43 protein-coding genes (1 of these 43 running past the window's edge) are annotated in these 57,671 nt (G+C 69.7%); 32 read left to right on the plus strand and 11 right to left on the minus strand.

All coding sequences use genetic code 11. The annotated features are described in order from the left end of the window. Positions 1 to 293: 293 nt before the first annotated feature. Complete coding sequence (locus ACFY3J_RS21970) at positions 294 to 1,115, minus strand: PaaX family transcriptional regulator C-terminal domain-containing protein (RefSeq protein WP_384177208.1); 822 nt, start codon at positions 1,113 to 1,115, stop codon at positions 294 to 296. A gap of 125 nt (positions 1,116 to 1,240) precedes the next feature. Beyond that, complete coding sequence (locus tag ACFY3J_RS21975) at positions 1,241 to 2,935, minus strand: AMP-binding protein (RefSeq protein WP_390841627.1); 1,695 nt, start codon at positions 2,933 to 2,935, stop codon at positions 1,241 to 1,243. A gap of 60 nt (positions 2,936 to 2,995) precedes the next feature. Here ACFY3J_RS21975 and ACFY3J_RS21980 point away from each other — a divergent pair, with 60 nt between their 5' ends. The 3 genes from ACFY3J_RS21980 to ACFY3J_RS21990 all read left to right on the plus strand — a co-directional run bounded on the left by ACFY3J_RS21980 (position 2,996) and on the right by ACFY3J_RS21990 (position 5,201). Further along, a complete protein-coding gene (locus ACFY3J_RS21980) occupies positions 2,996 to 4,135 on the plus strand; it encodes an acyl-CoA dehydrogenase family protein (protein ID WP_384177206.1) in 1,140 nt (379 codons plus the stop codon). Positions 4,136 to 4,248: 113 nt separating this feature from the next. Continuing rightward, positions 4,249 to 4,653: a RidA family protein gene (locus tag ACFY3J_RS21985; RefSeq protein ID WP_384177203.1), complete on the plus strand. Its 405-nt coding sequence runs from the start codon at positions 4,249 to 4,251 to the stop codon at positions 4,651 to 4,653. Positions 4,654 to 4,775: 122 nt separating this feature from the next. After that, a complete protein-coding gene (locus ACFY3J_RS21990) occupies positions 4,776 to 5,201 on the plus strand; it encodes a DUF6299 family protein (protein WP_384177201.1) in 426 nt (141 codons plus the stop codon). A 63-nt stretch (positions 5,202 to 5,264) separates the two neighbouring features. Here ACFY3J_RS21990 and ACFY3J_RS21995 read toward each other — a convergent pair whose 3' ends face one another. After that, positions 5,265 to 5,798 carry an Lrp/AsnC family transcriptional regulator gene (locus ACFY3J_RS21995; protein ID WP_141357369.1) on the minus strand — a complete coding sequence of 178 codons (534 nt, stop codon included), beginning with the start codon at positions 5,796 to 5,798 and terminating at the stop codon, positions 5,265 to 5,267. 128 nt (positions 5,799 to 5,926) lie between these two features. After that, positions 5,927 to 7,363 carry an aldehyde dehydrogenase family protein gene (locus ACFY3J_RS22000; protein ID WP_390841541.1) on the minus strand — a complete coding sequence of 479 codons (1,437 nt, stop codon included), beginning with the start codon at positions 7,361 to 7,363 and terminating at the stop codon, positions 5,927 to 5,929. 303 nt (positions 7,364 to 7,666) lie between these two features. Here ACFY3J_RS22000 and ACFY3J_RS22005 point away from each other — a divergent pair, with 303 nt between their 5' ends. Both ACFY3J_RS22005 and ACFY3J_RS22010 read left to right on the plus strand, forming a co-directional pair. Beyond that, positions 7,667 to 9,121 (plus strand): APC family permease, encoded by a 1,455-nt coding sequence (locus ACFY3J_RS22005; protein ID WP_384177197.1) that lies wholly within the window; start codon positions 7,667 to 7,669, stop codon positions 9,119 to 9,121. A gap of 189 nt (positions 9,122 to 9,310) precedes the next feature. Beyond that, positions 9,311 to 10,939: a flavin monoamine oxidase family protein gene (locus tag ACFY3J_RS22010; RefSeq protein ID WP_384177195.1), complete on the plus strand. Its 1,629-nt coding sequence runs from the start codon at positions 9,311 to 9,313 to the stop codon at positions 10,937 to 10,939. Between the two features lie 229 nt (positions 10,940 to 11,168). On the opposite strand, the gene wrbA is transcribed toward ACFY3J_RS22010, so the two are convergent. Beyond that, positions 11,169 to 11,789 (minus strand): NAD(P)H:quinone oxidoreductase, encoded by a 621-nt coding sequence (wrbA, locus tag ACFY3J_RS22015; RefSeq protein WP_390841542.1) that lies wholly within the window; start codon positions 11,787 to 11,789, stop codon positions 11,169 to 11,171. 178 nt (positions 11,790 to 11,967) lie between these two features. Between wrbA and sigJ the strand changes: the two genes are divergently transcribed. The 5 genes from sigJ (at position 11,968) to ACFY3J_RS22040 (ending at position 19,411) form a co-directional block, all read left to right on the plus strand. After that, complete coding sequence (sigJ, locus tag ACFY3J_RS22020) at positions 11,968 to 12,903, plus strand: RNA polymerase sigma factor SigJ (RefSeq protein WP_390841543.1); 936 nt, start codon at positions 11,968 to 11,970, stop codon at positions 12,901 to 12,903. 138 nt (positions 12,904 to 13,041) lie between these two features. Continuing rightward, complete coding sequence (locus ACFY3J_RS22025; protein WP_390841544.1) at positions 13,042 to 14,562, plus strand: amino acid permease; 1,521 nt, start codon at positions 13,042 to 13,044, stop codon at positions 14,560 to 14,562. A gap of 4 nt (positions 14,563 to 14,566) precedes the next feature. Beyond that, the gene (locus tag ACFY3J_RS22030) at positions 14,567 to 15,307 is read left to right on the plus strand and encodes a FadR/GntR family transcriptional regulator (protein WP_384177187.1); all 741 of its coding nucleotides are present in this window, start codon (positions 14,567 to 14,569) and stop codon (positions 15,305 to 15,307) included. A 173-nt stretch (positions 15,308 to 15,480) separates the two neighbouring features. Beyond that, positions 15,481 to 15,795 carry a hypothetical protein gene (locus ACFY3J_RS22035; protein WP_384177185.1) on the plus strand — a complete coding sequence of 105 codons (315 nt, stop codon included), beginning with the start codon at positions 15,481 to 15,483 and terminating at the stop codon, positions 15,793 to 15,795. A gap of 775 nt (positions 15,796 to 16,570) precedes the next feature. Further along, on the plus strand, positions 16,571 to 19,411 hold the full coding sequence (locus tag ACFY3J_RS22040; protein ID WP_390841545.1) for a hypothetical protein: 2,841 nt from the start codon (positions 16,571 to 16,573) through the stop codon (positions 19,409 to 19,411). A 338-nt stretch (positions 19,412 to 19,749) separates the two neighbouring features. On the opposite strand, the gene ACFY3J_RS22045 is transcribed toward ACFY3J_RS22040, so the two are convergent. From ACFY3J_RS22045 to ACFY3J_RS22055, 3 genes are all read right to left on the minus strand, one after another. Next, positions 19,750 to 20,418 (minus strand): nucleotidyl transferase AbiEii/AbiGii toxin family protein, encoded by a 669-nt coding sequence (locus ACFY3J_RS22045; RefSeq protein WP_384177181.1) that lies wholly within the window; start codon positions 20,416 to 20,418, stop codon positions 19,750 to 19,752. A 5-nt stretch (positions 20,419 to 20,423) separates the two neighbouring features. Continuing rightward, the gene (locus ACFY3J_RS22050) at positions 20,424 to 20,816 is read right to left on the minus strand and encodes a hypothetical protein (protein ID WP_384177179.1); all 393 of its coding nucleotides are present in this window, start codon (positions 20,814 to 20,816) and stop codon (positions 20,424 to 20,426) included. A 354-nt stretch (positions 20,817 to 21,170) separates the two neighbouring features. After that, positions 21,171 to 22,700 carry a helix-turn-helix domain-containing protein gene (locus ACFY3J_RS22055; protein WP_384177177.1) on the minus strand — a complete coding sequence of 510 codons (1,530 nt, stop codon included), beginning with the start codon at positions 22,698 to 22,700 and terminating at the stop codon, positions 21,171 to 21,173. A 512-nt stretch (positions 22,701 to 23,212) separates the two neighbouring features. Here ACFY3J_RS22055 and acnA point away from each other — a divergent pair. Continuing rightward, positions 23,213 to 25,930, plus strand: a complete 2,718-nt coding sequence (gene acnA, locus ACFY3J_RS22060; RefSeq protein WP_384177175.1) for an aconitate hydratase AcnA — start codon at positions 23,213 to 23,215, stop codon at positions 25,928 to 25,930. Between the two features lie 273 nt (positions 25,931 to 26,203). Here the strand turns inward: acnA and ACFY3J_RS22065 are convergent, their stop codons facing one another. Then, the gene (locus ACFY3J_RS22065) at positions 26,204 to 30,007 is read right to left on the minus strand and encodes a GH92 family glycosyl hydrolase (protein WP_390841546.1); all 3,804 of its coding nucleotides are present in this window, start codon (positions 30,005 to 30,007) and stop codon (positions 26,204 to 26,206) included. Positions 30,008 to 30,465: 458 nt separating this feature from the next. Between ACFY3J_RS22065 and ngcE the strand changes: the two genes are divergently transcribed. The 17 genes from ngcE to ACFY3J_RS22150 all read left to right on the plus strand — a co-directional run bounded on the left by ngcE (position 30,466) and on the right by ACFY3J_RS22150 (position 50,767). Beyond that, positions 30,466 to 31,914, plus strand: coding sequence for an N-acetylglucosamine/diacetylchitobiose ABC transporter substrate-binding protein (gene ngcE, locus ACFY3J_RS22070; protein WP_384177171.1), 1,449 nt, complete (start codon positions 30,466 to 30,468; stop codon positions 31,912 to 31,914). A 55-nt stretch (positions 31,915 to 31,969) separates the two neighbouring features. After that, positions 31,970 to 32,896 carry a carbohydrate ABC transporter permease gene (locus tag ACFY3J_RS22075; RefSeq protein ID WP_141357336.1) on the plus strand — a complete coding sequence of 309 codons (927 nt, stop codon included), beginning with the start codon at positions 31,970 to 31,972 and terminating at the stop codon, positions 32,894 to 32,896. A gap of 2 nt (positions 32,897 to 32,898) precedes the next feature. After that, positions 32,899 to 33,822, plus strand: a complete 924-nt coding sequence (locus ACFY3J_RS22080) for a carbohydrate ABC transporter permease (RefSeq protein ID WP_390841547.1) — start codon at positions 32,899 to 32,901, stop codon at positions 33,820 to 33,822. Positions 33,823 to 34,152: 330 nt separating this feature from the next. Beyond that, on the plus strand, positions 34,153 to 35,352 hold the full coding sequence (locus tag ACFY3J_RS22085) for an ROK family protein (RefSeq protein WP_384177166.1): 1,200 nt from the start codon (positions 34,153 to 34,155) through the stop codon (positions 35,350 to 35,352). A gap of 122 nt (positions 35,353 to 35,474) precedes the next feature. Continuing rightward, positions 35,475 to 36,596 (plus strand): sugar ABC transporter substrate-binding protein, encoded by a 1,122-nt coding sequence (locus ACFY3J_RS22090; RefSeq protein ID WP_384177164.1) that lies wholly within the window; start codon positions 35,475 to 35,477, stop codon positions 36,594 to 36,596. Positions 36,597 to 36,796: 200 nt separating this feature from the next. Further along, entirely contained in the window at positions 36,797 to 37,588 is a 792-nt protein-coding gene (locus tag ACFY3J_RS22095; RefSeq protein WP_384177162.1) for an ATP-binding cassette domain-containing protein, read from the plus strand. Beyond that, complete coding sequence (locus ACFY3J_RS22100; RefSeq protein WP_384177160.1) at positions 37,585 to 38,877, plus strand: sugar ABC transporter permease; 1,293 nt, start codon at positions 37,585 to 37,587, stop codon at positions 38,875 to 38,877. Before ACFY3J_RS22095 ends, ACFY3J_RS22100 begins: the two co-directional genes overlap by 4 nt. A gap of 191 nt (positions 38,878 to 39,068) precedes the next feature. Continuing rightward, positions 39,069 to 41,006: a 1-deoxy-D-xylulose-5-phosphate synthase gene (dxs, locus tag ACFY3J_RS22105; protein WP_384177158.1), complete on the plus strand. Its 1,938-nt coding sequence runs from the start codon at positions 39,069 to 39,071 to the stop codon at positions 41,004 to 41,006. 183 nt (positions 41,007 to 41,189) lie between these two features. After that, positions 41,190 to 42,704 carry an amino acid permease gene (locus ACFY3J_RS22110; RefSeq protein WP_384177155.1) on the plus strand — a complete coding sequence of 505 codons (1,515 nt, stop codon included), beginning with the start codon at positions 41,190 to 41,192 and terminating at the stop codon, positions 42,702 to 42,704. A gap of 398 nt (positions 42,705 to 43,102) precedes the next feature. Continuing rightward, the gene (locus ACFY3J_RS22115; protein WP_384177153.1) at positions 43,103 to 44,020 is read left to right on the plus strand and encodes a ribokinase; all 918 of its coding nucleotides are present in this window, start codon (positions 43,103 to 43,105) and stop codon (positions 44,018 to 44,020) included. Then, complete coding sequence (locus ACFY3J_RS22120) at positions 44,017 to 45,054, plus strand: ABC transporter permease (protein ID WP_384177151.1); 1,038 nt, start codon at positions 44,017 to 44,019, stop codon at positions 45,052 to 45,054. The genes ACFY3J_RS22115 and ACFY3J_RS22120 overlap by 4 nt, the downstream gene beginning before the upstream one ends. Before the next feature lie 62 nt (positions 45,055 to 45,116). Then, positions 45,117 to 46,148, plus strand: a complete 1,032-nt coding sequence (locus tag ACFY3J_RS22125; protein ID WP_384177149.1) for a sugar ABC transporter substrate-binding protein — start codon at positions 45,117 to 45,119, stop codon at positions 46,146 to 46,148. After that, positions 46,148 to 47,716, plus strand: coding sequence for a sugar ABC transporter ATP-binding protein (locus tag ACFY3J_RS22130; protein ID WP_384177147.1), 1,569 nt, complete (start codon positions 46,148 to 46,150; stop codon positions 47,714 to 47,716). Before ACFY3J_RS22125 ends, ACFY3J_RS22130 begins: the two co-directional genes overlap by 1 nt. Positions 47,717 to 47,760: 44 nt before the next feature. Then, on the plus strand, positions 47,761 to 48,216 hold the full coding sequence (gene rbsD / locus ACFY3J_RS22135; protein ID WP_384177145.1) for a D-ribose pyranase: 456 nt from the start codon (positions 47,761 to 47,763) through the stop codon (positions 48,214 to 48,216). Between the two features lie 116 nt (positions 48,217 to 48,332). Further along, positions 48,333 to 49,046: a deoxyribose-phosphate aldolase gene (gene deoC / locus ACFY3J_RS22140; protein ID WP_384177143.1), complete on the plus strand. Its 714-nt coding sequence runs from the start codon at positions 48,333 to 48,335 to the stop codon at positions 49,044 to 49,046. 110 nt (positions 49,047 to 49,156) lie between these two features. After that, positions 49,157 to 49,915: a GntR family transcriptional regulator gene (locus ACFY3J_RS22145; RefSeq protein ID WP_384177141.1), complete on the plus strand. Its 759-nt coding sequence runs from the start codon at positions 49,157 to 49,159 to the stop codon at positions 49,913 to 49,915. 123 nt (positions 49,916 to 50,038) lie between these two features. Next, a complete protein-coding gene (locus ACFY3J_RS22150; protein WP_384177139.1) occupies positions 50,039 to 50,767 on the plus strand; it encodes a sulfite exporter TauE/SafE family protein in 729 nt (242 codons plus the stop codon). A gap of 42 nt (positions 50,768 to 50,809) precedes the next feature. On the opposite strand, the gene ACFY3J_RS22155 is transcribed toward ACFY3J_RS22150, so the two are convergent. Both ACFY3J_RS22155 and ACFY3J_RS22160 read right to left on the minus strand, forming a co-directional pair. Next, positions 50,810 to 51,211 (minus strand): NTP pyrophosphohydrolase, encoded by a 402-nt coding sequence (locus ACFY3J_RS22155; protein WP_390841549.1) that lies wholly within the window; start codon positions 51,209 to 51,211, stop codon positions 50,810 to 50,812. Positions 51,212 to 51,344: 133 nt separating this feature from the next. After that, entirely contained in the window at positions 51,345 to 52,424 is a 1,080-nt protein-coding gene (locus ACFY3J_RS22160) for an LCP family protein (protein ID WP_384177135.1), read from the minus strand. Between the two features lie 340 nt (positions 52,425 to 52,764). Here ACFY3J_RS22160 and ACFY3J_RS22165 point away from each other — a divergent pair, with 340 nt between their 5' ends. The 4 genes from ACFY3J_RS22165 to ACFY3J_RS22180 all read left to right on the plus strand — a co-directional run. Continuing rightward, positions 52,765 to 53,805, plus strand: coding sequence for a hypothetical protein (locus tag ACFY3J_RS22165; RefSeq protein ID WP_384177133.1), 1,041 nt, complete (start codon positions 52,765 to 52,767; stop codon positions 53,803 to 53,805). Positions 53,806 to 54,128: 323 nt separating this feature from the next. Then, the gene (locus ACFY3J_RS22170; RefSeq protein ID WP_384177411.1) at positions 54,129 to 55,844 is read left to right on the plus strand and encodes a stealth family protein; all 1,716 of its coding nucleotides are present in this window, start codon (positions 54,129 to 54,131) and stop codon (positions 55,842 to 55,844) included. Then, positions 55,841 to 56,812 (plus strand): hypothetical protein, encoded by a 972-nt coding sequence (locus ACFY3J_RS22175; protein WP_384177131.1) that lies wholly within the window; start codon positions 55,841 to 55,843, stop codon positions 56,810 to 56,812. Before ACFY3J_RS22170 ends, ACFY3J_RS22175 begins: the two co-directional genes overlap by 4 nt. Beyond that, positions 56,812 to 57,671 carry the beginning of a stealth conserved region 3 domain-containing protein gene (locus ACFY3J_RS22180; protein WP_390841551.1) on the plus strand. Its footprint extends 2,017 nt past the window's final position, so only the first 860 of its 2,877 coding nucleotides appear in the window; it begins with the start codon at positions 56,812 to 56,814; its stop codon lies off the right edge, out of view. The genes ACFY3J_RS22175 and ACFY3J_RS22180 overlap by 1 nt, the downstream gene beginning before the upstream one ends.

The raw sequence follows: 57,671 nt of genomic DNA on the forward strand, positions 1-57,671 counted from the left end.
GCCCGGACGCGGCTAAGCCCGCCTGCGTTGGGTGGTTGACCGGTGGCTCACCGGGGTGGGTGGCTACCGTCCGGCGGGGGCGGGCCGTGCGGATGCGTTCAGGCTCCGCCTGGCACTGTGCGGTTGACCGACGCCTTGCCGGGGTCGGCGGCTGCCGTGGACGGGGGCGGGCCGTGCGGATGCATTCAAACTCCGCCCGGCGCTGGGTGGTTGAGCGGCGCCGTATTGGGCGGGCAACCAGCGGGGCCGCGCGGACGCGTCCAAGCCCCCGGGCACTGTGCGGTTGACCGGCGTCAGAGCCCGGCGAACTCGGCGCCCTTGTCCCGCAGCCGTTCGTGCAGCCCCTGGAAGACGGCGGCCGAGCGGGCGCCGGGCCAGTCGGCGGGCAGCAGCCGTGCGGGCAGGCCGGGGTCGGCGTAGGGCAGATGGCGCCAGGAGTCCAGGGCCAGGAGGTAGTCGCGGTAGGCCTCCTCCGGCGGAGTGTCCGCGCGCTTCTCCCAGGCGCGCAGCACGGGCGCGTGCCGGTCGAGGAACGCCGCGTGCTGCTCGGCGATCGCCGCCAGGTCCCACCACCGCCCGACCGCCTGAGCGGTCGGCGTGAAGCCCAGGTGCTCGCCGCGGAAGAAGTCCACGTACGGGTCGAGGTCCAGCCGCCGCAGCGTGTGCCGGGTCTCCTCGTACAGGCGGGCCGGGGCGATCCACACGCCGGGCGCCGCCGTGCCGAAGCCGAGCCCGGCCAGCCGGGAGCGCAGCACGTGCCGCTTGTTGCGCTCCGACTCCGGCACGGAGAACACGGCGAGCACCCAGTCCTCGTCGCCGGGGTGCGCCGTGGCATAGATACGGCGGTCGCCGTCGTCGAGCAACTGCCGTGCCTCCGCGGACAGTTCGTATCCCGCCGCGCCCTGCGCGGTGCGGGCGGGCAGCAGCAGCCCGCGCCGCTTGAGCCGCGACACCGAGGAGCGCACGGACGGTGCGTCCACCCCCACGGCGGCCAGCAGCCGGATCAGCTCGGCGACGGGCACCGGGCCTGGCGCGAAGCGGCCGTAGGCGCCGTAGAGCGTGACGATGAGGGACCTCGGGGCGTGTAGCGCCTGCTGCTCGGACACGTTGATCATTTTAGGTCTTCGGCATCACTGCTGGTCACCGACGCCGCTGGTCACCGACGCCGCTGGTCACCGACGCCGCCGAGGGCCGTCACCGCCGAGCACCGTCGCATGCGCGCCGTCACCGCCGTGCGGCGTCACCCCGGAACGCCGTCGGCGCGCAGCCGGAACCGCTGGAGCTTGCCGGTGGCCGTGCGCGGCAGCGCGTCCAGGAAGACGATCTCGCGCGGGCACTTGTACGGGGCCAGCTCCGACTTGAGGTACGCGCGCAGCGCCTCCGCGTCCCGCGGCGCGCCCTGCCTGAGGACGGCGTAGGCGACCACGACCTGACCGCGGTCCTCGTCGGGCCGTCCGACGACCGCCGCCTCCACCACGTCCGGGTGGCGCAGCAGGGCGTCCTCGACCTCCGGGCCGGCGATGTTGTACCCGGCCGAGATGATCATGTCGTCGGCGCGGGCGACGTAACGGAAGTAGCCGTCGGGCTCGCGGACGTAGGTGTCCCCGGTGACGTTCCAGCCGTCCCGCACGTACACGCGCTGCCGCGGGTCGGCGAGGTAGCGGCAGCCGACCGGCCCCTGGACGGCGAGCAGTCCCGGCACTCCGTCCGGCACCGGCTCGCCGTGCTCGTCCTGCACGCGCGCGTGCCACCCCGGTACGGGCACTCCGGTCGTGCCGGGCCGGATGTCCCCGTCCGCCGCCGAGATGAAGATGTGCAGCAGTTCGGTGGCGCCGATGCCGTTGACGATGCGCAGTCCGGTCCGCTCGTGCCAGGCGTGCCAGGTGGCAGCGGGCAGGTTCTCCCCGGCGGACACACAGCGCCGCAGCGAGGAGACGTCGTGGGAGTCGAGCGTGTCGAGCATCGCCCGGTACGCGGTGGGGGCGGTGAACAGCACGGACACGCGGTGCTCGGCGATCGCGGGCAACAACTGCCCCGGATGGGCCTGTTCGAGCAGGAGCGCGCTGGCGCCGGCGCGCATCGGGAAGACCACGAGCCCGCCGAGCCCGAAGGTGAAACCGAGCGGGGGACTGCCCGCGAACACGTCGTCCGCGTGCGGTCTGAGCACATGGTGGGAGAAGGTGTCCGCGATGGCCAGCACGTCCCGGTGGAAGTGGACGCAGCCCTTGGGCCGCCCGGTGGTGCCCGAGGTGAACGCGATGAGCGCGACGTCGTCGGCGGCGGTGTCCACGGCCGGGTACGGCGTGTCCGGCGCCGGACGGCGCAGCAGATCGTCGGGGGCGTCACCCCCGTACGTCGTGACGGCAAGCCCCGGCGCCTCCGCCTTGGCCAGGTCGTCCACGGCCCGGACGTCGCACAGGGCGTGCCGGACCCGGGCGATCTCGCAGATCGTGCTCAGCTCGTGCGGGCGCTGCTGGGCCAGCACGGTGACGGCGACCGCGCCCGCCTTGAGCACGGCCAGCCAGCAGGCCGCCAGCCAGGGGGTGGTGGGGCCGCGCAGCAGTACCCGGTTGCCGGGGACCACACCGAGGTCGCCGGTCAGCACGTGCGCGATGCGGTCGACGCGGGCGCGCAGGTCGCCGTAGGTCCACGTCCGGCCGGCTGCGGTACGGAACACCGGGCGCCCGGCGTCGGTGCGGTCCAGCAGCTCGGCGGCACAGTTGAGCCGGTCCGGGTAGCGCAGTTCCGGAAGGTCGAAGCGGAGCTCGGGCCACTGGTCAGGGGGTGGCAGGTGGTCGCGCGCGAAGGTGTCCACGTGCGCCGAGGTCGTCGGCCGCGCGGTGCCGTCCCTGCCGGAGTCCAAGGTGTCCATGGCCGGTTCGCCCCCTTGTCGTGGTGGGCTCGCACAAGGAGCGTATCGTGTTGGTGACGACAGTCAACTGTACGCGATATGGTGGATCGTGCCCCGGTCGGCCGGGAGAGAGGGGACCGGCGAATGCCCGCATTCTCGCTCGAACCGGAACAGGCGGCCTGGTGCGCCGAGTTGCGCGCCCTGGCCGCCGACCGTCTGCGCCCGGTCGCCGAGAAGGGCGAGCCGGGCCACGTCGACCGCGCGCTCCTCGCCGAACTGGGCCGACTCGGCCTGCTGGAGCGCCTGTTCACTTCCGGCGCCCTCGATCTGTGCCTCATGCGGGAGTCCCTGGCCCACGCCTGCACCGAGGCCGAGACCGCCCTCGCTCTCCAGGGCCTCGGCGCCCACCCCGTCCACGCCCACGGCACCCCGGCCCAGCGCGCCCACTGGCTGCCGCGCGTGACGGACGGAAGCGCGGTCGCGGCCTTCGCCCTCAGCGAGCCGGGCGCGGGCTCGGACGCGGCGGCACTGGCGCTGGCAGCCCGCCCGGACGGCCCCTCCCGCTGGCGGCTCACCGGCGAGAAGTGCTGGATCTCCAACGCCCCCGAGGCCGACTTCTACACCGTCTTCGCGCGTACGACACCGGACGCCGGCTCCCGTGGCGTGACCGCGTTCCTGGTGCCCGCCGACCGCCCAGGACTCACCGGCACCGCGCTGGAGATGCTCTCGCCGCACCCCATCGGCGCGCTCGACTTCGACGGCGTCCCCGTCACGGCCGAGGACGTGATCGGCGAGACCGACCGCGGCTTCCGGGTGGCCATGGGCACCCTCAACCTCTTCCGCCCCAGCGTCGGCGCCTTCGCCGTGGGCATGGCGCAGGCGGCGCTCGACGCCACCCTCACCCACACCGCCCGCCGGGACGCCTTCGGCGGCAAGCTGAGGGACCTCCAGACGGTCGCCCACCAGGTCGCCGAGATGGCCCTGCGCACGGAGGCGGCCCGCCTGATGGTGTACGCGGCGGCGACGGCGTACGACGAGGGAGCCCCCGGCGTCCCCGGACGCGCCGCCATGGCGAAGCTGCTCGCCACCGAGACCGCGCAGTTCGTCGTCGACACCGCCGTCCAACTCCACGGCGCCCGCGCCCTGCGCCGCGGCCACCTGCTCGAACACCTCTACCGCGAGGTGCGTGCCCCGCGGGTCTACGAGGGGGCGAGTGAGGTGCAGCGGGGGATCATCGCGAAGGAGCTGTACGCGGGGTTGCGCGAGTCCGGGGAGGCCGTGTGACCGTCGTCGAGCCGCGCATGCCCGGGGAGGCCCTGTGACCGTCGTCGAGCCGCGCATGCCCGGGGAGGCCCTGTGACCGTCGTCGAGCCGCGCATGCCCGGGGAGGCCCTGTTGTGACCACCGACCGCGTCAACCCGCCCGTACTGTCCCCGCCCACCGGCTTCTCGCACGCGGTGGTCGCCACCGGCTCACGGCTGGTGTTCCTGGCGGGCCAGACGGCACTCGACGCCGACGGAAAGGTGGTCGGCGAGACCCTGCCCGAGCAGTTCGAGCGGGCGCTGACCAACCTGCTGACCGCGCTCGCGGCGGCCGGAGGCACCGCGTCGGACCTGGCCCGGGTCACCGTGTACACCACGGATGTCGCGGCCTACCGCGTGCACGCGGCCGAACTCGGCAGTGTGTGGCGCCGGTTGGCCGGCCGTGACTATCCCGCGATGGCGGTGGTGGGGATCGTACGGCTCTGGGACGAGCGTGCCCTGGTCGAACTCGACGGCTTCGCGGTGCTGGACGACGGCTGATCAGGCGGTGTCGGCCAAGTGGTCGACGGGCACGCGCCGCCGAAGAGTGAGGGTCACGGCCACCGCCGAGGGTGCCGGGTACGAGTGGAAGCCCCTGTTCCAGCTACCCGGGAGGTTCCTCCATGCCCCTGCGTCCCGTACTCGGCGCCCTGGGCGCGGCGGCGGCCACGGTGCTCGTGCTGAGCGCGCCCGCCACCGCCGATCCGGGCGACAACGTGACCATCGACCGGACGGCCCGCCTGTCGGTGGACGGCACCGTAACCGCCTCCGGCACCTACCGCTGCTTCCACGCCAACGGCCTGGTCTTCGTCGGTGCCGCCGTCAGCCAGGAACCCTCGGCCACCCGCTACGGCATCGGCGGCACCCGCGCCGTGTGCGACGGCGCCCACCACCGCTGGCGGGCCTCCGGCACCGTGACGCCGAACCGGCTCAAGCCCGGCCCGGCCCGCGTCGAGGCCGTCCTCGTGGAACTGCGCCCGCACAACGGCCTGCCGCTGCCGCACTTCCACGCCCCGCACCACCGGAACGTGATGCTCGTCGCGGACTGAGCCCCGCCCGGCTGCCCGGCACCCCAGCGGTGCCGGGCAGCCGGGCGTGCGGCGACGGGGCGGTCAGCGGTCGGCCCGCTGGTCGATGCCGGCGTCGTCGGGAGGACCCGGGGCGTCGAGGACGGAGGTCTCCACCTCGCCGACGCCCCACCCGTACGCCAGCTTGTGCACCTCCAGTACGAAGAAGGATTCCGTGGCGACGATCCCGTCGATCAGATGGAGGCGTCGCGTCATCAGGTCGGTGAAGTGCGCGGTGTCCCGGCAGATCACCTCGGCCATGATGTCGAATCCGCCCGCGGTCATGATGACGTACGCGGTCTCGGGAAGCTCCCGCAGCGCCCGGCAGACCGACGGGGCGGTACCGGGCCGTACCCGGATGCCGATCATCGCCAGCCGGTCGAACCCGATGGTCAGCGGGTTGGCGATGCCGACCACCTGCAGGATCCCGGCGTCCTTCAGCCGCTGCACCCGGTAGCGCACGGAGGAGGCCGGGATGCCCACGTCCGAGGCGATCAGACTGTAGGCGCGACGTCCGTCGGTCTGCAGGATGGCGATGATGCGCCGATCGATGTCGTCGAGCGGGCTCGGGGTGGACATACGGCTGCTCCGGAGGTCGCGACCAAGGTGTGGACCGGGCCGATGGCGGTCCCTCGGCACGGGGACGGCCACCGGGTCCGGGCGGTCCAGGGTACGGAGCCCCGTGAAGCGGCGGGTCACCAGCCCGATCAGAGGCTCATGACGCCCGTACGCAGGTCGGACATGTCGAGCAGCGTGTGCTTGCCGCCGATCCGGCCCCAGCCGGTGCCGCGGTTGCCCGCACCGCCGAACGGCATGTTGACGTCCCAGAAGCAGGTGCTGTCGTTGACGACGACCTGACCGACGGCCAACTCCTCGACGAACCGGTACGCCGAGGCCATGCTCTGCGTGAACACCGCACCCTGGAGGCCGAGTTCGTCGTCGTTGGCGATCCTCAGCAGTTCGTCGTCGCTGCCGCCGGTGATGATCGGCACGACCGGACCGAAGGACTCCTCACGGGACAGCAGGCTGTCCTCGGGCACCCCGTCCACCACGGTGAACTCGTAGTAGAGATCGGTGGGTTGGCCGGAGCGGCGCTGTCCGCCGAGCAGGATCCGCGCACCACGCTCCCGGGCGTCGGCCATGTGCCGGTCCATCTTGGCCGCGACCCCCTCGTTGTTGAGCGGGCCGAGGTTCGTCGCCGCGTCGAACGGGTCGCCGAGAACGACGTCCTCGGCGGCGCGGAGCACGGCTTCGACGAAGCCGTCGTGCGCGTCGGCGTGCACGACCACCCGCTCCGTGGCACAGCACACCTGTCCGGAGCACAGGTACGCGCCGTACACCGCGGCGCGGGCCGCCGCGTCCAGATCGGCGTCGGCGAGCACCACCAGCGGGCCGTTGCCCGAGCACTCCATGAGGGAGCGCTTGAGCCCGGCGGCGGCCGCGACCTTCGCGCCGGTCGCCGAGGAGCCGATGAAACCGATGGCGTCGACACCGGGATGGCGCACGAGCATGTCCCCGGCCGCGCCCTCGCCGGGCAGGACGTTCACCAGGCCCGCCGGCACTCCCGCCTCGACCATCGCCTCCATGGCCTTCAGCACGGTCAGCGGGGTGTTCGCCGGCGGTTTGACGACGTGCGCGTTGCCGGTGGCCAGGCCGGGAGCGACGAACTCGGCGAGCATCAGCAGTGGGAAGTTCCAGGGCGTGATGATGCCCCAGGTGCCGACCGGCCGGTAGAAGGTCCACATCCGCTTGGTGCTGTCCGTGGACGGCATCGTCTCACCGTGCAGCCGCACCGCGTCCTCGGCGTGCAGATGGAACAGCTGCGCCGCCTCCTTGACGTCGGCGACCGACTCGGCGAGCGGCTTGCCCTGCTCCAGCGTCTGCAGACGGGCCAGTTCATCCACCCGGGCGGACAGCGCGTCGCCGACACGGTGACAGATCTCCGCCCGTTGCCAGACGTTGACCCTCGCCCAGGCCTGCTGCGCCTCGTTCGCGGCCTTCACGGCGGCGTCCAGGTCCGTGGCGGAGGGGAGCGGGACGGTGCCGATGCGTGCGCCGGTGACCGGGCTGACGATGTCGTAGGTCTCGGTACCTGTGCTGTCGGCATAGTCGCCGTTGACGAAGAACGGGTGCACGGCAGACATGAAGAACCCTTCTGGTCGTGACGTTGGGAGCGCAGAGGGGAAGTGGTGTCCACACCATCGGGTGGGCAATGAAAGGCTGTCAATAGGCCGGAACCCGCAATCCAAAGGTCAGTTGATTGCTGAATCAGCAGGCTCAAGCCATTGACACTGCGAAATCGGTGGCCCTACGGTGCGGGGCTCATAGGCCAGGGCCCAGCCCCGGGTACGCCTCCCCGCTCTCTCCCCGGTTCCGTCCTCCCGGCTCTCCCCGCTCCGCTCTTCCCTCCCCGCTCTGTCACCGCTCTCCGCCCGAAGGAGACACCCATGTCCGAGCAACCCGCCCTTGCCAAGAAGATGCGCTGGTACGACGGCTTCGCCATGTCACTGACCATGCCGGCCGCGCTCATCGCGTCCCTGGGGGCCTCCATCGGAGGGCTCGGCGCATGGGGCGCGATCGCCCTGTGGACGGTGTCCATGGTGCTGGCCACCGCCACCAACTGGATCTACACCGAGATGGCCGCGATGTTTCCCGACTCCTCGGGCGGTATCGCGCACTACGCCACCGAGGGATGGCGCAGCCGCGCCCCGGTCGTCGGGGCCCTGGCGGGTATCGGCTACTGGCTTCCCTGGACGACTGCCCTGTCGGTGTACGCGGGGATCATCGGCTCCCTGGTGCAGGCGCAGTGGTTCCCCGGCCAGACCTGGACGCTCGACCTGGGCGTGGGGGAGCTGAGTCTGCCGATCGTGGTGGGGCTCGTCGTCATGGGACTGCTGTACGCGGCGGCGATGTACGGCCTGCACGCGGCGATGTGGGTGGTCTACGTGACCGGCGGGATCCTGCTGGTCCCACTCGCGGTCTTCATCGTGGGGCCGTTCCTCTCCGGTGACTGGAGCACGGCCGGCCTGCACTGGAACCTGCACGGCATGAGCGGGCTCCGCGAGGCCCTGGTGTGGCTGTACATCATGGCCTGGACCTCCTTCGGCGTGGAGGTGTGCGCGACCTTCGCCCCTGAGTACAAGGAGACCGTGCGGGACACCTCCCGGGCGCTTCGCGCGGGGGTGCTGTTCTGCCTCGGCGTCTTCATCCTGCTGCCACTGGCGCTCTCCGGCTACGTCGGCGAGAAGAAGATCGGCGAGGACCCCACCGCCTTCTACGTCGGCGCCTTCCGCGACCTGGTCGGCGGCGCCGCGGACCTGATGATCGTGTTCCTCATCGCCTCACTGCTGCTCATCATGATCACCGGGCTGGCCGACGGCTCGCGGGTGCTGTACGACATGGGCCGACAGGGGGTGACGATCCGTCAGGTAGGTGTGCTCAACCGGCGCGGTGTACCGGCTCGCGCGCTCACCGTCGCCCTGGTCGTCAACGTGATCGTGCTGGTGGTGCTCAAGACGCCGCTGGCGATCATCGTCACCGGCAACCTGGGCTACATCCTGACCCACATCCTGGCGATCTCCGGTTTCGCGTTGCTGCGCCGGGACCGCCCCGATCTGGCCCGCCCGATCCGGCTCCCCGACTTCTTCGTGCCGCTGGCCTGGTTCCTCACCGCACTGCTGGCCGTCATCCTGGTCGTCGGCGCCACCGGCTTCTCCATCACCGGCTACGGCGGCTTCAGGGAACTGGCCATCGCCCTGGGCGTGCTGGCCGCCGCGGCCGTGTTGTGGGAGTACCGCCGCCGCGTCCAGGACCGCGACGCCCCGGAACCCCCCGACGCATCCGCCGCCGGCACCGACGGGGCCCCGCCGCACGACGAGGTGAGGGAAGCCCCTCGCCGCTGAACCTCTCGCTGCCGTGACCGTCCGGCCGCCGAGAGCCTCGCTCGTCCGACTTCCCGCCGCATCCCGTCCCCAGCCGTGCCGCAACGCACGGCGTCACGCGCGTCCCAACCCCCCACGCGTCCCCAGATCGGCGGGTTCGTGCGCCGCAGCCGCCGCTCACCGCTCCCCCTCACAGGCAAGGACTTCGGCATGGCACGTTTTCAGGGTCGTACCCGTCTCAGCGCGCACATGCGCGCGATGTTCTCGGCACACCAGGAAGCGGCACGCACCGGCGTGCCGGTGGAAGAGATCCAGGGCAGGCGGGCCGCCGCCGCTGCCGAGGGCGCGAGCCGCAGGCAGTTCCTGCGCGGCGCCGCGGGCGGCCTGGCGGTCGCCGCGGCCGGCGGGCTCGGTGTCCGCTCGCTGCTCCAGGCCCCCGCGGCCAACGCCGCCACCGCACCGAGAGTGGTCGTCGTCGGAGCCGGCCTGGCCGGGCTGCGGGCCGCCCACGACCTGTACCGCAGGAAGGGCATCGCCGCCACGGTCTACGAGGGCAACACCCGTGCCGGCGGCCGGTGCTGGAGCCTGCGCGGCTTCTTCGACGCGGGCCACGTCGTCGAGCACGGCGGCGCCTTCATCAACACCGACCACACCGCCGCCCGCAACCTGGCGGCCTCGCTCGGCCTCACCCTGCGCAACGTCAACGGCGGCAACACGCCACCGAACGGGGACAAGTACTGGATCGACGGGGCGCTCTACAGCACCAAGGAGGCCAACGCCGACTGGAAGGCGGTACAGCCGAAGTTCGCCGCCGAACTGGCCGCCGCGCCCTACCCGCAGGCCTACGACAACTACACCGCGCGCGGCCGGCAGTTGGACCTGATGACGGTCGACGAGTGGCTGGCCGCCAACGTCCCGGGCGGCCTCAGCAGCCGGTTCGCCAAGCTGATGCAGTCCAATGTGCTCTCCGAGTACGGCCTCGACCCCAGCATGCAGCCCGCGCTCAACCTGATCTACCTGCTGGGCTGGAACACACCGGGCTCCCTCGCCCCGCTCGCCGGCGACGACGAGAAGTACTCGATCGTCGGCGGCAACGACCAACTCGTCTCGGGGATGATCAGCCAACTGCCTGCCGGCACGGTGCAGTACGGCAAGAAGCTCACCGCGCTCCGCTCCAACGTCGACGGGACGGTCACCTGTACCTTCAGCGACGGCCTTGCAGTCTCCGACGTGGTCGCGGACAAGGTGGTCCTGGCGCTGCCCTTCACGACACTGCGCGACTGCGACCTCACCAAGTCCGGCTTCTCCGCGCTGAAGACGAAGGCGATCCAGCAACTGGACCTGGGCGCCAACGCCAAGCTCCACGTGCAGTTCACCAGCCGGCCGTGGGTGGCGCAGAAGTACGGCGGGGTCGCCTACACCAACCCCGACACCCTGCAGACGGTCTGGGACGACACCGTGGGCCAGGCGCTGCCCCAGGGCATCCTGTGCCAGTTCCCGGCCGGTTCCGCCGTGACCACCGGCTGGACGGGAGCCACCTTCGACACCGCCCCGGCGGCGCAGGTCAGCACCTTCCTGTCCCAGATGGAACCGATCTTCCCCGGTGTCACGGCCGCGTACAACGGCAAGGCGTACCGCGACGTCTGGTACCTCAACCCCTGGTCCAAGGGTGCCTACAGTTGCCCCCGCGTCGGCCAGCACACCACCGTGTGGGGAGCCCAGCCCGGATCCGAGGGCAACGTGCACTTCGCCGGTGAGCACACGTCCCTGGACAACTACGGCTTCCTCGACGGCGCGATCGCCTCAGGCGAGCGCGTGTCGAAGGAGATCGCCCCCTGACACCGGCGTGGACCACGGTGTGGCCCCGGAGAGGTGATCGTGCCGGAGTCGGCGGACTCCGGGCCTCCGGGGCCACCGCCCGTGCCCCGCGACCAGATCCTCAACGGTCCCTTGCCCACTGTGCTTGATGAAGGCGAACGTCGCCAACTGCGCGTTCTGCGGCACGAAGCAGTCCTGAGCGGCCGGCTGTCCACGCGCGCCCCCCGGCAGGTCCGGCGTTCCGCACGGATCAGGCGGCCCGGCCGGCCTTGAGCGCGGCCGTGGTCTCGACGACGCGGCGGGCCTGGTGGCGGGCCGCCTGCAGGGCGACCTCACCGGGCGGGCCGTCGTCGGCCACGTGGGAGGTGCCGTAGGGATTGCCCGACTGGAACTGGACGGGATCGGTGTAGCCGGGAGGCACGATGACGCCGCCCCAGTGGTAGAACGTGTTGCCCAGCGCCAGGAGGGTGGATTCCTGTCCGCCGTGGGCGGTGTTGGAGGCGGTGAAGGCCGAGTACACCTTGTCCGCGAGCCTGCCCTGGAACCACAGGGGACCGGTGCTGTCGATGAACGCCCGCAGCTGACTGGCCGGGTTGCCGAAGCGTGTGGGGGTACCGAACAGCACCGCGTCGGCCCACTCCAGGTCGTCGTGGCAGGCCTCGGTGACGTCGGCGGTGTCCTGGAGGTGTTGGGCCCACTCCGGCCTGGCGCTGATCTGCTCCGGTGACGCCGTTTCGGCGACCTTGCGCAGTCGCACGTGTGCGCCGCCCTTTTCGGCGCCTTCGGCGGCGGCTCGCGCCAGGGTGTGCACGGTACTTGTGGCGCTGTAGTAGATGATCGCGACGTTCACGATGTTCACGGGGTCCGACATGGGATTCCTTTCCTCGTCCGCCGGCGCGGTGCTGGCTTCACCGGTTACGACGACACGACCCCGCGCGATGTGAGGCGACGGGCCGTCGCGATGTGAGGCGACGGGCCGGCCTCACAGTTCGGCGGGGTGTTTCGTCGAACCGGGTAGGGGCAGAGCGACCGAGGGAGTCGACGACACCATGACCAACCCAGCCGGGCCCGGACCCAGCCGGCCCGATCCGGGCCTGGACGCGATCATGAGCGAGCGGCACCAGCTGATCAATCTCGCGTACCGGCTCCTCGGCTCGCTGGCCGAGGCGGAGGACGTCGTGCAGGAGACGTACGCCCGCTGGTACGCCATGCCCCCTCAGCGGCGCGAAGCCGTCGAATCCCCCGGCGGCTGGCTGACGACGGTCGCCAGTCGCGTCTGCCTCGACCTGCTCGGCTCGGCACGGGCCAGGCGGGAGCGCTACGTGGGGGAATGGCTTCCGGAGCCGCTGCCCGACGGCACGGAGTGGATCAGCGGGCGGTGGGAGGCCGACTCGCCCGACCCGGCCGACCGGGTCACCCTGGACGAGTCGGTCGACATGGCCTTCCTCGTCGTACTGGAATCGATGACCCCGGCCGAGCGCGTGGCGTTCATCCTGCACGACGTCTTCCGCTACCCCTTCGCCGAAGTGGCCGAGATCGTCGGCCGTACCCCGGCGGCCTGCCGCCAACTGGCCTCGTCGGCCCGCCGCCGCCTTCGCGCGTCGCGGCCCGTGACGACTCCGGCAGCCCGGCGCGCCGACGTCGTCAGAGCCTTCAAGCAGGCGTGGGAGGCCAAGGACATCGAGGCCCTGATCGGCCTGCTGGCCCCTGACGCCACCGCGACCGGCGACGGTGGCGGCCTCGTCCGAGCCGAACTCCGACCGCTCGAAGGCGCCGAACGGATCGCCCGCTTCTTCGCCGACCGGCCCGGCGCGGCCCCCGACGCGACGGTCCTGGAACGCACGGTCAACGGCCGGCCCGGCCTGGTGGCCCAGCTGGACGGCGTCACCGTGTCGGTCCTGGCGTTCGACATCGCGGACGACCGGATCAAGCGGATCTGGGCCGTACTCAACCCCGACAAACTCCGCCCTTGGGCAGCACGCTGACACAGGCCAGGACATCCCGTGCGGGCCCTGGCGGTCTCAGGTGTCGCGGCCGAAAAAGGTTTGAGATCAGGCCATTGACAATCGGTGTGCCGTACGCCACTTTGTTCGCCGTCGTCCCTCGTCGATGAGGAGTCGCGGATGGCTGCGCAAGAGGAAGTCCAGCCAGAGATAGAGCTGGACGAGGATGCGGCCCGTCTCGCAGAGATGGGCTACAAGCAGGAACTTCATCGCGGTATGTCCGCGTTCTCGAACTTTGCCGTGTCGTTCTCGATCATTTCGATCCTGGCGGGCTGCATCACGTCGTACGGGATCGCGCTGAAGTCGGGTGGTCCGTCGACCATCGTGCTCGGCTGGGCGGTGGTCGGTGTCTTCGTGACGTGTGTGGCGCTGGCCATGGCCGAGGTGTGTTCGCGCTACCCCACTGCGGGGGGTCTCTACTTCTGGGCCGGTGAGCTTGCCAGGAAGAACAAGCGTGCCTGGGCCTGGTTCGTGGGCTGGTTCAACTTCATGGGCGAGGTCGCCGTGACTGCCGCGATCGACTTCGGGTGCGCCACGACCTGGATGGCGTTCATGAACCTCGTCTGGGGCATCGAGGTCACTGCCGGCGGTACTTTCCTGCTGTTCCTCGCGATCATTCTTGTGCACGCGCTTCTCAACACGTTCGGCGTGAAGCTCGTCGCGTTCCTGTCGAACGTCTCTGCCTGGTGGCACGTGGTGGGCGTCCTGGTCATCGTCGCCGTGCTGTGGGCGCTGCCCGAGCACCACCAGTCCGCCGGGTGGACGCTGACGGGCTGGCACAACGCCACCGGCTGGACCTCCGGCATCTACGTCTTCCTCATGGGCCTGCTGATGGCGCAGTACACCTACACCGGGTACGACGCGTCGGCCCATGTGGCGGAGGAGACCAGGGGAGCGGCCCGCAGCGCGCCGCGCGGGATCGTGATGAGCGTGGTGATCTCGGTCATCGGCGGTTTCATCCTGCTCTTCTCCATCACCGCGTCGATCCAGGACAAGAGTTCCGCGGGGCTGGACAGGCTGGCCGCGTCGAGTACCGGGCTGCCGCCGGCGCAGGTCTTCCTGGACTCGCTGAACAGTCCGGCCACGGCGAAGTTCCTGCTGTTCATCGTGTGTGCCGCGCAGTTCTTCTGCGGGATGGCCTCGGTGACCGCCAACTCCCGGATGAGCTATGCGTTTTCACGCGACAATGCCCTCCCGGGGTCGAAAATCTGGGCGAAGGTCAACCCGCGCACCGGGACGCCCACGAACTCGATCTGGTTCTGCGTGACGCTCTCGGCGCTCCTGACGCTGCCGGCGCTGTTCAACACCACGGCATACTTGGCGGTGACCTCGATCGCGGTGATCGGCCTCTACATCGCCTATGTCACGCCGGTGCTGCTGCGTCGTCTGCGCGGCAACGAGTTCGTTCCGGGACCGTGGCACCTGGGCAAGTGGAGCAGCCTGGTCGGCTGGGTCGCGATCGTGTGGGTGGTGGTCATCTGCGTGCTGTTCGTGCTGCCGCCGACCCGGCCGGTCAACGTCGACAGCTTCAACTACGCGCCGATCGCGGTGGCCGTGGTCGGTCTGTTCGCGCTGGTGTCGTGGTATGCGGGCGGCCGTAAGCACTTCATGACCAGCCGTGACAACCTGGAGGAGCTGTGACGTCGTGACGCCTGCGGCCCCCGATGGGCATGCGATGGACCCCGATCTGGGAGAGACCCTGCTGCGGCCGGTGCGTTCCCACCACGCTTTCGAGTCGTGCGTGGAGCAGCTGGCGACCGCGATCAGGCTGGGCGGGTATCCGCGTGGTTCGGCGCTGCCGACCGAGCGGATCCTGGCCGAGCGCCTGGGAGTGTCGCGGGCGACTCTCCGGGAGGCGATCGCCGCATTGCGGATGGCGGGTTTCGTCGAGACGCACCGGGGGCGCGGCGGTGGCACCGTCGTCGTCCACCGGCCGCTGAAGCCGGGGGAGGGGTCGCTGTCGTTCTCGCGCGAGGAGCTGCTGGACGCATTGGAGTTCCGGCGGATCGTCGAGCCGGGGGCGGCGTATCTGGCGGCGAAGGCAGCCGATCCGGATGCGCGGCGGCGTTCGCAGCTGAAGGAGATGCTGACGCTGGTCGACGAGGCCGCGGACCCGGCGGGGCACCGGCAGGCCGATGCCCGGCTGCATCTGGAGATCGCGAAGCTGGCCGGTTCGCGGATGCTGCTGGACGCGGTGACCGAGGTGCAGAAGCGGCTGCACGACATGCTGATCGCGATTCCGGTGCTGGCGACGAACATCGAGCATTCCCACCACCAACACCACGCGGTGGTCTCCGCAGTCCTGAGCGGACATCCGGACGGGGCCCGGCAGGCAATGGAGGAGCACTGCGACGACACGGCAGCTCTGCTGCGTGGGCTCCTTTGAAGCAATGACGCCCGGCGCCTGTCTTGAGGTCACGTGCATGTGCACCACCGACATCCTCACAGTCAGTTGGCGATGTCAGCCGTTCCGGCGCTGATGTCAGCAAGTTGCGAGACCCATATGGGCTACTACGGTGGAAGTGGCTGATGTGACCTATGTTGCAAAGGGGTACGGTCATGAACGCAAGGCTCTGCAAGCGATCTGCCGTTGCCGGCTCGGCCCTCATCCTCGCCCTCGCCCCGCTTGGCCTGCAGCCGGTGGCGGCGGCAGCGGCGACGCCGAGCCAGACTCACGCCAGCGCGGTCGAGAGTCAGCGCGACTACCAACGGGGCTTCCGCGACGGGTTCCGGGATGGTTACCAGGACGCTCGGGACGACTGCCTGATGCATAAGGGATATCGGGGTTACAGCTCCGGCAACAGGGACTACACCCGTGGCTACAGCAGTGGGTACAGTGCCGGTTTCGCCCGAGCAGAAGACCGGTACTGCTGAGCGGGTGAGGCTGAGGCCGGCAGGCTCCCAGCCGCGCTCGACGCCGCCCGTCACCCGCCACTCTCCCACGGGCGCACGTGGCAGTGCCGCCGTAGACGCCATCTTCGGGCAGCTCCCAAGCAGTTGGGGATAGCCCGGCCCCGGCCCAAAGTCCCAGAGAAGCCCCAGAGGCGCCGCCGCACCCCTTCCAGACCCGCATTCGTGCAGGTCACATAGGGTGCGGCGGCGGCCGTTGCTCAGATGTCCCGGAAGAGACGCGCCAGCCCTGTGACCTGCGGCGATGGGCAGTCACTGCGCGCTGACCAGTAGGAATGGCCTTTCGGCTATTTCACGCTCGTGCTCGTTGATGTGGCCGGAAGTCCCAGAGAAGTCCCAGGCCACATCCGCTTCCGAAGGCCAGTCTTTCGGGCTCTGTGCAACTCATGCGGGTGCGATGTGGGCTGGTGTTGCGCGAGCGTCGAGGTCGGCGTCAGTCGGCACGAAGCTACGCACCGGTGATCGACCATGGGACGAGCCGGCTGGCGTTCAACTCGCAGCTTCGAGGCGAACGCGCTGGGCCCGACGGCTGCCCGACTGTGCTGGAGCGAGCAAGCGTGTCGCGGTGACCGCCTGTGACTGGCGGAGATCGATGGTGCCACAGAGTGTCCCAGCTCAGCGATGCTTCTCGACCGGCTTCTGAATCTCCTACGCCTGCTGAGTGACGTTGCTGGTCTGGGCTTTGTCAAGGAGTAACGCGGAGTACGTATCTGTTGCGTTGACGTTGCACAAGTAGCTGGTGACGAGTGTCGCTCGTTTGACGCCGTTCCTGGAGATCGGCGAGGACGTCCCGGAGATCGAGGGTGGCGAGTCCCACCTGACTGAGTTCTTCACGGCGGTGCCTGACGGCCTGCCCAAGGGCATCGACCGCGACCTTGTCGACCTCGTCCGGTCCGGCGGAAAGCACCCGTCCATCCCCGTTCTGGACTACAGCGCGCTCTCGACCGACGAGGCGGCCCTGGCCGCCGACGCCCTCGACGAATGGCGGGAGCTGGGTGCCACCGAGCCGAAGGACCGGCTCACCGTCTCCCCGAGGCGCCAGCTGCCGCCGCTTCTCAAACTTCTCGGCTACGACGCCAAGAGCGCCAGGCCGCTCGACGAGCGGTCCCAACACCGGCGCGAGTACCGCCTCTTCGAGGCGACCGAGGTGGAGATCAACGGCAGGGCGAAGGCGCCCGCGTTCGGCTCGCAGATCAGGGAACAGGGTGGCAACCTCCGCGTGCTGATGGTCTGGGGCCGCCCGCCTGCCAAGGTCGTCATGAGCTGGGCGGAGCGCGACACCAGTGGTGCGAGCCTCCTCGTCGTCTACTTCGGCACGCTGAGCCGTGAGGCCCGCGTCGAACTCGCCGTCGGCTCGGGCCGGCTGCAACCGATGCTGGTCGTGGACGACGCAGCCCTCGCTTACCTCGCGGCACGGGGCAACCGTCAGGCCAGTACGGCCACGCAGACACTGCTTCCGTTTTCCGGCGTCAACCCGTACATCCGGGAGAAGCGCGGTCGGATCGGCGGCGAGATGTTCTACGGGCGTGACGCCGAACGGGTCAGCATCCTCGACCCGCGTGGCACCCAGGTCATTTTCGGTGGCCGCGGACTCGGCAAGTCGGCACTGCTCAGTGATGCCGGGGAGCGGTTCGAGGGGCAACGCCCGGGCTACCACCTGGCGGTGTACGTGAACCTCGACCAGGAGAACATCGGCAAGGGCAGCTCGCTGGGACCGGAGGCGTTGTGGAGCGTCCTTGACCGGGAACTGAGGGCAGCTCAAGTCTTGGGCGGTCCGCCGAGCCGCAAGTCGCGGCAGGACATGTCCGAACGGGTGCGCATCGGCATCCGGGCCTGGCTGGACGGGGACTCCCGCCGTCGTCTGTTGATCCTGCTCGACGAGTGCGATCAGTTCTTTGAGGCGGACGCCCCCCGTTTCGACCAGACCAAGAAGCTCAAGGGCCTCGGCTCCGACACCAAGGACCGCGCCAAGGTCGTGTTCGCCGGTCTGCACTCAGTGCAGCGGTTCTCCAAGCTCGCGAGCAACGGGCCGTTCGGTCACCTCGCCCAGACCCCGAAGGTGATCGGCCCACTCGCTCCCCAGTCCGCCGCCGAACTGCTGGTCGACCCGATGAGGGCGCTCGGCTTCGAGTTCCAGGACATGGATCTCGTCAACCGGGTGCTCGGCTACTGCTCCTACCAGCCTTTCCTGCTCCAGATGTTCGGTCACCGACTGGTCGAGGTGATGCACCGCAAGCGGTCGCGGCGCGGAGCCGAAGATCCGCCGTACGCGGTGGAGATCGCCGACATCGAAGTCGTGGAATCGGACGCCGGGCTCAGAGACAGCATCTCGGCGGCCTTCAAGGACACGCTGAGTCTGGATCACCGCTACGACGTAATCGCCAACGTGCTGGCGTACCACGCCCGCCACCGTGGCCTGGAGGCGCGACTGAGCGACGCCGAACTGCGCGAGGAATGCGAGACGTTCTGGCGGAAGGGCTTCGCACAGCTCGACACCGAAGGTTTCCGCGCCTATCTCTCCGAGATGGTGGGCCTCGGTGTGCTCGCCCCTAACCACGACGGTCAGGGTTGGCATCTGCGCGGCCCGAACGCCCTGCGCATGATCGGCACCTCCCACGAGGTGGACGCCCGCCTGCTCAGGGCAGAACAGGACTGCGAGCTCCAGGACAGCATCGTGCAGGAGGGCCGTCCCGAACTGCCCGACGGTCGACCGGCACCACTCACCATCACCCAGCTCGACGACCTACTCGGCGAGCGGTCCAACCAGACGAGGGTCGTCCTCGGGACTTCCGCGACCGGTGTCACCGACGTCGGCGACACTCTGCGGGCGATCGCCGGACGCATCGCCGACTGGACGTTGCCGCCCGTCGGCAAGCTCAGTGCCTACAAGCAGGAGCTCGTCGGCGGAGTTCCGCGTGAACGGCGCGTCGTCATCAGTGACTTCGCCCGCTATCCCGCACGGCCCGAGGCTTGCCGTGAGTCCGTCGACCTGGCCGAGACTCAGCTGCCCGCCATCCCGGGGGTGACCCGCGCGGTGGTACTCGTCACCGACACCGCCCAGCTGGGTCTCTGGCGTACTTTGCTGACGGGCGACGAACCCACCTCGGCGGCGCCCGTGGTGCTGCGCCATGATCGCCGCAGCCTGTACGGCTGGGCCCAGCGCGTCGAGATGTTCCACACCGAGGACCGCCTGGACCGCCTCCACGAGCTGACCGGCGGCTGGCCCCTCTTGGTTGACCGGGCCCACCGCCTGCACAACGAACTGAGCGACCCCGAAGAGGTGTTGCGTCGCCTCGCCGGCCTGCCCACGGACCGGGCCGAGGCCCGTGCGTTCGCTGAGGCGACCGGAGTGTACGCGGACCCGCTCCTCACAACTGGGTACCGGGCGCTCGACGACGAGTTCGAAGACGGTTCGTTCGACTTGGAGAATGCGGTGACTGCCGTGGCGGTGCGGATCGAGGACGAGGACGAGGCCCATTGGATCGTCACCTGTCTCGACGCCCTCCAGGTGTTCGACCGCGAGGACACCCAACTACGCCTGGAACCGCTGTTGCGCCAGTGCGCGACGCTCCGTGTGTGACAGGTTGTGACACCGAGCCGGCCGCCCGCATGTCCGGGCGGCCGGTCGTCTGGGGGCTCGTCTCCGGCTGACCGTCGATGGCGTACGGTATCCGGCGGCGCGCTGCCCTGTTCACGCCGAGTTCCGAGAGCCGAGGCCCTGGGAAGCAAGGCGCGTGAGGACGCACGAGAGTCGGCTCGGGTTGATCACCGGCCCCAACGTGGCCGCAGCCTGTCCGTCGACTGATCTTTCTGGGGCGAGCTTGTCGTCGGACAAGCTCGCGACCGACTGCTTTCCCGCCTACTCGTTCCTTGGCTCTTGCTCTGATCGCTGTCAGATACGGTTTCACTCGGATGTGATCAGTCGATGTCCGGATTATCGGCCTCTTCGAGGAGACGGGCCGCGAGGCCGTCGGCCCACTCCAAGGCCCAAGCGCGGAGTGCGGTGATGGTGGCGTCATCGAGCCCATAGGCGGCGAAGGCTTCGTCGTCGGTCCACTCGGCGCCTGTGAGATTCGACTGCAGATCCTCGCGCTCGAAGCGGCCGCGGGAGTGGCGGCGGCCGAACTCCTCGAGCTCGGCATTGGTCCAGCGGCGGGAGGCTGCGAACACGTCGATCAGATCGCGGGGGGCTCCGCGGTCGGCGAGGGCGCGGACCTTGGTCCCGATGACGTCCTCTTCCGCGAGGACGGGCCCGTACGGGCTCTGGGCGACCGGCCGCCAGAAGATCTCCTTGAGGATGTCGACTTCGCATTCCTGCCCGGTGGCTGGGTCAGCCACGGTGAAGCGGGCGGACAGCGGGGCGGTCTCCAGCGCGTGCACCTTCCAGCCGCGAGCTTCCAGGCCGGCGCGGAGCGCGGCCGCGATGTCGGCCATGGGCGCCGGGTTCTCGGTGGCGACGTCGAGGTCCTGGCTGGGGCGGTTGACGAGGTGGTGCGCCCGCACGGCATACCCGCCGGTGAGAACCAGCGGATACGGGGAGCCGAGGGCGATCACGTCTGCCAGGAGCCGCGTGTGCAGCTCCGGCATGTCCGTCACGCGGCTGCCCGGGTGCGGGAGGCGAGCTGAGGGAAGGCGTCCTCCCACACGGTGCGCACGGTGCGACCGACGAGTGTGCGCAGCACAGGCCACAACTGGAGGAGCAGGTTCTGGTTGAGGTAGAGGGGCAGGTCGTCGCGCAGGCCCTCATGCAGAACAGTGCGGTAGAGGCCCATGCGCTGGCGAGGCTTGCCCAGGTCGTACGACGTCATTCCGGACCAGGCCATGTGCAGCGGTAGCTCCACGATCCCCTGGGTCGGGCCGTGCAACTCGTCCAGTGACTCCGGCAGACGCCTCCGGAACTTCTCCCGATACAGCGCGAGGTCCTCGACGTCCGTGCGAGAGAGGTCCATCGGCGCGGGGGCGGAGTGCTGTGGGCTGGAGGACATGACTCCATTATGACGGCCGGGATGTGGTGCGGGCCATGATGTGCGAGCCGGTGTCTGGAGCGAGCAGCGTGGGCCCGTGCCGGGTGAGCATGGTTGTGGCAGCGTGTTCTGCCCCGAGCAGAGGCGTGGGCTGTCGGTCATGACGCTTGTCTGACGCTCTGGGCGCCCGCACGCGGGGCAGTGAGCCGAGAAAAGGTCCTGACCTGGCCCTTTTCCCGGACTCGCTCCGGCCCAAGATGACGTCTTCGGTTCCGACCAAAAGTCCCAGAAAAGTCCCAGAGGCGCCGCCACGCCCCTCTTGCCTCGCGTTCGCGCAGGTCAGAAGGGGTATGACGGCGTCTTTTCCGAGGACCTTCAGATGTCCCGGAAAATCTCGATCTGCGCCCCAATGGAGTTCAGCCGCTCGGCCAGGTCCTCGTAGCCGCGGTTGATGACGTACACGTTGCGCAGTACCGACGTGCCCTCCGCGGCCATCATGGCCAGGAGGACGACCACGGCGGGGCGCAGGGCCGGCGGGCACATCATCTCGGCGGCGCGCCAACGGGTGGGGCCCTCGACCAGGACCCGGTGGGGGTCGAGGAGTTGCAGGCGGCCGCCGAGGCGGTTGAGGTCGGTCAGGTAGATCGCGCGGTTGTCGTAGACCCAGTCGTGGATCAGCGTCTTGCCCTGCGCGGAGGCCGCGATCGCCGCGAAGAACGGGACGTTGTCGATGTTCAGGCCGGGGAACGGCATCGGGTGGATCTTGTCGATCGGCGCCTCCAGCTTGGAGGGCCGGACGGTGAGGTCCACCAACCGGGTACGGCCGTTGTCGGCGAAGTACTCGGGCGTGCGGTCGTGGTCGAGACCCATCTCCTCCAGGACCGCCAGCTCGATCTCCAGAAACTCGATCGGCACCCGGCGCACCGTCAGCTCCGACTCGGTGACGACGGCGGCGGCCACCAGGCTCATCGCCTCCACCGGGTCCTCGGAGGGGGAGTAGTCGACGTCGACGTCGATGTTCGGCACGCCGTGCACGGTGAGCGTGGTGGTGCCGATGCCCTCGACCCTGACGCCGAGCACCTCCAGGAAGAAGCACAGGTCCTGGACCATGTAGTTGGAGGAGGCGTTGCGGATGACGGTCACGCCGTTGTGGCGGGCGGCGGCCAGCAGCGCGTTCTCGGTCACGGTGTCGCCGCGCTCGGTCAGCACGATCGGGCGGTCCGGGCGGACGGCGTGGTCCACCACCGCGTGGTACTGGCCCTCGGTGGCGGTGATGTCAAGACCGAACCGGCGCAGCGCGATCATGTGCGGCTCGATGGTCCGCGTGCCGAGGTCGCAACCGCCCGCGTAGGGCAGCTTGAAGTGGTCCATCCAGTGCAGCAGCGGCCCGAGGAACATGATGATGGACCGCGTACGGCGGGCGGCCTCGGCGTCGACGGCGTCCAGATCGAGGTCGGCCGGAGGCACGATCTCCAGGTCGGTGCCGTCGTTGATCCAGCGGGTACGCACGCCGATGGAGTTCAGCACCTCCAGCAGGCGGTACACCTCCTCGATCCTGGCCACCCGGCGCAGCACCGTGCGCCCCTTGTTGAGCAGCGAGGCACACAGCAGCGCCACGCACGCGTTCTTGCTCGTCTTCACGTCGATCGCGCCGGAGAGCCGGCGGCCGCCCACCACTCGCAGGTGCATGGGACCCGCGTAGCCCAGCGAGACGATCTCGCTGTCCAGGGCTTCACCGATGCGGGCGATCATCTCAAGGCTGATGTTCTGGTTGCCGCGCTCGACGCGATTGACGGCGCTCTGGCTGGTGCCGAGCGCCTCGGCCAGCTGTGCCTGCGTCCAGCCCCGGTGCTGCCGAGCGTCACGGATGAGCTTGCCGATGCGTACGAGGTAGTCGTCTGCCATGGGGTTGAGGTTATCTCAGATATGAGATGGCGCCTCTTGGGGGGTCCAATCGGGTGATGAGCCGTCAGTGACCCCTGGGCCAAAGGGTTCGATGCTGCCCGAAAGGTCCGGGCGTTCCAGGCATTCCGGGTGTTCCGGGTGTATTCGGCGGCGCTCCGTGGCGGTGTGCGGCGGTTGCCGCGACGTGCGGGGCGGGTTTCCCGCGCCGGACCGCCGCCTCGGTCGCGGAGGGCGCGCCGGTCCCCTTTGCGCATCCAGGTACCGATTCCTGCGGCCGGGTGGCGTACCCACTCTCGGGGATCGGGCGTCCGTCGGCCAGTCCGGACCCGGTCCGCGCATGACCATTCGGCCCCCATGTACTAGAGTTATCTCGACATCGAGATATCTGCCGGGGTGCACCACAGTCGCCACACGGTAAGGCTTACCTGACTTAGCCTTACCTTACTGGATTGGTCGAGATGCCGTGGCGGCAGGATCGTGGTGGTAGGCGCACATGAATGAAGGAGACTGTCGTGTCGGCGAACAGCTTCGACGCCCGCAGCACGCTGCACGTGGGCGACGAGTCGTACGAGATCTTCCGGCTTGACAAGGTCGAGGGCTCGGCCCGACTGCCTTACAGCCTGAAGGTGCTGCTGGAGAACCTGCTCCGCACCGAGGACGGCGCGAACATCACCGCCGACCACATCCGTGCCCTCGGCAGCTGGGACTCCCAGGCCAAGCCGTCGCAGGAGATCCAGTTCACGCCGGCCCGCGTGATCATGCAGGACTTCACCGGCGTGCCCTGTGTCGTGGACCTCGCCACCATGCGCGAGGCCGTCAAGGAGCTCGGCGGCGACCCCGCGAAGATCAACCCGCTGGCCCCGGCCGAGCTGGTCATCGACCACTCCGTCATCGCCGACAAGTTCGGCACCAACGACGCCTTCAAGCAGAACGTCGAGCTCGAGTACGGCCGCAACAAGGAGCGCTACCAGTTCCTGCGCTGGGGCCAGACCGCCTTCGACGAGTTCAAGGTCGTCCCGCCCGGCACCGGCATCGTCCACCAGGTGAACATCGAGCACCTGGCCCGTGTCGTCATGGTCCGCGACGGCAAGGCCTACCCCGACACCCTCGTCGGCACCGACTCGCACACCACCATGGTCAACGGCCTCGGTGTCCTCGGCTGGGGCGTCGGCGGCATCGAGGCCGAGGCCGCCATGCTCGGCCAGCCGGTCTCCATGCTCATCCCGCGGGTCGTCGGCTTCAAGCTCACCGGCGAGCTGCCCACCGGCACCACCGCCACCGACCTGGTGCTGACCATCACCGAGATGCTGCGCAAGCACGGCGTGGTCGGCAAGTTCGTCGAGTTCTACGGCGAGGGCGTGGCCGCGACGAGCCTGGCCAACCGCGCCACCATCGGCAACATGTCGCCGGAGTTCGGCTCCACCGCCGCGATCTTCCCGATCGACGACGAGACCATCAACTACATGCGCCTGACCGGCCGCCCCGAGCAGCAGCTCGCGCTCGTCGAGGCGTACGCCAAGGAGCAGGGCCTCTGGCTGGACCCGAACGCCGAGCCGGACTACTCCGAGAAGCTCGAGCTGGACCTGTCCACCGTCGTGCCCTCCATCGCCGGCCCCAAGCGTCCGCAGGACCGCATCGTCCTGGCCAACGCCGCCGAGCAGTTCAAGCAGGACGTCCGCAACTACGTCGACAGCGTCGACGAGGCGGGCGTGGAGTCCTTCCCGGCCTCCGACGCCCCGGCCGTCCACCCCAACGGCACCCCGACCAACCTGGTCCAGGTCACCGCCCCCGACGGCACCACCTACGAGCTGGACCACGGCGCGGTCACCGTCGCGGCCATCACCTCCTGCACCAACACCTCCAACCCGTACGTCATGGTCGCCGCCGCGCTGGTGGCCAAGAAGGCGGTGGAGAAGGGCCTGACCCGCAAGCCGTGGGTCAAGACCACGCTGGCGCCGGGCTCCAAGGTCGTCATGGACTACTACGACAAGGCCGGCCTGACCCCGTACCTGGACAAGCTGGGCTTCAACCTCGTCGGCTACGGCTGCACCACCTGCATCGGCAACTCCGGCCCGCTGCCGGAGGAGGTCTCCAAGGCCGTCAACGATCACGACCTCGCGGTCACCTCGGTCCTCTCCGGCAACCGCAACTTCGAGGGCCGGATCAACCCCGACGTCAAGATGAACTACCTGGCGTCCCCGCCGCTGGTCGTCGCCTACGCCATCGCCGGCTCCATGAAGGTGGACATCACCCGGGACGCCCTCGGTGTCGACCAGGACGGCAACCCGGTCCACCTGAAGGACATCTGGCCGAGCGAGGCCGAGGTCAACGACGTCGTGGCCAACGCCATCGGCGAGGACATGTTCTCCAAGTCCTACTCCGACGTGTTCGCCGGCGACGCCCAGTGGCAGTCGCTGCCGATCCCGACCGGCAACACCTTCGAGTGGGACACCGAGTCCACCTACGTCCGCAAGCCCCCGTACTTCGAGGGCATGGGCATGGAGCCGGCCCCGGTCGAGGACATCGCCGGCGCCCGGGTGCTCGCCAAGCTGGGCGACTCGGTCACCACCGACCACATCTCCCCGGCCGGTGCCATCAAGGCCGACACCCCGGCGGGCCAGTACCTCACCGAGCACGGCGTCGAGCGCCGCGACTTCAACAGCTACGGCTCCCGCCGTGGCAACCACGAGGTCATGATCCGGGGTACGTTCGCCAACATCCGCCTGCGCAACCAGATCGCGCCGGGCACGGAAGGCGGCTACACCCGCGACTTCACGCAGGGCGGCGGACCGGTCTCCTTCATCTACGACGCCTCGCGCAACTACATCGAGCAGGGCATCCCGCTGGTCGTCCTGGCCGGCAAGGAGTACGGCTCCGGCTCGTCCCGCGACTGGGCCGCGAAGGGCACCGCGCTGCTCGGCGTCAAGGCCGTCATCGCCGAGTCTTACGAGCGCATCCACCGCTCGAACCTCATCGGCATGGGCGTCCTGCCGCTCCAGTTCCCGGAGGGCCGGACGGCCGAGTCCCTCGGCCTGACCGGCGAGGAGACCTTCTCCATCACCGGTGTCACCGAGCTCAACGACGGCCGCACGCCGAGCACGATGAAGGTCACCACCGACAGCGGTGTCGAGTTCGACGCGGTCGTCCGCATCGACACCCCCGGTGAGGCGGACTACTACCGCAACGGCGGCATCATGCAGTACGTCCTGCGCAACCTGATCGGCAAGTAACCGGTCCGGTAGGGCAGTTGGGCCGCATCCCCGGAAACGGGGTTGCGGCCCTCGCTCTTTCGCACCAGACGTTTACAGGAGCCCCCGTCCGCGCTAGCTTCACCGGCAGTGAGGTGGGAGCGCTCCCACGGCGGCGGACCGGAACCTGCCGCCCGGGGTTCTCCCACCTCGCCCGCCGCCGGTGGTGCTTGGCGACCGGGATTCATGTGCAGTGCCGAACTGGAAGGGGCGGGCCCGGCGGGCCCGCCCCTTCCTCATGCCGGATGCTCGGCGTCAGGCCAGCAGCTCCACCTCCGCCAGCGTCGAGGCGCCGTCCAGGACCAGGCGGTACTTCTGGTAGGTGCCCGGAGAGGCGATGGTGAAGGGCCGGGTCTGCTTGCCCCAGGCGAAGGACTCGCCCGAGCGCCGGTCCACCGTCTTCCAGGTCGTGCCGTCGGCGGACGCCTGGAGGGTCCAGCCGGCCGGGGCCTTGGCGCGGTCGCCGGACGAGGTCAGGGTGTACTGGACGGCCTTGACGGCACCGGCGACCGGCAGGTCCACCGTCGTCACCGCGGCCTCCGTCGACGAGGTGTCGTCGAACAGCGCCCCGTCGCCCTTCAGCACGTCCGCCCGGGGGCTCGGCGTCTTGTCGCCGGTCGTGATCGACACCGGCGCCGCGTCCTTGCCCGTGCCCCACGAGGAGGGCCGCGGACCCATGTCGAACTGGAGGACACCGCCCTTCGACAGCAGGGAGTGGGGCAGGCTCGTCGAGTTCCACGCCTTGCCGTTGAACCGCACGCCCTGCACGTACACGTTCTTCGCGCTGTTCTTCGGGGCCTGGATCACCAGATCGCGGCCGCCGTCCAGATGCACCGTCGCCTTGGTGAACAGCGGGGAGCCGATGGCGTACTCGCCGCCGCCCATGACCAGCGGGTAGAAGCCGAGCGCGGAGAACAGGTACCAGGCCGACTGCTCGCCGTTGTCCTCGTCGCCGTGGTAGCCCTGGCCGATCTCGCTGCCGACGTACAGCCGGGAGAGCGCCTCACGGACGTTCGCCTGCGCCTTCCACGGCTGCCCCGCCGCGTCGTACATGTAGATCACGTGGTGGGCGACCTGGTTGGAGTGACCGTACTGGCCCATCCGCACGTCCCGTGCCTCGGTCATCTCGTGGATGACGCCGCCGTAGGACCCGACGAACTCCGGGGAGGCCGTCTCGGGAGTGGTGAAGTACGTGTCGAGCTTCTCCGCCAGGCCCTTTTGCCCGCCGTACAGGTTCGCCAGGCCGCGGCTGTCCTGCGGGGCGGTGAAGGCGTAGCCCCAGCCGTTGGTCTCCGTGTAGTCGTAGCCCCACACGCGCGGGTCGTACTTCGACGCGTCGAGGCGCCAGTCGCCCCGGGCGTTGCGGCCCTGGAAGAAGCCGACCCGGGAGTCGAACAGGTTCACGTAGTCCTGCGCCCGGTTGAGGAAGTAGTCGGCCTCCTCCTTGTAGTGCTTCTCGCCCGTCTTCTTGTAGAGGGCCTCGCCCATCTTCGCGATGCCGTAGTCGTTGACGTAGCCCTCCATCGCCCAGGACAGGCCCTCGCCGGTGGCCGTGCTGGTGTAGCCGAGGAAGGGGGAGGTCGCCATGCCCTTGCGGCCCACGCCCGAGGACGGCGGCACCACGGTGGCGTTCTTCAGGGCCGCTTCGTAGGCCGCCTCGGCGTCCATCGGCACGCCCTTGACGTACGCGTCCGCGAAGGCCACGTCCGAGGAGGTGCCGGTCATCAGGTCGGCGTAGCCGGGGGAGGACCAGCGCGAGGTCCACCCGCCGTCCTTGTACCCCTGCACGAAGCCGTCGGCCATCTCACCGGCCTGACCGGGTGTCAGCAGCGAGTACGCCGGCCAGGTGGTCCGGTAGGTGTCCCAGAAGCCGTTGTTGACGTACACCTTGCCGTCGACGATCTTCGCGCCGGTGCGGGTCGGCGTGTCCTGGCTCGGCATCGGCGAGAACGGGGAGGCGTACTGGTACTTCCCGCCGACCTTCTCGAAGCCGGAGTTCGGGTACAGGTACAGCCGGTACATGCTGGAGTAGAGCGTGGTCAGCTGGTCGGGCGTGGCGCCCTGGACCTCGACCTTGCCGAGCAGCTTGTCCCAGGTCCGCTGGGCGGACGCCTTGACGGCGTCGAAGGAGGTGCCGTCCGGGACCTCCTGGCGCAGGTTGTCCTTCGCCTGGTCGACGCTGATGAGGGAGGTGGCGAGGCGCAGGGTGACCGTGCGGTCCTTGCCCGCGTCGAAGCGCAGGTAGCCCTTGACGCCGCTCGACGAGCCGTCCTTCACGGGCTTGTCGAAGACGCCGTAGACGAACAGCCGGGTGGCGCCGGTGGACAGCCCGGACTTGACGTCCGAGTAGCCGGTGACGACACCGTGCTCCTGGTCCAGGGTGAGGCCGGCCTGCTCGGTGACGTTGTCGAACAGCACGCTCGCGTCGTCGCCCGGGTAGGTGAAGCGCAGGACGGCCGCGTGGTCGGTCGGCGTCATCTCCGCCTTGACGCCGTTCTCGAAGCGCACCCCGTAGTAGTACGGCCGCGCGGTCTCGTTCTCGTGCCGGAAGGCGACCGCGCGGGCGGTGCGGCCGGTGTCCGGGGTGCCCGCGGCGGCGGACGGCATCACCTGGAAGGTCTGCCGGTCGCCCATCCAGGGGCTCGGCTCGTGGCTCGCGCTGAACGCCTGGATCGTCGGCAGGTTGTCGTCGTTGTTCGCGCGCGCGTACTCGTACAGCCAGCTCAGCGAGGACGCGTTGGTCACCGGCGTCCAGAAGTTGAAGCCGTGCGGCAGGGCGGTCGCGGGGAAGTTGTTGCCGCGCGAGAAGCTGCCGCTGGAGTTGGTGCCGCGGGTGGTCAGCGCGTAGTCCGACAGGTGCGCCTTCGGCTTCTCCTGCGGCGTCTGCTTGATCACCACGTCGTCCAGCCAGCCGCGGAACTTCGCGGGGCCGGTGGGGGAGTCGTAGGCGAGGAGGACCCGGTCGATGGTCTTGCCCGCCGCGACCGAACCGATCCGGGAGGCCACGTTGTTCCACTGGTTGACGTACAGCGTCTTGGCCGCGCCCTGGCCCTGCGGGCTCAGGGTGAAGCCGTGCTGGTCGGTCGCGCCGAGGCCGCTCAGATAGGTGCCGTCGGTGAAGGCGAGGTCGACGGCGACGTTGGTGGCGTCGTAGTCGCGGTCGCCGTCGGCCATCGACGGGTAGAGGCGGTACGACAGCTGCGTGTCGGGCAGCACCTTGACGTTGACGTCGAAGATCTTGTTGTACGAGTACGCCCGGTCCTTCGCGGTGTGCCGGCCCGCGTACCGCAGGGCCCGCTTGCCCGTGTAGCCGGCGCCCGACTTCGCGGTCGGGGAGCCGCTCGGGCCGCGGTCGACCAGCGAGAGCATGTCCTGCGGGACCGGCGCGTCGTCGCCGCCGGTGGAGAACTGCACGTCGGCGAGCTGGAGTATGTCCGAGGCGCCGTTGTTCCTGGTGACGTCGAGCCGGAAGTGCTGGTACTCGGCCGGTTCGGCCAGGTTGTAGGTCCTGGTCTGGAACCGCTCGGAGAAGTTCTCCCCGGTGCGGGTGTCGAGGGTCTTCCAGTCCTTGCCGTCGGTGGAGCCCTTCAGGGTCCAGTCCTTCGGGTCGCGCCCGTCGAAGTCGTTGGCGGAGGTGAGGGCGTACCGGACGATCTTCTGCGGTTCGTCGAAGTCGAACTCGACCCAGCCGGTGGGCGCGAACGTCAGCCACTTGGTGCCGGACTCGCCGTCGACGAGGTTCTCCTTCACCTCCCCGCCGCCCGTGTTCTCCCCGCTGGCCCGGACCTCGGTGATGTGGTCGTCCACATTGCCCGGGATACCGGTGCTGTAGCCGCCGTCCACGCCCGAGGCGCGCTTGCCGCCGCCGGTGGCGGTGTCGACCGTGTTCAGCCAGTCCGGTGCCGGATCGCCGGCCTCGAACGAGGAGCTGAACTCCCGGTCGGCGGCCGGGGGCTTGCCAGGCAGGGCGACCGCGGCCCCCTGCGAGCCGGCTGCCGTGACGAAGGCGGCCGTGACGACGACCGCCGGACCCCATCTGTGCCGTACTCTGCGCTGCATGCGCGGCGTCCCTCCCTGCGTTCGGACAACGTTGTCAGCTCTTTACGCAAGGACCAGTAGGGAGCCAAGTGGCCAGTGATGTCAAGGGTGTTGGGTGTGGCATTCGGACCCAAAGGCACGGATATCTCCGTCAACGGAAGCCCACAGACGGCTCATATTCTGCGTGAGGTCTCAACTCGGAAAAGACCCGCGGTGAACCTTGCTCTCGATCTTGCTCCGTTGACGGGAAGTGGACTATACCTGTCGGCGTCCGCGCGACCGTGAGAACGGCCGGAAGCGGACCCGGGGGAGTCGGAAAGGGTGGTTCGACGTGTGAAACGCGTCCGCCTCCTTGTCTTCCGTCCGATCCCGGTAGATGACGCACGAAGTACTTCCTGCACGACCCAGCTTGACCCGACCGCGGTGCCGGGGAGGATCCGGTTCACCGCCTGAGTCCTGGAGAAGGCGAGGACTTGAGCATGGGATCCACTTCCGCCGAGCACCCCGGAGGCGTCGGCCGCCGGGCTCTGATCAAGCGGTCCGCCGCACTCGGTCTCATCAGCGTTCCCGCGATGGGCTTCCTGTCCGCCTGCGCCAGTGGTGGTGGCGGTGGCGGCCAGGAAAAGGCCAAGACGGGCAAGAAGACCGAGAAGAACCCGCTCGGTGTCAACGACACCGCGCAGATGGAATTCGTCCTGTTCGACGGCGGCTTCGGCAAGGAGTACGCCGAGGACGCCGTGAAGATCTACCAGAAGGACTTCCCCAAGGCGAAGACCAAGTTCGCCGCCACGCAGAAGATCCAGTCGACGCTCCAGCCGCGCTTCAACCAGGGCAACCCGCCGGACCTCATCGACAACTCCGGCGCGGAGCAGATGGACATGGGCGTCCTCGTGGGCAAGAACCAGCTCGCGGACCTCACCCCGCTGCTGGACGCCGCGTCCTACGACGACCCGAGCAAGAAGGTCCGCGACACCCTGCGCCCGGGCATCGTGGAGATGGGCCAGTTCGACGGCCAGCCGGTCTGGATCCTGTACTACGCCTACACCGTCTACGGCGTGTGGTACTCGCAGAAGGCCCTGGACTCGCTGGACGAGAAGTACCCGGAGACCTGGGACGAGATGCTCAAGGTCTGCGAGAAGGCCAAGAAGAAGGGCATGGCCGGCTGGACCTACGCCGGCAAGTACCCCTACTACCTGCCCTTCTCGCTCTACCCGATGATCGGCAAGGTCGGCGGCCGCGACGTCCTGGACGCCATCGACAACCTCGAGCCCAACGCCTGGAAGCACCCGGCGGTCAAGGCCTGCTTCGAGGCCTACTACGAGCTCTTCCAGAAGGGCTACATCCTCAAGGGCACCCCGGGCCTGGACCACATCCAGTCGCAGACCGCCTGGGCCAAGGGCAAGGCGCTGTTCATCCCGAACGGCTCCTGGGTGGAGAACGAGTCCGCGAACGTCATCCCGGCCGACTTCGACCTGGCCGTCTCCGCGCCCACCGGCATCGACAGCTCCGACAAGATGCCGTTCGGCACCATCTGGGCCTCCGGCGGCGAGCCGTTCATCGTCCCGGCCAAGGCCAAGAACCCCGAGGGCGGCATGGAACAGCTGCGCATCATGCTCAGCGAGGCCTCCTCGAAGAACTTCACCTCCAAGGTGAAGTCGCTCACCGCGTACAACGGCGGTACGGACGGCATTCCGCTCACCCCCGGACTGAAGTCCGGAGTCGCGGCGCTGGACAAGGCCGGCTCCAACGTGGTGAACCCGCGGCTCCAGGACTGGTACGTGCAGCTCCAGAAGGAGAAGATCGGTGTGTCGGGCATCGGCGAGATGATGGCCGGCCGCCTCACCCCGGCCGAGGCCATCAAGAAGATCCAGGGCTTCGCCGACGAGGCCGCCAAGGACCAGTCGATCAAGCACTACAAGCACCAGTAGTCCTGAGGATCCGTCACCAGCGGTACCACCCGCCCAGAGATCGGGGTCGGCAGCAATGCAGCACGGCAAGTACCGGTTCATCGTGGGGTTCCTCGCGGTCCCCCTCGGGCTGTACGCGCTTTTCGTCATCTGGCCGTTCATCCAGTCCATCTACTACTCGTTCACGGACTGGACCGGTCTGAGCCCCGATTTCCAGATGGTCGGCTTCGACAACTACCAGAGGATGCTCCACGACGACATCTTCTGGAAGTCGTTGCAGCACAGCCTGTTGTTCGCTCTGGTGCTTCCGCTGGTGACGATCGGCCTGGCGCTGTTCTTCTCCTTCATGATCAATGTGGGCGGGCGGCGCCGCCGGGGCGGGCCGGCGATCTCCGGCGTCCGCGGCTCCTCGTTCTACAAGATCGTCTACTTCTTCCCGCAGGTACTGTCGATCGCCATCGTGGCCCTGCTGTTCGCGTTCGCTTACAACCCGGACAGCGGCGCGATCAACTCCGTGCTGCGCGGGATCGGGCTCGGCAGCGTCCAGCCGCTGTGGCTGGGCGACCCGGGCCTCGCGCTGTGGTGCGTGATGGGGGTGCTGGTCTGGTCCACGGTCGGCTTCTTCGTGGTCCTGTTCTCGGCCGGTATGGCCTCCATCCCGGCGGACCTGTACGAGGCCGCGCTGCTGGACGGCGCCAGCCGGTTCACCACCTTCTTCCGGATCACCCTGCCGCTGCTGTGGGACACCGTGCAGTCCGGCTGGGTGTACATGGGCATCCTCGCCCTCGGGGCGGAGTCGTTCGCGGTCGTACAGATCATGACGACCGGGCCGGGCGGCCCCGACTACTCGACCACCGTCATGGTCCTGTACGTGTACCAGAAGGCGTTCCGTGACGGTCAGGCCGCCTACGCCACCACGATCGGCGTCGCCCTGCTCATCGTCACGCTGGCCTTCGCGGCCGTCGTGATGCGGCTGGGCCGGCGCGAGCGGCTGGAGTTCTGACGATGAAAACGACCGAGTCCCCCGCCCCCGTTCCGGCCGAGTCCGGTGTCGGTCTCGCCACGGCCGGCGCACCGGCCGAAAAGCCGGGCGGACGGAAGAAGGACGGCTCCGTCCTCAACGTCTTCTCGCACGGCATTCTGATCATCTGGGCGATCATGGTGGTCATGCCGCTGGTCTGGGCGGTGATGACGTCCTTCAAGGACGACAACTCCATCTTCAGCTCGCCCTGGGCGCTGCCCGACAAACTCCACTTCGACAACTGGGCGCGGGCCTGGACCGATGCCAATATGAGCGAATACTTCCTCAACACCATTCTGGTGGTGGGCGGTTCGCTCGTCGGCACCCTGGTGCTCGGTTCGATGGCGGCGTATGTGCTGGCCCGTTTCGACTTTCCGGGCAACCGCTTCATCTACTACCTCTTCATCGGCGGCATGAGTTTTCCGATCATGCTGGCCCTGGTCCCGCTGTTCTACGTCGTGAACAACATGGGACTGCTGAACACCATTCACGGCCTGATCCTGGTCTACATCGCCTATTCACTGCCGTTCACGGTGTTCTTCCTGACCGCGTTCTTCCGGACCCTGCCGAGCTCGGTGGCGGAGGCTGCCTTCGTGGACGGGGCCTCGCACACCCGGACGTTCTTCCAGATCATGCTGCCCATGGCCAAGCCCGGCCTGATCAGCGTGGGGATCTTCAACTTCCTGGGGCAGTGGAACCAGTACATGCTGCCGACGGTGCTCAACACCGACCCGGACAAGCACGTGCTCACCCAGGGCCTGGTGCAGCTGGCCGTGAGCCAGGGCTACAAGGGCGACTGGTCCGGTCTCTTCGCCGGACTGGTGATGGCGATGCTGCCGGTGCTCGCCGCGTACATCGTCTTCCAGCGCCAGGTGGTGCAGGGGCTCACGGCGGGCGCCCTGAAGTAGCCCCCGGCGCCCGCGAGCGCCGCCCCGTGCCTCCTGCCGCCCTCCGCGCGTCGCCCTCCGGTGTTCCGGTGCCGAGGCCTGTCCCGTGCGGGCAGCGCCCGGCGGTCCGCCGCCCGTGTACGCCGCCCCCGCCGCCCCCTCCGGGGCCGTGCGGGGGCGGCTCACGCATGTCCGCACAGGTGTGCGTGACACGGCTCCATCAGCGTGTCCAAGGACCCGGATACGGTTCAACCTCTTGACGGGAGGGGACCCGAACAGCTCAGCTTAGAGTTCACTAGTTGGACATTGGACGGGGCCTCGCCGAAGCGGCCCCGCGCTCAGGAGGTCGTCGTGGAGACGCCAGGGTCGCAGTCGTCGCTGCACCGAGCCAACCTGGAGCGGGTCGTACGTGCCGTGCGCCTTGCCGGATCACTCACGCAGGCGGAGATCGCGCGGACCACGGGCCTGTCCGCGGCGACGGTCTCCAATATCGTGCGCGAACTCAAGGACGGTGGAACGGTCCAGGTCACGCCCACTTCCGCGGGCGGGCGCCGGGCCCGCAGCGTGTCCCTGAGCGGGGACGCCGGCATCGTGATCGGCGTCGATTTCGGGCACACGCACCTGCGGGTCGCCATAGGGAACCTCGCCCACCAGGTGCTGGCCGAGGAGTCCGAGCCGCTGGACGTGGACGCCTCCTCCACGCAGGGCTTCGACCGGGCGGAAGAGCTGGTCAACCGCCTGATCGCGGCCACGGGCGTCGACCGTTCCAAGATCGCCGGCGTGGGTGTCGGCGTACCCGGCCCGATCGACGTCGAGTCCGGCACGCTGGGCTCCACGGCCATCCTGCCGGGCTGGACGGGCGTCAAGCCCGCCGAGGAGCTGCGGGGGCGCCTCGGCGTGCCGGTGCACGTGGACAACGACGCCAACCTGGGCGCTCTGGGCGAGCTGGTCTGGGGCAGCGGCCGGGGCGTGCGCGACCTGGCCTACATCAAGATCGCCAGCGGGGTCGGCGCGGGCCTGGTGATCAGCGGCAGGATCTACCGCGGCCCCGGCGGCACGGCGGGTGAGATCGGGCACATCACGCTCGACGAGTCCGGCCCGGTCTGCCGCTGCGGGAACCGCGGCTGCCTGGAGACCTTCACCGCCGCCGGGTACGTGCTCCCGCTGCTCCGGCCCAGTCACGGCACCGACCTGACCATGGAGGGCGTCGTACGGCTGGCGCGGGAGGGCGACCCGGGCTGCCGCCGGGTGATCGCCGACGTCGGCCGCCACATCGGCAGCGGAGTCGCCAATCTCTGCAACCTGCTCAACCCCAGCCGAGTGGTGCTCGGCGGCGATCTCGCCGAGGCCGGTGAGCTGGTGCTGGGCCCGATCAGGGAGTCGGTCGGACGGTACGCCATCCCCAGTGCCGCGCGTCAACTCTCCGTGCTTCCCGGGGCACTCGGGGGTCGCGCCGAAGTACTCGGGGCGCTCGCCCTGGCGTTGAGCGAGATGGGCGATTCGACACTTTTGGACGGCACGCTGCACGCGGCCACTCCTGCCTTCACTTAGAGAACGGATGGCACCGTTGCCATCTCGTTAAGGATTTACTTCTTGACGTCGCACGCGCGGCCGAGTTGACTTCCAGCCACCTCGGCCGCAACGACGCGGCCTCGTCAGGGAGGTTTGAAGAAGTGAACACGCGTATGCGTCGTGCGGCTTTCGCCGTTGCTGCTGGTGCCATGGCCGTCTCGCTCGCCGCCTGTGGCAGTGCCAAGGAGTCCGGTGGCGACTCCTCCAAGTCGGCCGGCAGCGAGAAGAAGGGCGACGACATCAAGGTCGGCCTTCTCCTGCCGGAGAACCAGACCGCTCGTTACGAGAAGTTCGACAAGCCGATCATCGAGAAGCAGATCGCGGAGCTGACGAACGGCAAGGGCAAGGTCGAGTACCTCAACGCCAAGGAGGACGCGACCCTCCAGGCGCAGCAGATCGACACGATGATCACCAAGAAGGTCGACGTGCTGATCCTCGACGCGGTCGACTTCAAGGCCGTCGCCGCGGGCGTGAAGAAGGCGAAGGAGAACGGCATCCCGGTCGTCGCCTACGACCGCCTCGCCGAGGGCCCGATCGCCGCCTACACCTCGTTCGACAACGAGGAGGTCGGCAAGGCTCAGGGTGAGGCCCTGCTGAAGGCCATGGGTGACAAGGCCAAGTCCGGCAAGATCGTCATGATGAACGGCGCCGTGACCGACCCGAACGCCGCGCAGTTCAAGAAGGGCGCCCACGCCGCCCTCGACGGCAAGGTGACCATCGGCAAGGAGTACGACACCAAGCAGTGGAAGCCGGAGAACGCCAACGCCAACATGGAGGGCGCCATCTCCGCCCTCGGCAAGGACAAGATCGTCGGCGTCTACTCCGCCAACGACGGCATGGCGGGCGGCATCATCACCGCGCTCAAGGGCGCGGGCCTCAAGACGCTTCCCCCGGTCACCGGCCAGGACGCGGAACTCGCGGGTGTGCAGCGCATCGTGACCGGTGAGCAGTACATGAGCGTCTTCAAGTCGTACCCCCAGGAGGCCGAGACCGTCGCCAAGATGGCCGTCTCGATCGCCAAGACCGGCAAGCTCGACAGCTCGCTGACGACGAGCACCGTCGACAGCGGTACCGACAAGGGCATCCCGGCGGTCATCGTCCCCGTCGTCTCGCTGACGAAGGACAACATCAAGGACACGGTCATCGACCAGGGTTACTACACGCTCGGCGAGATCTGCACGGCCAAGTACAAGGCCGCCTGCGACAAGATCGGCCTGAAGTAACACCTCCGGGGCCGCCCGAGCGGCGGCCCCGCCGACCTGCACGGGACACCGCGTCCATCGAACACGCGGCCCCGTGTCGGCTCGTCCGGCGCCCTGCCGCCGACAGCCCCGCAGCACAACGGCGGGGCGCCGGACGGAACACCCCCCTCACTCCTCTTGTATCAACCTCCCGCCGGGGTCAGGCTCGGGCGGCGAAGGAGATGGTTCACGTGTCCGCTACGCCCGTGCTGGCGTTGCGCGGGGTCTCCAAGCGATTCGGTGCTGTCCAGGCGCTCACCGACGTAGAGCTTGAGGTCCACGCCGGAGAGGTGGTCGCCCTCGTCGGCGACAACGGCGCCGGAAAGTCCACCCTTGTCAAGACGATCGCGGGCGTGCACCCCATCGATGACGGTGTCATCGAGTGGGAGGGCAACCCCGTCACGGTCAACCGGCCGCACGACTCCCAGAACCTGGGCATCGCGACGGTCTACCAGGACCTCGCCCTGTGCGACAACATCGACGTCGTCGGCAACCTGTTCCTCGGCCGCGAGATCAAGCGCCGCGGTGTCCTGGACGAGGTCGAGATGGAGCGCCGCTCGCGCGATCTGCTCCAGACCCTGTCCATCCGCATCCCCAGCGTGCGCATCCCGATCGCCTCGCTCTCCGGCGGTCAGCGCCAGGTCGTGGCCATCGCCCGCTCCATGCTCGGCGAGCCCAAGCTGGTCATCCTCGACGAGCCGACGGCCGCCCTCGGCGTCGAGCAGACCGCGCAGGTCCTCGACCTCGTCGAGCGGCTGCGTGAGCGCGGCCTCGCGGTCATCCTCATCAGCCACAACATGGCCGATGTGAAGGCCGTCGCCGACAAGGTCGCCGTCCTCCGGCTCGGCCGCAACAACGGCGTCTTCGAGGTGAAGACCACCTCGCAGGAAGAGATCATCTCCGCCATCACCGGTGCCACGGACAACGCCGTGACCCGTCGTGCGGCGCGCACCAACGCGGAGGCTGAGAAGTGAGCATCGACAAGTCCCAGGCCGCTCCCGCCGACGCCGTCGTGGACGCGCCCGCCGCCGCGGCCGACGCCGCCCCCGCCGTCGACCCCCGTCTGCTCGTGCGCGAGCAGGGATTCGCCGGCTACCTCGGCGAGTTCAAGCGCAAGATGCGCGCCGGCGACCTCGGAGCCATCCCGGTCGTCATCGGCCTCATCGCCATCTGCGCGATCTTCCAGAGCCTCGACTCGGCCTTCCTGGGCGCGGAGAACCTCAACAACATCTTCGTCGCCATGGTGGCCACCGGCATGATGTCGGTCGGCATCATCTTCGTGCTGCTGCTCGGTGAGATCGACCTGTCGGTCGGCTCCGTCTCCGGTGTCTCCTCGGCCATCATGGCCGTGATGAGCGTCACCCACGGCGTGAACGAGTGGCTCGCCGTCGTCAGCGCCCTCGCGGCCGGCGCGGTCATCGGCGCCCTGCACGGCTTCTTCTTCGCCCGCATCGGTGCGCCCGCGTTCGCGGTGACCCTGGCCGGTCTGCTGTTCTGGAACGGCTTCATGCTCCAGGTCCTGGGCGCCAACGGCACGATCAACATCGACGGCGACGGCGTGGTCGGCAAGCTCACCACGTACTACTTCTCGGACGTGGCAGCCGCCTACCTCCTGGCCGTCGTCGCGGTCGCCGGATACTTCCTGTCGGCCTTCTTCGGCAACCGCCGCCGCGAGGCCGCGGGCGTCCCGTCCCGCCCGCTGAGCGACATAGTGCTGCGCACCGTGCTGCTCGCGATCGCGGCGTTCGCCGTCGCGATCATGTTCAACCAGTACAAGGGCCTGCCGCTCGCGGTGCTGCTCTTCGCGATCGTCCTGGTCGGCAGCGACTTCGTGCTGCGCCGCACCGCGTACGGCCGCAAGGTCTTCGCGCTCGGCGGCAGCGTCGAGGCCTCCCGCCGTGCCGGTATCAACGTCACCGCGGTCCGTGTCTCGGTCTTCGCCATCGCGGGCCTGTTCGCCTCGGTCGGCGGTCTCTTCTGGGCCTCCAAGATCGCGGCCGCCAACCAGAGCGCCGGCTCCGGTGACCTGCTGATGAACGTCATCGCCGCGGCCGTCATCGGTGGCACCAGCCTCTTCGGTGGCCGGGGCCGCACCTGGAACGCGCTGCTCGGTGTACTCGTGATCACGTCGATCCAGTACGGCCTCGCCCTGCAGGGCATCGCCACCCCGATCCAGTACATGATCACCGGTGGTGTGCTTCTCGCCACGGTCGTCATCGACTCGGTCACCCGCAAGACCCAGAAGTCGGCCGGACGCGCCTGAGCGCCGCCCGCACCAGGACCGTGCCCGGCACCGACGACGGTGCCGGGCACGGCCGTGTCTGACAGTCCTTTCGCTGGGTACCGCCGTTCGCGTGACGTACGACCCCCGGCCCGGACACCGGGCGCTCGGGCGGAACATTAGACTCGACGAGCCCGGCAACAGCTCGATCAGCTCTACGCAAGGAGGCACGGGTGCCGCTGCTGACCCGCATCAGGGGACCGCGCGATCTGGACCGGCTCAGCCTGGAGGAGCTGGACCAGCTGGCGCAGGAGATCCGGACCTTCCTCGTCACCGAGGTCTCCAAGACCGGCGGCCACCTCGGCCCGAACCTCGGTGTGGTGGAGCTGACCATCGCCCTTCACCGGGTCTTCCACTCGCCGAAGGACAAGGTGCTGTGGGACACCGGCCACCAGTCCTACGTGCACAAGCTGCTCACCGGCCGCCAGGACTTCTCCAAGCTGAAGATGAAGGGCGGCCTGTCGGGCTACCCCTCGCAGGCCGAGTCCGAGCACGACGTCATCGAGAACAGCCACGCCTCCACCGTGCTGGGCTGGGCCGACGGCATCGCGAAGGCCAACCAGCTGCTCGAGCGGGACAGCCACGTCGCCGCGGTCATCGGCGACGGCGCGCTGACCGGCGGCATGGCCTGGGAGGCGCTGAACAACATCGCCGACGCCAAGGACCGCCCGCTCGTCATCGTCGTCAACGACAACGAGCGCTCCTACGCGCCCACCATCGGCGGCCTCGCCAACCACCTGGCGACCCTGCGCACCACCGACGGCTACGAGCGCTTCCTGGCCCGCACCCGTGAGGTGCTCGAGCGCACCCCGGTCGTCGGCAGACCGCTGTACGAGACCCTGCACGGCGCCAAGAAGGGCCTGAAGGACTTCATCGCCCCGCAGGGCATGTTCGAGGACCTGGGCCTGAAGTACGTGGGCCCCATCGACGGCCACGACATCGAGGCCCTCGAGTCGGCGCTGGCCCGCGCCAAGCGGTTCGGCGGTCCCGTCATCGTGCACTGCCTCACCGAGAAGGGCCGCGGCTACCAGCCCGCCCTCCAGGACGAGGCCGACCGCTTCCACGCCGTGGGGAAGATCCACCCCGACACCGGGCTGCCGATCGCCACCTCCGGCGCCGACTGGACCTCCGTCTTCGGCGACGAGATGGTCAGGCTCGGCAAGGAGCGGAAGGACATCGTCGCCATCACCGCGGCCATGCTCCAGCCGGTCGGCCTGGACAAGTTCGCCAAGGCCTTCCCGGACCGGGTTTACGACGTCGGCATCGCCGAGCAGCACGGCGCCGTGTCCGCGGCCGGCCTGGCCCACGCCGGGGTGCACCCCGTCTTCGCCGTCTACGCCACCTTCCTCAACCGCGCCTTCGACCAGGTCCTGATGGACGTGGCCCTGCACAAGTGCGGGGTCACCTTCGTCCTGGACCGGGCCGGTGTCACCGGCACCGACGGCGCCTCCCACAACGGCATGTGGGACATGTCGATCCTTCAGGTCGTCCCGGGACTGCGGCTGGCCGCCCCGCGCGACGCCGACCAGGTCCGCGCCCAGCTCCGCGAGGCCGTCGAGGTCGAGGACGCGCCGACCGTGGTCCGCTTCTCCAAGGGCGCCGTCGGTCCCGCCGTACCCGCGGTGGGCCGTGTCGGCGGCATGGACGTACTGCGCGAGCCCGGCACCGAGACCCCGGACGTCCTGCTCGTCTCCGTCGGCGCCCTGGCCCCGATGTGTCTCGAGGTGGCCACGCTCCTCGACAAGCAGGGCATCACCACCACCGTCGTCGACCCGCGCTGGGTCAAGCCCGTCGACGATGCCATGGCGCCGCTCGCCGCGCGGCACCGCGTGGTCGTCACCGTCGAGGACAACTCCCGTGTCGGCGGTGTCGGCTCGGCGATCGCCCAGGCCCTGCGGGACGCGGGCGTGGACGTGCCGCTGCGCGACTTCGGCATTCCGCCGCGCTTCCTCGACCACGCCTCCCGCAACGAGGTGCTGGTGGAGATCGGGCTGACCGCGCCGGACATCGCCCGTCAGGTCACGGGCCTGGTCTCCAAGCTGGACGGCCGGTTCGAGCGGCCGGAGACCGAGACGGGGGTCGACGCGGCGGTGCAGTCCGTGCGCGACTGACCACCGGGACCTCCCCGACGCGGTACGGGCCGGTCGCTCCCCCTCTTACGGGTGGCGCGACCGGCCCGTCTGCGTGAACCTGCGAGTGCCGGGGCATACGCATCCCCAGCTCTCTCGATCATGTCGAGCCGGCTCGAGCCGGTCCGAGCCAGGTCGAGGACGACACGCAGGGGAGGTCACGCCGTGAGCAGCACGCTCTTCAGGACCAAGAACGTCGAGCAGTCGATCCAGGACACCGAGGAACCCGAGCACGCGCTCAGAAAATCCCTGTCCGCCCTCGATCTGACCGTCTTCGGCGTCGGTGTCATCATCGGTACCGGCATCTTCGTCCTCACCGGCACGGCGGCCAGGAACACCGCCGGCCCCGCCGTCTCCCTGTCGTTCGTCGTGGCAGGGGTGGTCTGCGCGCTCGCCGCGCTCTGCTACGCGGAGTTCGCCTCCACGGTTCCGGTGGCCGGCTCCGCCTACACCTTCTCCTACGCCTCGCTCGGCGAGTTCCCCGCCTGGATCATCGGCTGGGACCTGGTGCTGGAACTCGCGCTCGGCACCGCGGTGGTCGCCGTCGGATGGTCCGGGTACATCCACTCGCTGCTCGACAACGCGGGCTGGCACCTGCCCGAATATCTCAGCGGCCGTGACGCCGCGACCGGCTTCGGCTTCGACATCCTCGCCGCCCTCCTTGTCCTGGTCCTCACCGTCATCCTCGTGCTCGGTATGAAGCTCTCCGCGCGGGTCACCTCGATCGTCGTCGCCGTCAAGGTGGCCGTGGTGCTCGTCGTGATCATCGCGGGCGCCTTCTTCATCAAGGGCGGCAACTACGACCCGTTCATCCCGAAGGCGCAGCCGGTGCCCGCGGGCGGCACCCTCAAGGCACCGCTCATCCAGCTGATGTTCGGCTGGGCGCCCTCGAACTTCGGTGTGATGGGCGTCTTCACCGCCGCGTCCGTCGTCTTCTTCGCCTTCATCGGCTTCGACGTGGTGGCCACCGCGGCCGAGGAGACCCGCAACCCGCAGCGCGACGTGCCGCGCGGCATCCTCGGCTCGCTGATCATCTGCACCGTGCTGTACGTCGCCGTGTCGATCGTCGTCACCGGTATGCAGAAGTACAGCGCGCTGTCCGTGGACGCGCCGCTCGCCGACGCGTTCAAGTCCACGGGACATCCCTGGTACGCGGGCCTGATCAGCTTCGGCGCGGCCGTCGGCCTGACCACGGTGTGCATGATCCTGCTCCTGGGCCAGGCCCGGGTCTTCTTCGCGATGAGCCGGGACGGGCTGCTGCCCCGGTTCTTCTCGCACACCCATCCGCGGTTCCGCACCCCGTACCGGCCGACCATCCTGCTCGGCGTGATCATCGCCGTCGTCGCCGGCTTCACCAGCCTGAGCGAACTCGCCGAACTCGTGAACATCGGCACGCTGTTCGCGTTCGTGGTGGTCGCGATCAGCGTGATCATCCTGCGCAACACCCGCCCCGACCTGCCCCGCGCCTTCCGCACCCCCTGGGTCCCGGCGATCCCGATCCTCTCCGTCTGCGCCTCCCTCTGGCTGATGGTCAACCTTCCCGCCGAGACCTGGCTCCGCTTCGCCATCTGGATGGTCATCGGCTTCGTCGTGTACTTCCTCTACGGCCGCACCCACAGCAGGCTCGGCCGGCGCCAGGCGCGGGAAAGCCGCCCGGCGGGTGGCTCAGGCGCCTCCTAGTGCTGTGACCGGATAGGTTCACCGGCTCGCGACGCCCGGCACGGCTCCCCCAAGCTCTTCGAGCAGGGGGGACCCCCAGCCGCGTTGTCGCATCACCCGAGTACATCCAGGACGCGGGTCATGCTCCGCCTTGCGATGCTGAACGGCGTGGGAGGTGCTCCCAGCACCGGACGCCGCGAGCTTCCCGGCAAACCTTTCCGGTCATAGCACCAGCGGCGGCCGGACCGCTCGCGGTGGGGCCGACGGGCCCGGGTTCCTCGTCACCGAGGAACCCGGGCCCGTTGCTTGTACGCGCGACACCATCCGGAGTTCATCTTCTCGACCACCATTGACTATGGACATCCCTATACCTACGATCTGGCTTGTCCATGGTTGTTCATACACAAAGCGGTGTGCCCATGAAGATCGCGGTTGTCGGAAGTTATGGAGCCGGCCTCACCATGCGGGTCCCCAAGGCCCCCGCGGCGGGTGAGACCGTCTCGGGCGGGGTGTTCGATCCCGGCCCTGGCGGCAAGGGCAGCAACCAGGCCATCGCCGCCGCCCGGCTGGGGGCCGAGGTCTCGCTGCTGACCGCCGTGGGCGACGACGACTTCGGCCGCTCCGCACGTGAGTTGTGGCAGCGCGAGGGTGTCGGCGCCGAACATGTGCTGACCGCCGAGGCCCCCACGATGGTCGGCTTCATCCTGGTCGAACCGTCCGGCGAGAACCGCATCGCCATCGCCCCGGGCGCCCTGGACGAACTGGACGCCGCCGCCGTCGCACCCTTCCGCGCCGAGATCGCCTCCGCCGGCATCCTGGTCGTGTCGATGGAGATCCCCGAGGCGGCCGTGGTCACCGCGCTCCGCCTGGGCCGCGAGACCGGCACGCCGACCCTGCTCAACCCCGCGCCCGCCCGACCGCTTCCCGACGAGTGCTGGCCCCTCATCGACGTGATCACGCCGAACCAGACGGAGGCCCCCGTACTCCTCGGCCTCGACGAGGGCCACGGGCTCGGCGACGTGGAACTGGTGCGCGCCCTGCGGGAGCGCACCGGGGGCGCCGCCGTCCTCACCCGGGGTGGCGAGGGCGCCCTGATCGCCCAGGCCTCCGGCGTGACCGCGGTGCCACCGCACCCGGCCCCCACCGTCGTCGACACCACAGGCGCCGGCGACTCCTTCACCGCGGCCCTCGCCGTCGCCCTCGCCGAGGGGCAGCCCCTCGAGAGGGCGGCCGAGTTCGCCGCCGCCGCGGGCGCCCACACCGTGACGATCGCGGGCGTCGTCCCCGCCCTGCCCACCCGAGACCAGCTGAACGCCCGGATTGGAAGAACCCCGTGACCTCGACGACCTCGAAACCCCCGACCGCCGCGGCGCCGTCAGCCACCGGACCGGCACGACAGCTCCCGCTCGCGCTGCGCAGGCTGCTGCACGCACGCGAGGCCGGTGTCTTCGCCGCGCTCGTCCTGCTCTTCCTGCTGGGCACCGTGCTCTCGCCGACCTTCGCCCAGTCCGACAACCTGCTCTCGGTCGGTCAGCAGATCGCGCAGATCGGCATCATGGCCGTCGGGGCGACGTTCGTCATCCTCAACGGCGAGATCGACCTCTCGGTCGGCTCCACCTACGCCCTCTCCGCGATCTCCACCGGACTGCTCATCTCGGACGGCTGGAACTGGCCCGCGGCGATGCTCGTCGGACTGGCCGTGGGCGTCCTGGCCGGACTGCTCAACGGGCTGGCCGTGGTGGTGCTCGGCGTGCCCTCCTTCATCGTCACCCTGGGCACGCTCAGCGTCTTCCGCGGCGTCGCCCTGCTCATCTCCGACGGGGCCCCGATCTCCCTGAGTTCCTCCCAGCCCGGGGTCGCGGAGTTCAACCTCCTCGGCCAGGGACGGCTCTTCGGAGTGGTCCCGATGCAGTTCGTCCTCTTCGCCGCCGTCGCCGCCCTCGGCGTGGTGCTGCTGTCCCGCTCCCGCTTCGGCTTCAACACCTACGCCGTCGGCGGCAACCAGGAGGCCGCCCGCCTCGTCGGCGTCAACGTCAAGCGGGTCAAGCTCACCGCCTTCGTCCTGTCCGGCTTCACCGCCGGCCTCGCCGGCGTACTCGGCCTGTCCTTCCTCTCCTACGTGCAGGGTGTGACCGGCCAGGGGCTGGAACTCACCGTCATCTCCGCCGTCATCATCGGCGGCGCGGCCCTCTTCGGCGGCTCCGGCACCATGTGGGGCACCGTCATCGGCGTCGCCTTCATCGGCCTGCTCCAGAACATCCTCAACATCAAGGGGATCTCCTCCTTCTGGCAGACCGTCGTCACCGGTCTCGTCATCGTCGCCGCCGTCGCGGCCGACACCTGGCAGCGCAAGCGCAAGACCCGCGCCTGACCGCCGTCCGCTTCCCACCTCACGCAGACGCACAGACCCACGGACACGACAAGGGAGTCACGATGTCCCCGCGCACCCTCCTCAGATCCCTCGTCGCCGCGACGGCCGCCGCCGCGGCTCTCACCCTCACCGCGTGCGGCGCCGTCACCGCCGGCGACGCCGCCGGCTCCGGCTCCGGCGACGGCTCCTTCAAGCTCGCTTCGTACATCCAGCAGCGGATCGACGACGACAAGCCGATGCGCATCAAGCTGAGCTACCACGACCCGTCCCTCGCCTTCGCGACACCGATCGGCAGTGGCATGAAGCGGGCCGGCAAGGAGCTGGGGGCCGAGGTCTCCCTCATCGGCCCCACCGGCGGCGACGCCGCCAAGCAGGTCTCCGAGCTCCAGACGCTCATCCAGCAGAAGGCCGTGGACGGGCTCGCCGTCTCCTCCGCCTCCAGCGACGCGCTGAAGCCGGTCATCAGCCAGGCCTACAAGGCGGGCATCCCGATCATCTCGTTCAACACCGACAACCCCGACTCCCAGCAGATGGGCTTCGTCGGCCAGGACCTCAAGGCCTCCGGCAAGGCCGAGGCCCAGCAGCTGCTCAAGGACCTGAAGGGCACCGGCAAGGGCAAGTCCGTCGTCGTCTTCTCCGTGGACACCGGCGCCGGCTGGTCGCACGACCGGTTCAACGGCTTCAAGGAAGGGCTGGCGGGCAGCGATCTGAAGGTCGTCGGGCCGGTGAACGTCGGCAACGAACCCAACGCCGCCTACAACACCGTTGAGTCCACCATGTCCGGTCAGTCCGGTGTCGTGGCCGTCGCCGGGCTCGACTGCTGCTCGACCACGGCCGCCGCCAAGTGGGTGGCCCAGTCCGGACGCGCCGACGCCATCACGATGGGCGGTTTCGACCTGCTCACCCAGACCGCCGAGTACATCGACCGCGGGGTCCTGGACTTCACCATCAGCCAGAACCCGTCCGAGCAGGGCTACCAGGCGGTCAAGGTGCTGTACGACTTCCTCACCAAGGGCACCGAGATCACCGGTGTGGACACCGGCGCGCAGTTCATCACCCGCAAGAACCTCGACGCCGCGACGGTGGAGGACTGATGACCACCGCCTCCCGCGACGCCGCCACGGGCGGCTCGGCACCTCCCGGCAACCCGCCGGCCGCCGCCCCAGCCGTCCGGATCCGGGGCCTGTCCCGGAACTTCGGCCCGGTACGCGCCCTCAGCGATGTCTCCTTCGACGTCCCCGCGGGCGAGGTCACCGCCCTGCTGGGGGAGAACGGGGCCGGCAAGTCGACCCTGCTCAAGATCCTGGCCGGCCTCCAGCCGCCCAGCGACGGCGGCGTCACCGTCTTCGGCGAGGAGGTCACGTCCTTCGACCCGAGCACCATGCTCGGCCGGCACGGCGTCGCGATCGTCCCCCAGGAACTGTCGCTGCTGCCCGACCGCAGTGTGGCGGAGAACGTGCTCAGCGGGGTCGAGCCCGGCAACCGCTGGTTCCCCTCCCGGCGCCGCATGCTGGAGCGCACCAGCGAACTCCTCGCCGAACTCGACCTCCGCCTGGACCCGAACGCCTCCGTGCGGACCCTGGACCTGGCCACCCAGCAGCTCATCGTGGTCGCCCGGTCCATCGCCCGGGGCTGCCGCGTGCTGATCCTGGACGAACCCACGGCCATGCTCACCCCGGCCGAGGCCGACCGGCTGTTCGCCCTGATGGACAAGCTCAAGGCGGCCGGGACGACCATGCTCTACGTCTCGCACCGTATGCCCGAGGTGTTCCGCCTGGCCGACCACATCCAGGTGCTGCGCGACGGCACCCACGTCGCCTCCTGGCGGAGCGCGGAGACCACCCCCGACCAGGCCGTCGCCGCCATGGTCGGCCGTGAACTGGGCCAGTTCACCCGGCGTTCGGAGCGCGGCACCGAGTCCAGCGGCGAACCCGTGCTGAAGGTACGTGAGTTGAGCGGACGCCGGCACAGCGGCGTCTCCTTCGACCTGCGCCCCGGCGAGATCCTGGGCGTGGCCGGACTGCCGGACTCCGGCCGGGTGGAGTTGCTGCACAACCTCTTCGGCGGGGACCGCGGGACCGGCGGCACCGTGGAACTGCTGGGCAGGCCCTACGAACGGCGCAACCCGATCGCCAGTGTCGAACGGCGGCTCGCGTTCGTGCCCGGCGAGCGCCGTGCCCAGGGGCTGCTGACCACCATGAGCGTCGGCGAGAACATCGGCGCGCTCACCACGAGGACGTTCAGCCGGCTCGGGATCGTCCGCCGCCGTGCCTTCGACGCGCAGGCCGCCGACCAGGCGAAGCGGCTGCGGGTCAAGACCGCCACCATGAGCCAGCCCATCACCAGCCTGTCCGGCGGCAACCAGCAGAAGGCCGTACTCGGACGCTGGCTGGCGATCAACCCCGGTGTGCTGATCCTCGACGAGCCCACGCGCGGTGTGGACATCGGGGCGAAGGCCGAGATCTACGAGCAGCTGATCGCCCTCGCCCGGCAGGGCCTGGCGATCCTCTGCTCCTCCTCCGACCTGCCCGAACTGCTGACCCTGACCGACCGGATCGCCGTGATGAGCGAGGGCCGGCTGGTGAGCTGCGTCGACACCGCGGAGGCGACCGAGGAATCCATCATGGCCCTCGCGACCGGAGCGGTGCCGGCGGCGGCCTGAGCCCCACAGCCGACCTGCGAAGACCCCATCGAAAGGAACCCACCGTGAAACGCTCCGGCATCCTCAACGCCGAACTGAGCGGAGCCCTGGCCACGCTCGGCCACACCGACCTGCTGCTGGTCGTGGACGCCGGCTTCCCCATCCCCCGGGACGCGCACCGCGTCGATCTCGCCCTCGCCGAGAACCTGCCGGACCTGCGGACGGTGCTCGGGCTGATCGCCGACGAACTGGTCGTCGAGGGCGTGGTCCGCGCCGAGGACGTCCCGACCCACAACCCTCGGCTCGACGCGTGGCTGCGCGAACGCTTCTCCGACGCCGAGTTCACCACCCGTCCGCACGCGGAGGTCCTCGGCGAGCTGGCCCGGCAGGCCAAGGTCGTCGTCCGCACCGGAGCCTTCGAACCCTGGGGCAACATCGGCCTGTTCTGCGGCGTCGACGCCCCCCGGTGGTTCGGCGGCGAGGGCGTCGTCGTCCCGGACCACTACGCCTCCAAGCTCTGAGCCGCCGCCGGACCCCACGTCCCGGCTCCTGTTTTCCGCGACGGCCCGTCCGTCGAAAGCACCCGGCGGCCGTTTCGCCGGGTGGCCCACCGCCCTCCACACAGGGAGATCACTCCGTGTCCACCACGACCGTCACCGCTGCCGAACTCGACCTCACCCCCGCCGAGTTGGCCCCCTACATCCAGCACACCAAGATCGATCCGGACGCGACCCGCGACGACATGGTCGCCCACGCCCAGGAGGCGGTCACCCACGGTTTCAACGCCGCGATGGTTCCCGCCTCCTGGCTTCCCGTCGTGGTGGCCGAGCTGCGCGGCACCGGGGTCGGGGTGGCCTCCGCCCTGGACTTCCCGACCGTCGGCGTCATGACCAGCGCGGGCAAGGCCGCCGAGGCCGCGGAGATAGCCCGGCTCGGCGCGACCCAACTCGACATCGGCGTCCAGGTCGGCTGGCTCAAGAGCGGCCGCTACGACGACTTCCGCGAGGACATCGCGGGCGTGGTCCGGGCCTCGGGCCTGCCCGTCAAGGTCATGCTGGAACTGCCGCTGCTCACCGACGACGAGAAGGAGGCCGCCGTCGAGCTCGCCATGGAGGCGGGCGCCGCCTTCCTGAAGAACGCCAGCAGCGGACAGATCGAGACTGCGAACCCCACGAGCGTTCGCTACCTTGTTGACCGGGCGCGGAACGGGGTTCAGGTGAAGGCGTCCGGGTCCATCAAGACCTACCGGCAGGGCCTGGAACTCCTGCGCGCGGGTGCCTCGCTGCTCGGGACCAGCGCCGGCCTGGCGATCGTCACCGACACCGGTGACGAGTCGACCGTCAGCTACTGACCGGCCACTGCCGCCGCACCCCGCCCGCACCCCGCGGCCGGGGTGCGGCTCCCCATTTTCCGGAGTGACGCCCGTCCTCCGGTGAGACCGGAGAAGGAGATGCGACGACTGTGACGGCCGACAACGGGGGGCTTCCGGGCATCAAGCGTGACGTCCCCACGGCGATCCACGTCCAGATCTCGGAACACATCCGACTGCGTATCGCCAGCGGCGAGTGGCCGGCGCACTACCGCCTCAAGAGCGAGCCGGAACTGGCTCAGGAGTTCGGCGTCAGCCGCGGCACCCTGCGGCGCGCCCTGACCACGCTCATCGAGGAGGGCCTGCTGCGGCAGGTGCGCGGGCGCGGCACGTTCGTCACCTCGACGACGATCGAACCGGCCATCGCCCAGAAGCTGAGCACCCTGTCCGAGGACTTCGCCAGCCAGGGAGTCGTCACCACCACGTCGGTGCGGGAGTGCTCGCTGATCATTCCGCCCCGGCCCGTCGCGGCCCTGCTGGACGTCACGCCCGGTACCCGCGTCCTGCGCCTGGTGCGGGTGCGCAGCACCGGCGAAGGGCCGGTCGCGCTGCTGTTCAACTTCGTACGCACGGATGTCGCGCCCGGCATCGAAGAGGTGGACTTCACCACCTCCAGTCTCTTCGGGGTCCTGGAGGGCACCTACGGGCTGAAGATCGCCACGGCCCGCCGGACCTTCAGCGCGGAGGCCGCCACCGCCGATGTCGCCGACGCCCTGGCACTGCCCGAGGGCGCCCCCGTGCAGTACCTCCAGCAGGTCACCTACCTCGCCGACGACCGTCCGGTGGAGTACTCGGACGTGTGGATCCACAGCGGCCGGCTGAGGGTCACCTCGCTGCTGCTGCGCAGATGACGACGGTGCCGGGGCCGTTCGGCGAGCACCCCCCGGGCGGTCGGCGCTCTCCTGCTCGGTAGGGTTCGGGCAGGTACGGGGACGGACGGGTGACCCCGGCGGCAGCGGCCGGAGGGGGAGCGGGTGACGACGACCCTGATCGCCGAGGTGGCGCTGGTCACCGCGCTGGCGTCGTTCGCGCAGGCGCTGAGCGGCTTCGGGTTCGCGCTGGTGGCGGTGCCGCTGCTGACCCTGCTGACCAGCCCTCAGAACGCCATCGTCGTGGTCACCGCGCTGGGCGGGGTGCTCTCGCTGGCGGTCTGCGTCCACCAGAGGGAGCACGTCAGTGTGCGCACGGCGGGCCTGGTGAGCGCGGCGGGACTGGTGGGCATGCCGCTCGGGCTGCTCGCGGTGACGGTGCTCGGCGCCCGCTCGCTGTCGGCCCTCATCGCCTGTGTGGTGCTGGTGTTCGCCGTCCTGATCGGCCGCGGCCTGACCTTCCGCCGCGGTACGGGCCCCACCATCGCCTCGGGTTTCGCCAGCGGGGCGTTGCTGACCGCGACCGGTATGAACGGGCCGCCGCTGGTCGCCACCTTCCAGGCCATGGGCCTGGCGCCCCGGGAGTTCCGGGCGACCCTCCAGGCCACGTTCTGCGTCCAGGACGCCCTGGCCCTCGCCGGATTCCTCGCCGTCGGCCGGCTGACCACGGACAGCCTCCTGCTGACCGGTGCGGGGCTTCCCGGCCTGCTGGTGGGCTGGTGGCTGGGAGACCGCCTCTTCGCCCGCACGGATCCCACCCGCTTCAAACGGATCGTCCTGGGCGTCCTGGTGGCCAGCGCCTGCGTGGCCCTGTACCAGGCCACGCTGAACTGACCCGCCGCGGCACCGGGATCCCGGCCCCGCCCGGACCCGCGGTCAACGCTCCCGACCGGAGGTGTCCTGGGCGCCGGGGCCGTACACCGTGCGGGGACCCACCGTGGTGGCGCCCGCCGCGGTCACTCTGCGGCGCAGTTCGCGGTCCGCGGTGACGACCACGCGGGACCGGTCCGCCGCGGCGGCGGCCAGTCGGACGATGTGGTCGTCGCCGTTGCCGGGGGCTTCCTCGACCCGTACGCCGGGCACGGACGGTACGCCTCGCGCGGCGCCCTCCAGGACCAGGACGATGTCCAGCGGACCGGGCACGCCGGGAACGCCGTCCTCGACGTACCCGGTGAGCCGGTCGCGCAGGCGTTCGGCGGCGGCCCGCCGGTCGTGCCACCACCCGTCCGGGACGGAGCCGACGACGTTGGCCCCGTCGACGATCAGCAGGGTCGGCATCCTGGGTCGGTCCTTCCGGTCGGGATCAGACGCGGTACCAGTGTCCGTGACTCGTGGGCCCGCGGGCTTCTCGCCCGACCCGTCCCGCCCGGCGGAGGCCGGCCCGTGGATGCGCGCGGCCTCCCTGGGCGGATCAACCGCCCGTCGCCGGGGACTTCTTGGCGGACTCAGGGATGGTGGAGTCGTTGCGGAGCGCCTTCCACAGCTCCGTCGCCTGGGGCTCCGCGGCCACGACGCGGTTGGGGTCGATCTTGTCGTAGCTCACCGGCAGCATGATCGTCTCCATGCTGGAGGGGTCGACCCCGTTCAGGCTGCGTCCGAACTCCGCCAGCTTGGTGAGAGAGGCGAGATCGGAGTCGGTGGTGAGGGCCGCGGTGAGCTTGTCGGCGATCTTGTACGTCTTGGTGGGGCTGCCCAGGAGGTCCTGCTGCTTGATCTCGCTCAGCAGGGCCAGCATGAACTGCTGCTGGAGGCTGATGCGTCCGAGGTCGCTGCCGTCGCCGATGCCGTGCCGGGTGCGGACGAACTGCAGGGCCTGGGTGCCGTCCAGGCGGTGGGTGCCGGCGGTGAGGTCCAGGCCGCTGGACTTGTCGTGGATGTCCTGGTCCACGGTGACGGTGACCCCGCCTATCGCGTCCACCAGCCCCTGGAAGCCGGCGAAGTCGATCTCCATGTAGTGGTCCATGCGGATGCCGGACATCTGCTCCACGGTCTTCACCACACAGGCCGGGCCGACCTGTCCGTAGATGGAGTTGAACATCACGCGCTTCGCCGACGCCACCGTGGTGCCGTCGGACTTCGTGCACTCGGGCCGGGTCACCAGGGTGTCGCGCGGAATGCTGATGGCGACGGCCTGGGTGCGGCCCTCGGGTATGTGCATCATCAGCGCGGTGTCGGAGCGGGCGCCGGCCACCTTGCCGGTGTTGAGCGCGGCGTTGTCGCCGGCGCGGGAGTCGGAGCCGAGGATCAGGATGTTCTGCCCGGAGGTGGGCAGCTTCTCGGGCCGGTCGTCGCCGATGGCCTTTTCGATGTCGACGCCCTTGATGTTCCCGTTCAGGCCGCTGTACAGCCAGTACGCGGTCCCCGCCCCGGCCGCGACCAGCACGGCCATGGAGAGCAGGATCCACCGGCCGGTGCGACGCCGGCGACGGGGAGTCCCGTCCTGGTCGGGCCGGTGCGGGCTGCGGGGGCTCTCGACGGCTGGGGTTGTCATGGCGCGCTGTCCTCGTCTCCTCATGCCCGGGCAGGGAGCGCTCGGGCTATCGGACAGACCCGTGACCCATGGGGGGCGTTGTACGGCAGTGGCATACATCACACGCCGCGCCGACGGGTGTTGAAGTGACTGCCGACCGCGGTCGCGGCGCCGCGTTCCGGGACCGATTCACGCCGGAAACGCGTATGTATTGTTCATGTGATGTGAGAATTTCATGTCCCCGCGTCGAATTCGGGCGGGTTCTTCCAGGGGGTCCGTCATGGCGATGCGAGGCCGGCCGGCGCGGGTGGCGCAGGGGCGTCGTTCCGCTCCGCCCGCCGAGGCCGCGTCATCTCCCGTCGTGACCGGTGCCGTCGAGGGAAGCTGGCTCGTGCGCGGCAAGGACGGGCGGCTCGCCGCCTACGCCCGCTGCCGGGACGGACTGCTGCGCTGGACCGAGACCCGGCCGGGCGGCCCGGACTGGTTGGGGCCGGACCTGTTTCCGGTCGCCGGCCTCACGCATCTCACCGTCGCCCAGGGGGCCGACACCTACGTCCACTTCCTCGGCCGCCGGGAACGGCGCGGCGCCGACGGCGCGGTGCGCGTCGACGTGGTGCACGCGATCCAGTACCAGAGCGGGCGTCCCGTCACCGAATGGCGCTCCCTGGGCAATCCGCACCGCGAACCGGACAGGACGGCCCGGCTCGGGGCGCCCGCGGGTGCCGTGGACGCCACGGGCACCGTGCACGTCTTCGTGCGCAACGCGGGTGGCGGGCTGATGATGCGCCGGGAGGGCAAGGGCGGCGGCTGGGAGCCCTGGACCGATCTGCGGGGCTCGGACCTGCGGGACGGACTGGCGGCCGCGGTCACGTCCACCGGCCATGTCGAGGTGTTCGCCCCCACCGCCGACGCGCTCGCGCACTGGGTCCAGCCGGAGCCCGGCGCCGTGCCGCAGCGCTCCCACGACATGCGGCCGGGCCCGCTGCCCGGGTCCGTCACCGCTGTGGAGACCGCTCCGGGACGGCTCACGTGCTTCTGGACGGACGCGTCCGGATCCGGCTTGCTCTCTCACCGCCGCGGCTCCTGGCTCGTCACGCTGGGCGGCACGCCCTCGGACGGCGCCAACGCTGTGCTGCGCACCACTGTCGACGGATACGACTGCACGGTGATCGCTCATCGTGGCGCGGCCGGCGGAATCCTGTTCGGCGTGTGCGGCACGGAGGCCGAGTCGTCGGGCATGTGGTGGACCGACGCCGGCGGGAACGCCGCGGGCGCGCCGGCCCTGGCGCACGACGGATACGGCCGGGTGGTGGTGGCGGCCTTCGGTCCGGACGGCGCGCTCCGCCTCGCCCGGCAGGCACCCGAACCGGGCCTGGTGCTGCTGGACTGGGTGCGGGTCTGACATACCGTCCGGCACCGGTTGCGCAGGCGTTCCGCAAAAAGGTTGTACAGATGTGGCCTTTATGACAGATGGTTCGCAGAAACCGATTACTTCTGGACAGTCTGAGAGTCAGATGTAAACATTCTGTCTGATCGGTAAGCCTCAGGTGTACCGCTGGTCGACATGAGGTGAAGGCCGCGGGCAGGGCGGGGGACGTGCGCCGGGCATTCTGTGCCGGCCTCGAGCTGGGTGGGTGCGGAAGTCGGGTGAGCCTCAACAATCCCGAGGCGAGTGCGCTCGTGTCGGCGTATCGGTCGCTGGTTCCCGTGGGGGCTCGGCGCCGGATACCGGGCCCACTGCGCACATCGGTGAAGCGTTCACTCGCCTCCGCCGACGCCGTGCGCTCCGCCGTCATGATGCGGGCGATGGGCGGTCAGCGCCGAGGCGGCAGGCGCACGTCCGACGGTCCTCTGCGCGTCGTACGAGAAGCCGGCAAGCATCTGCGCGCGGTGGAGGTGCCCGGCGCCACCGCGTGGGCCGCCCGTGCGCGCAACCTCCACATCGTGGTCTCCCTGCTGGAGGAGGCCGGGATCGACTACTTCTGCGTCCGTGGCGCGAAGTCGCCCGTGGTGCCGTGCGTGGCCGTTCCCGCCCGGCGGCGGGCCGACTTCGAGGAACTGCTCCAGCTCGCCTTCGTGGAGCATCCCGGATACGTCGGCACCTCCCCGGCGCAGTTGCGTCCCGGGTCCGCGCCGGGAAGCTGGCGGGCGCTGCGCGGGCAGGATGTGCTGCGGGTGACGTGGGTCGTCTGCGACCCCAGCGCGCGCCTGGTGTTCGGCGGTGAGTACGGCTGCGACATCGAGTTCTGGACCGAGCAGGACGGCCTGCTCGTCGCGCCGCGGCCCAACAAGGTGGCGACCGAGGTCCCGCTGGACGCGGGCCGCTGCTGGGCGGAGCAGAAGCGTTTCAGCGCGGTGCCCGGCCCCTACACCACCGGCCGGGCGCGCACCCTGCCCGAGTTCGTGGCCGCGCTGCCGGACGACCACCTCTTCCCGATCGACGTCGTCTACACCTGGGTGGACGACTCGGACACCGTCTGGCGGGCCCGCCGCGACGCGGCCCGCGGGCAGCTCACCGCCGCCCGGGAGGGCGCTCTGCACGAGCAGGCGGCCAACGACGCCCGCTACACCAGCCGGGACGAGCTGAGGTACTCGCTGCGCTCGATCCACCAGTACGCGCCCTGGGTGCGCAACATCTTCCTGGTCACGGCCGGCCAGGTGCCGTCGTGGCTGAGCACGGACTTCCCCGGGATCCGCGTGGTGGACCACCGCGAGATCTTCTCCGACCCCAGTGCGCTGCCGACGTTCAACTCCCACGCGATCGAGAGCCAGTTGCACCACATACCCGAGCTCTCGGAGCACTTCCTGTACCTGAACGACGACGTCTTCTTCGGGCGGCCCGTGCATCCGGGCCATTTCTTCCACCCCAACGGGCTGACCAAGTTCTTCCAGTCCAAGGCCCTGATCCCGTCCGGGCGGACCAGCGCGCAGGACCTGCCCGTCAACGCGGCGGGCAAGAACAGCCGCGGCCTGATCGCCCAGTACTTCGGCACCGTCATCTCCCAGAAGATGAAGCACACGCCGCACGCGCTGCGGCGCAGTGTGCTGGCCGAGATCGAGCAGGTCTACAACCAGGCGCACCGGGTGACCCAGCACTCCCGCTTCCGGTCGCCCAGCGACGTGCCGATCGCCTCTTCGCTGCACCACTACTACGCCTACCACTCGGCACGCGCCACGGTCGGTGACATCCGCTACGTCTACATCGACCTGGCGGACGGGCTGGCCCAGCACCGGCTCGACACCCTTCTGGCCCGCCGCAACTTCGACACCTTCTGCATGAACGACACCGTCACCGCCGCCGACCCCGAGGCCCAGTCCCGCATGGTCGCCGCGTTCCTGGAAAACTACTTCCCAGTAGCCAGTCCCTTCGAGACAACCTCCGGCGCAGTGGCGCCGCGCAGACCGGCCCCTGCGGCAGAACTGGGGTACGCGGGCTCATGACCTCCCGATCCAAGCGCCCCGCCGCGACCGCCGGCGGGGCCGGTCGTCCGCGCCGCCGCCTGCGCGCCGGTGCCGTCGCCCTGCGCAACCGGCTGCTGGGTGTCCTCCTCCCGCTGCGCAGCAGGCGTGCCGCCCGACTGCGCTACGCCGCGATCCTCGACGGCCAGACCGTGAACCTGCACGCCGAGTTGCCCGCCCGCGCGGGCCTGCCCGAGCGGGCTGAGGTCGTCCTGCAGCGCGGGCGCCGCCGTTACCCCGGCGAGGCCCGTCTCCACGAGGGCCCGGCCGGTGAGGTCCTGGTCGACGCCGCGGTCCTGCTGGGCGCCGACGTCGGCGGTGTGCCCGTCGGCACCGGACGCTGGCGGCTGAGGCTGCGGGTGCACACCGGCCGCCGCTCGCGCACGATCCCGCTGCTGCTGCTCCAGCCGCCCGTGCCCTACGAAGGACCCACCAAGCCGATGACGGCCTCGCCGGTCACCGGCGAACGCCACCGGCTCGGCCGCTCCTTCCGCGGCAGCGCACGGGTGGTCAGCACCGCCGCACGGCCCGCCGTGGAAGTGGCCAAGGTGCACCTGACGCACGCCGGGGTCACCGTCGACTTCCGCGTCCTGGGCACCCGGGTCGAAGAGCCCTGGGTGGACTTCGTCGCCTCCGGCCGCCGGATCGAGCAGGCGGTCACCGCGCTCGGCCCCGACGGCTTCCGCGTCACCGTCCCGCTGGGCGAGATGCCGCCCCGCGGCAGCCGCCCCGACCACTGGGACGTCGTCCTGCGCGACCGCAGCGGACGCTCGATGCGGCTGGGACGCAGGCTGCACGACGTACGCAACCCGCTGCGCGTCTTCGCCATGCGCAGCCTCGCCATCACGCCGCCCGGCCAGGCGCCGCTGATCGTCCAGCCGCGCTACACCCCCGCGGGCAACTTCCGGGTCACCTGCACGCGCATGCCCGAGGCGGGCCGGACCGACTGATGAAGATCACCTTTCTGCTGACCACGGCCGACGCCGTCGGCGGCACCGAACGGGCCGTGTTCAACCAGGCCTCCGAACTCGCCGCCCGGCACCAGGTGCGGGTGCTCAGCGTCTTCAGGAGCAGGCGCGAGCAGTTCTTCACGCCCGACGAGCGGGTCCGTGTCGACTACCTGGTCGACCTCACCTCCCGCCCGCCCCGCCCGGTGCGCCGGACCTCGGTGGACGACTCGGTGTGGGCCGGACTGGCCGCCCAGCCCAGCCGGATCGTCGACCCCTCCTGGGAGTCGGCGTTCAACCGGCTGTCGGACCTGGAACTCGAACTCGCGCTCCAGGACACCGACACGGACGTCCTGGTCACCACCACCCCCGCGCTGATGGCGCTGGCCGTCCACCTCGCCCCCGCCCACGTCGTCACCGTCCATCAGGAGCACCGCGTCTCCGAACTGCGCGGCACCAGCGGGGAGCCGCTGCGCCGCTACGCCTCCCGGCTGGACGCGCTGGCGGTGCTGAGCGAGCGCACCCGGGACTGGTTCGCCGAGACCCTCGGCGACGCCGCTCCCCGCCTGGAGGTCGTGCCCAACGCCCTGCCCAGCGGCTTCCGGCCCCGCTCGACGCTGAAGACCCGGACGGTGGTGATCGCCGGCCGGCTCGTGGCGGAGAAGCAGATCGACCACGCCGTCACGGCCTGGGCGACCGTCGCGCAGGCGTACCCGGACTGGCAGTTGCGGATCTTCGGCGACGGGCCGCTCAGCGGTGCCCTGCGCCGCCAGATCGAGATGCTCGGACTGCACGACTGCGTGCAGCTCAACGGCAACTCCCCCCATCTGGCGGAGGAGTGGGCCAAGGCCAGCATCGCCGC

It is taken from the genome of Streptomyces sp. NPDC001231 (genome assembly GCF_042896885.1).
GTDB lineage: Bacteria > Actinomycetota > Actinomycetes > Streptomycetales > Streptomycetaceae > Streptomyces.

Bases quoted from the DNA above. Each gene is read 5' to 3' on its own strand.
- ACFY3J_RS21970 (WP_384177208.1), bottom strand. From the start codon at position 1,115: ATGATCAACGTGTCCGAGCAGCAGGCGCTACACGCCCCGAGGTCCCTC.
- ACFY3J_RS21980 (WP_384177206.1), top strand. From the start codon at position 2,996: ATGCCCGCATTCTCGCTCGAACCGGAACAGGCGGCCTGGTGCGCCGAG.
- ACFY3J_RS21990 (WP_384177201.1), top strand. From the start codon at position 4,776: ATGCCCCTGCGTCCCGTACTCGGCGCCCTGGGCGCGGCGGCGGCCACG.
- ACFY3J_RS21995 (WP_141357369.1), bottom strand. From the start codon at position 5,798: ATGTCCACCCCGAGCCCGCTCGACGACATCGATCGGCGCATCATCGCC.
- ACFY3J_RS22000 (WP_390841541.1), bottom strand. From the start codon at position 7,363: ATGTCTGCCGTGCACCCGTTCTTCGTCAACGGCGACTATGCCGACAGC.
- ACFY3J_RS22005 (WP_384177197.1), top strand. From the start codon at position 7,667: ATGTCCGAGCAACCCGCCCTTGCCAAGAAGATGCGCTGGTACGACGGC.
- ACFY3J_RS22010 (WP_384177195.1), top strand. From the start codon at position 9,311: ATGGCACGTTTTCAGGGTCGTACCCGTCTCAGCGCGCACATGCGCGCG.
- wrbA (WP_390841542.1), bottom strand. From the start codon at position 11,789: ATGTCGGACCCCGTGAACATCGTGAACGTCGCGATCATCTACTACAGC.
- sigJ (WP_390841543.1), top strand. From the start codon at position 11,968: ATGACCAACCCAGCCGGGCCCGGACCCAGCCGGCCCGATCCGGGCCTG.
- ACFY3J_RS22025 (WP_390841544.1), top strand. From the start codon at position 13,042: ATGGCTGCGCAAGAGGAAGTCCAGCCAGAGATAGAGCTGGACGAGGAT.
- ACFY3J_RS22035 (WP_384177185.1), top strand. From the start codon at position 15,481: ATGAACGCAAGGCTCTGCAAGCGATCTGCCGTTGCCGGCTCGGCCCTC.
- ACFY3J_RS22045 (WP_384177181.1), bottom strand. From the start codon at position 20,418: ATGCCGGAGCTGCACACGCGGCTCCTGGCAGACGTGATCGCCCTCGGC.
- ACFY3J_RS22050 (WP_384177179.1), bottom strand. From the start codon at position 20,816: ATGTCCTCCAGCCCACAGCACTCCGCCCCCGCGCCGATGGACCTCTCT.
- ACFY3J_RS22055 (WP_384177177.1), bottom strand. From the start codon at position 22,700: ATGGCAGACGACTACCTCGTACGCATCGGCAAGCTCATCCGTGACGCT.
- ACFY3J_RS22065 (WP_390841546.1), bottom strand. From the start codon at position 30,007: ATGCAGCGCAGAGTACGGCACAGATGGGGTCCGGCGGTCGTCGTCACG.
- ngcE (WP_384177171.1), top strand. From the start codon at position 30,466: ATGGGATCCACTTCCGCCGAGCACCCCGGAGGCGTCGGCCGCCGGGCT.
- ACFY3J_RS22075 (WP_141357336.1), top strand. From the start codon at position 31,970: ATGCAGCACGGCAAGTACCGGTTCATCGTGGGGTTCCTCGCGGTCCCC.
- ACFY3J_RS22080 (WP_390841547.1), top strand. From the start codon at position 32,899: ATGAAAACGACCGAGTCCCCCGCCCCCGTTCCGGCCGAGTCCGGTGTC.
- ACFY3J_RS22095 (WP_384177162.1), top strand. From the start codon at position 36,797: ATGGTTCACGTGTCCGCTACGCCCGTGCTGGCGTTGCGCGGGGTCTCC.
- ACFY3J_RS22115 (WP_384177153.1), top strand. From the start codon at position 43,103: ATGAAGATCGCGGTTGTCGGAAGTTATGGAGCCGGCCTCACCATGCGG.
- ACFY3J_RS22125 (WP_384177149.1), top strand. From the start codon at position 45,117: ATGTCCCCGCGCACCCTCCTCAGATCCCTCGTCGCCGCGACGGCCGCC.
- ACFY3J_RS22130 (WP_384177147.1), top strand. From the start codon at position 46,148: ATGACCACCGCCTCCCGCGACGCCGCCACGGGCGGCTCGGCACCTCCC.
- ACFY3J_RS22155 (WP_390841549.1), bottom strand. From the start codon at position 51,211: ATGCCGACCCTGCTGATCGTCGACGGGGCCAACGTCGTCGGCTCCGTC.
- ACFY3J_RS22160 (WP_384177135.1), bottom strand. From the start codon at position 52,424: ATGACAACCCCAGCCGTCGAGAGCCCCCGCAGCCCGCACCGGCCCGAC.
- ACFY3J_RS22175 (WP_384177131.1), top strand. From the start codon at position 55,841: ATGACCTCCCGATCCAAGCGCCCCGCCGCGACCGCCGGCGGGGCCGGT.